Origin of the sequence: Vibrio sp. 947 (genome assembly GCF_033339115.1) — a bacterium.
GTDB lineage: Bacteria > Pseudomonadota > Gammaproteobacteria > Enterobacterales > Vibrionaceae > Vibrio > Vibrio alginolyticus.
Genome location: NZ_JAWOTX010000037.1, coordinates 1 through 44,270 on the forward strand (window position 1 = coordinate 1; position 44,270 = coordinate 44,270).

Genomic DNA, 44,270 nt, shown 5'->3' on the forward strand with positions numbered 1-44,270 from the left:
ACCAGTGACCAGCCTTGTGTGTCACTGTGGTGTTTTTGATTTTACCAATAATATCTCTCGATTTGAAAAAGCCAAAAAAGCCAAGCTTAGGTAAGTATACGCGACGACCTTCAACTTTAAATCGTCCAGTGTATCGAAAACCATTATTGCACCTTGACCGTTTCTTAGTGACGGGCATCCGTTTATTGGGTTGCGTTTTATCAAACGCATCCTTATAGGCTTTATCCAAATCTTTTAGGGTTTGTTGAAGTACGGTGGAATCAACTTCTTTAAGAAAAGTGAAGTGCTTTTTTACTTGGGTAAGATGAAGGCACATGGTTGCATAATTTTCAACGTAGTGACCGCGCTTGAGTCGGTATTGTTGACGTTTTAGGAACAAATTCCAGACAAAACGACACGCGCCTGCCTGCTTCCATAAAGCGGATTGTTGTTCTTCATTAACTTTAAGTCGAAACTTAAATGCACGTAATATCTTCATGTTTTGAATCATAAATGAATAATAAATTCAAATCAATAACACATTGCTACGCAATGTGCGCTATCCATCTCCCCCCTAGAAGGACTGAGTTTTTCGCGCATCTTTGGTAAGGTGACGTTGTGAGTAAAATAATTGTTTTAAAAATTACGGAATCCTCAGATAAGAAACTTATCGGTTCCTTTTGGTTGCTTGATAAAGCTCTAAACCAGGCTAGATGCTTGGCAGCAAACACAGATGAAATTGAAGTTGATTCAATAGTTTCTATTGATGAGCTTGGGAGTTTCGAATATGATGAAATTCCTTTAGAAATTGAACAGATTAATCAAAATACAGGGTTTCATCTGAATGTAAACGTGATGCACAAGGAAACATTGGAAGATGCCATTAATCATCCAGAAAAGTATCCCCAGCTCACAATTCGCGTAAGTGGATATGCTGTAAGGTTTAACTCTTTAACTAGAGATCAGCAACAAGATGTTATCACCCGAACTTTTACAGATAGGATTTAAGAGTTTATGATCCGAACAATAGATCAGGGTTTCACTTAGTTTGGTTTAAAACTAGGTGAAGAAAAATGTTTAAAAAAACGTATATTGTAGTAGATATCAATGGTCATGAGCAGATTGTAAATAATCTTTATGAACTCATTAAATCAATGGGTATCAGAAGGTTTAACTATATGTTTGGTGATCAGTTTGAAAAAATTAGCTGGAATCAAAAGTACAACTTACCTGATGCTGAAAGAGCAAAGTTTGCTTTTGATGATAAAGATGGTTTTTACAGCTCCTGTAATTACAAGATTCTAAATCTCGCAGGAAACGTTATACCAAAAGCTCAAGTGTTGTCTGAGTATATTGAACTCAATCCTAAAGAAATTGATGACCTAATACATCGCTTTTACTTCCGTGTAAGTGGGTTTGCGGCAGAAAAAAGAAGGCGCAAATATGGTAGAGGTAATAGAAAAAAGTCTTTTGCCAGGGTGATGAAAAATCAAGATGACGAATGCTTTGAAGGTGTTCGCATCAAGAAGATTAAGCGTAAGGATAGAGAGCTTCTTCAGGAAATGAAGGACTGGTACACAGACTATGAAAGAAGGCATTCTGAGCGAAACTGGAAAAGGTATCGAAAAACACAATATAAATAATAGATAAGCCTCTTGATAGAGGCTTTTAATGGTAAATAATAATGAAAATAAAAACGTTGAATGAACTCATTCTTGAGAAAAGTTGTTATCCAATAAATACAGCCTACAAAAAATTTTGTATCGAAGAAGATTTTAGTGACAGAGCGATAAATGAAGTCAGAGAATCATATAGAGACCGTCACTGGATGTATCTAGTAGACGGGTTGTTATCCAGTCTTTTTCTGTCTAATCTCAATGTTTTTAAGATGTACCTTGAAGAATTTCAAGGAAGAGAGGTATCAGATAAGGTTAGAACTGAGGTCTATAGAGAAATTCTAGCTGTATCTTTAATGCAGAACAATAAAGAGATAAAACCAGAAGCAATTTCCATATTTAGTGAAACCACTGGAATTTCAGTTAAGGAATTTGTGTTAAAGCATGATCTTACTGTCTATGCAATTAACAATATTGAACGATCTCCACTGCAAGCCTTACTGGATTATTCAAACAATCCATTCTTTGAGGATGTGTGTTTAGCTTATAGACAAAGTGTGGACTTACACGATATTTTTTCTTTTTTAAACTCGCGCCAAGAGACCACCCATATGGCTACTTGGTTATTGAGTGATTTTGATTGTAGGAAATTTATCATTTCGCTTAGTGAAAAAGACTGTGATTTTTACGATAATTGTTCGTACCTCCTACTCTATTTAACTCTATCAAACAAATATCAGTGGAAAACTGATGATATTTCAGATGCAATAAATTATAAGAGTTATGAAAATTTATCACTAATTGATGATTACTTAGTTATTGATGATGAATTAGACTTTTTGAGTATGTTAGCCAATTCATTGATGAATGATATTTATTTGTATTTGTCACCAAGCATGATTGATTATTCTAAGAGTGATGAATACATATTGGAAAAGACTAGCAAGATATTTGAAGAATATTATGATGTTTCTGAAATGCATAAAACATTAAATTTAACGCTTACAATGCTAAATATTAGAAAACGAAAAGCAAGGATTCAATCAATAATTGACTCTTGGCTAAAAGGAAATAACTTCCCGAAAGTGTTCTTAGATCGAATCACTGATTTCGAACAAATAGCAAAGTTTTTAAAAATAATTCATGTAGATTTCGATATCGTAAAATTTCAAGGGCTTGTTAATGAGAACCTAGTGATACCTTCAATCGAGGGTGAAGTAGAATCTCTTTTTTATATCAATGAAAATCAAAGAATTAAGCCTTTAGAAGATGTTGGTTTTTAAGTTTTTAGGTCTGATTAACAGTCAGACCTTGTAAATTGAAATAAATAAAAGGAATAAAAATGTACACTTTAGTAGAGAATTCCCGTGATGTTAGCGAAACTCTGAAGATTTGGTTGGATTCGCTTATACGTATCAAATTGTCAGATAATCAAGAAGCAGAGTTAGATACACAAATAGAAAACCTAACAAAGTCGATTACCTGTAAGCATCATGTTCTGACAGAAAGCAATGAGTTAGGATTTGACGCGAACGTAATCAACCTTATGCTAAAAGAGCGAGAACAAGAAATTCAGAAGAAAAAAGAGAAAAATCTTGAATTATACCAAAAATACAAAGGAATTATGGATGAACTTCCTACGTATATTACTATGCATGAAAATGGTAGCTTAGCTTTTGATGGTCAAGCTCATTCAATACTTGCTCGTCATATAAATGATAAGGATGTTTATTGTAGATATGAGGGGTTTCTTAATAATGAAGAACTATTCGATCTGATCTTAAGTAATTATGAGTTTGTTTCTTGCGATTACTACCCAATAACTGATATGCGTGAATATTCAGGATCTGATGAGTTTGGTTCAAAAGAGTCATGCATACAGAGCTTTAAGGAGAACTCTTATAAATATATTGACTCCTTCTCGTTTTCAACATGCGATCTGCCAGATACTAGAGGGTACGGTCATAGCGTAGAATTTTTATTACGTAGAATATCAGATTCAGTGAGTAAGCCAGGAGAGCAAGGATATTCATCAGAATTGCATCAGTTCAATGATGTAAAATCATCAAAAGCTCTAATTCATAACATGCACACTGGCTACTTTTACTTCAAATATGACGGAGAAGCTAATCCAAAAGAAAATCCAGAGAAGTGGATTACCAATATTGATGCTTTAGATGAAGTTAAAAAATATGACGGAAAAAAAATCTTCCTATTTAATGATTCACACTACGAGTTAATGCTTAAGTTGTTATTGTCTTCTAGCTTAGATGTGACGATTATTGATGAAAAAGATGTGATGGCTTCCAAGCTTATTTCTCAACTTGACTGCTCAGTTCATGTCAATCTTCAGACATCAAACTTTTCTAATATTAACTTTAGCTTAGGCAAATTAATTTTCGGTGAGTTTGTTGAGCAGGTTCCAGACATAAGAAAGTTTATTAAAAAACCACAGATACATGACTATTCACTTCAAGGCATGAGATCGGGAGTTATTTCTAAAAAACTAGTGCATTTATATAACATAAGAGATTACAAAATTCCTGAAATGGTGTCGGTAGTTAAAAGCTACAAAAATTTTCGTGCAGAAGCTATTCATACGAAAGAAGTGACGCTTTGTGATGTTGATGAGAATTTCTCTGTTGTGAAGGATAAGGAAGAGAACTCTCAATCAAGTCACTTTATCTCTTTTAGTAAGAAAGATTAACATTAAAGGCTGCTATGAATAGCAGTCTTTTTTATTACTCTTCAATATTCAGTCATCGTTCGTTAAATAAAACCATCTCAATTAAAATGTCAGCTTGTTTTTGTTTGAAAAACAATCTAATGTCATTTAAAATTGATAAAAAAATTAATAATAAAGAGTTTAGGATGACAAGCTTAGGAATTTTTCTTGCGCTATTTATCGCAACGTGTGGCGCACACATGCAAAATTTAGTTGCAATAAAGAATATTGATGCGCAATTAGGATGGGTTTCATATTGTAAAGTAGCACTAATGTGCTTGCCTATCAGCGTTGTGGTGTCTGTCGGTTTTGCATACTATTACACGAATGGTGTAAAAGCCTTTCCTTATCTTCTTCTTTCATTAGTGGCTTTGGGCAGCTCCATCATTTTTAGCTTCATAATTAATCAATTCATTTTGCATCAAAGAAGTTTTAATCAACTAGAGTTTATTGGTGTGATTTTTATTATATTTGGTGTAGGATTGACTCTTTACTCTAAGTCTTAATTAGGTATAGTATGAACAAGGTTAGATTGGTTACTTCAAACTTAAATAAATTAAAAGAGTTCATAAGGCTATCTGGCGGTCTAGATGTTGATATTCAGCATGGTGCAGACCTTAAAGAAGTGAAGTCAGAGAACTCAATTGAAGTTGCGATTTATAAATCGCTTGAAGCAGGTGAAGGCGCGATAGTCGAAGATACAATCTTAAAAGTTAATGGCGAAGAAATTACGGATATCCGTTACAGACTATCAGAGCTTAGTCAGCTCGCAGATTCAAATGATTGTAAGCTTGAGTGGATTACAACGTTAGCGCTTCATAATGGTTATAGTGTTGCTTTGTATCAAGGAGTTACACACGGAACTTTTAAAGACATTAAGGATGTTCCTAATGACGCATTTGGATTTGATCCTTTCTTTGTTCCAGATGGAGCCAGTAAGACTCTTTATGAACTTGAGAAGGATGGATGCAAAGATGATTTCTCTGCTCGAAAGTATGCCATCCAAAATCTAATCTTAGATAAAAAATTAAAAGAAGTTGAAATTAATAGCATTCCACCTTGGAAAGGTGAGTATCAATCGTGAGGTTTTATGCGCAAAGTATATTTAGTAGGTGGCGCTGTCAGAGATACATTATTAGGTATTGAGCCTAAAGATAGAGATTTCGCAGTAACTGGCGCTAGTGTTGAAGACATGCTCAATGATGGTTTTGTTAATGTGGGCAAAGCCTTTCCAGTTTTTCTCAAAGATGGTTGTGAGTATGCGCTTGCTCGCACTGAGAAGAAATCAGGTACTGGTTATCATGGCTTCATCCCTAGCACTTCTCCAGAAATCTCTATCGAGCAAGATCTCTTTAGACGTGACCTTACTATTAATGCCATTGCGCAAGATTTAGAAACTGGCGAATTAATTGATCCATATGGCGGGAAGAAAGATATCGAGGCTAGATTACTACGCCACGTATCCACGGCATTTACCGAAGATCCGTTAAGGGTACTAAGGGTTGCAAGGTTCCTAGCGAGATATGCGCATCTGGGCTTCACTGTAGCCCCTGAAACGCTATACATGATGAAGAAGGTAGTCAGGTCTGGTGAATTGACAGCAATCTCTCCAGAGCGCATCTGGAGCGAGATTAAGGGGGCATTGGAAACCCAATCTCCGCACAAGTTCTTCCTGGTTCTGAAAAAGGTCGGTGCTTTAAAAGAGATCTTGCCAGAAGTTGATCGATTGTTCGGTGTAAGACAAAGACGCGAGTATCATCCAGAGGTTGATACGGGTATTCACGTTATGATGGCTCTTCAGCAATCTGTAAAGCTAACTACCTGTTCAGTTACTCGATTTGGTGTGCTAGTTCACGATTTAGGTAAGGGGCTAACACCGAAGGATATTCTTCCAAGACATCACATGCACGAGATTAGAGGTGTTCCTTTAGTTGATGAAATTTGTGACAGATTGAGAATTCCAAATAAGTACAGAGCATTTGGTAAAATTGCTTCTGAATTTCATACACACTCTCATGAGGCATTCTTGAGAAGCCCTTCAACATTTATCAAGTTTTTCTATGCTATTGATGCAATCAGAAATCCTAAGAACTTGGAGATGTTGGCTATCTGTGGTGAAGCGGATTCTCGCGGTAGAACTGGATTTGAAGAAGAATCCTACCCGCAAAGAGATTACCTGATGCAGGTGTTAAAGCTGGCGAAAATGGCGGATCTTTCGAAGATTGATAAAAAATCTAAACACGTAGAGCAGCAAGTGTTAGAGGCTAGAGTTAGAGCGATTAAACCTTTTGTGTCAGAACATAAAATCACTCAAAAGAAGAATCAACCTACAGACAGAAAGCCAAAATAGAAAAAACGCTAGAACAATGTTCTAGCGTTTTATTTTAACGAGAAAGCGATGCTGAAGGTTCAGAGGTTCTGTTGTACACTTCTTCAAAGTGATCGACAGTCTTTAGTATTTCTTTGGCTTTATCGTCACTATAATGACCATCACCTTTTGAACCTAAGCCGATTACAAGCTCTCTGATTCCATTAAAGTCACGACACCACTGATTGATGGTTCCGCAGTTTTTATCAAGAAGGTCTAATGGTGCAAAGACATCTTTATGCTGACTAAAGATTTTAACAGCCAAATCTTTACATGTGTCTCTGTTTTTTGAATCAATTGCATCTTGCAAGTAGCGTTCAAATTGAGCGTCAGTTAACCCGTCAACGGTACATAGACCACCTCCATCAGCAGCATTAAGCATAATTGATGGTTTACCTCCTAGCTGCCCTCTAAAGTCAGGGCTTGTTTGGCTCCAAATTAGTTTGATAGCTTTCTGTCTGCTGAGTGATTCTTTAGTAACTTTCATATTTATCTCTCAATGAATTTTTAATTATTATATCACTGCATAGCTTGTTTGGAGTAGCTATTTGAAAATATTTCGCAAACTTTTTTCAGCTACAACCTGTACAGTCAAAACTATCATTATTATACCCAGAGAATAACCATGAGTCATTATAGTGTGTATAATAATAAAAACATTAAACTTATATTTTTATGTGGTAAAATTATTTAAGAATAATATAAAAAAGAATGTCAAAAATGTTAGATCCTAAGTCGATTGAAAATTTAAAAGCCATTTCCTCTGTCAATCCTTCACTATTAGTAAATCATTATTCTGATGACCTAAGGTTATGTGTAACTCTCTATATTGATAAAAAGAATAAATATTCAAACTTTGAAACTATTGGTCAAGTATCTGTTGAACGATCTGATGAAAAGATTGACGGAAAATCAGTATATTTCGTAACTGATACTACAGGAGCTTATCCTGGATTCGGTTCACTGCTATATCAATCACTGATGATTGAGCTTTCTAAGATTGAAGGTGGGGCTTTATTGATTAGCGATAGAGAAAATGTTACTCAAAGCGCGTTAGGTTTATACAAAAAAATGGAATCTTCCAAAGACTTTGATTTCATAGTTATAGATAAATCTTCATCGAATTATTCAGATGAATTTATGTATGAAGATAGTGATAAATCCGCAATTCTAAATAAAGCATATTTCTGGAAAGGTGCTGAATTAGATCTCAAGTACCACGATATATTAATAAGTAATCACAGAAAGAAAAACCTTACATTAGACCAAATGGAATCTATTGTTGAAGATGGAGATCTATTGGGTGAATGGGTAGAGATTAATCTGGATGAACTGATTGAATTAAGAGATAGAGGATTTGATGATCTTAAAAGCTTCAAAATAACCGAACCTGAAATAGAGTACTAAGTTTTGTTAGATTGTAGTGAAATCCTCTCTGTAAAGGGAGGTTTTCGTCAATTAGAAAATTAAATCTTTTCTAAAAATTTGATCATGCTTAACATACCAAATCTGGGTTTAGTGTGATCATTGCTAACAATAATCCAGGTTTCTGTGCTTGGATAAAAATCAATGATATGGTTTTCTTTTCTGATCCGAAAATGGAATTCTGCTAAGCATGTAGGAATGTAACCAGCTTCAGTAACTAATTTTAAGTTTTTGCGTTTCAGGTTTTGTTTGTATAGTGGGTCATATGGACGCACTTCCAATTCTTTATCGCTCATAATTGCAGAGTTTCCTATATCGTATTCTTATACGGTTATATTGGTTTTATTTATTTTATTACTGAGAACAAAAAGATAACTGACTGAATCAATGGAATCTTCCAAATGACTCAATCAATTATCTTTAATTTAACACCAAGAAACTTAAATTGAAAGGGTTGATTCTTTCGACATTTTTGCGTTTCTTTCATTGAATTCGTCTAAGTGGATTTCAATGCAATCACCAGGGAAAGAGATGTATCTTGCGATCATATCTTCAATTCTTAGGTCTTTAGAAAGGATATCTAACACTCCTTCATTTTGCATATCTTCCTCTAATCTATCATCGTAAATACCTGAATTGAATTTACTGTTGTTAGATAGTGTTCTAGCTATGTATTCTGAAGAAATCATCAGCCCAGAGTAGTCACCTACGTAAGCGCCAAGCTTATGCTTAATCTGAAAATCGATATTCTGCAATTGATCTTCAGAGCAATGTTCAGGGTTTTCAACTCTAAATGAGATTTGATATGGGCTAGCATCACTTTCTAAACAAATCCATTTAGAGTATTCTTCATCGCCTAATTTCATAACAGATTTAGCAATGATGTCTTGGATCTCTTCTGATCGTACATCATCCTTTATCTTTAGTTTGATGTCTGACTGGATAACATCAGCTTGATTGACGATATCATCTGGACTTAAACCAAACTCTTCATAGTCAATTTTACCATCGCGAAGATTAAGGATGCTAAGCGGTTCACCGCTAATGTACATCGTATCAGAGACCTTATCCCCTTTGACTAATCTGACCTGATAGTCAGTTGGGTTTACAATGCTTCCAGCCTTTCTGTCTTGCTTAACTTCAATAACTACTCCATCACTAAGCTCAATATTGGCAATATCATAGTTATTCATGAGTGTTATTGGTGTAGGGAGTTCGTCTTTTACTGCTTCATATTTCCCAATCACCTCTTCAAAGGTTTTTCCACTGCAAATAAGTCCATACTCATTTTTGCTTTTGTAATAATGAACTTCATATAAAGGAACACCATTTTCTGAATAGCAATTGCAAAAAACATTTGGATTGTCTGGAGACATCAAAACATTGTAGTAATCGCTTTTATCTTTTGCTTTCAAATCAACAAGAGCGAAATACGTTGCTGTGTCAAAATCATCAGATTCACTGGTCTCTATCCAGTTTCCGAAAAAATCGTTTTTTACGCATAGAAAAGTCATATTGTTTAGGCGTTCGCCCGACTGAATTTGCTTAGCATCAAACAGGTTATTCAGTCTATTCAATACCGCAGAATCTTCTTTAGCCTTGATAAATGCTTCAGCAATAACACTCACCGTAGCCTTATTTACCCCATAAGTCACACCATTTACTGTGAAGGTCGATTCAGCTTCATTTATTTCAAATGGATTATTTATAAGGTTCTTGTTTTGTTCGATAATTTCAAAATTATTCATTTTTTAAGCTCATTTTGTTTTTTATTATTTTATCAAACAATTGGTTTTCAATGAACAAAATTAATCAAATTAATAATTAACATAGTGATTGTTAAAAAATTGGTGTTCTTACCTAATAGTTTAACATTTCCTATAATGATCATTTTTTTTAGATTAGATCTTGTACAACAGACTTTCCTTGATATAATTCGCAGATAAAAATCATTAGTCAATAAAAAAGTCAAGGAATATTAATGAGTAAAAGAATAATAGCGTTAGCGATAGCATCGATAGTATCTTCAGCCACTGTACAGGCTGAAGACCAGAACTTTACTGCCTCGCTTGAGATTATGGCTCCCATTTCGATTCAGGTCGTTAGAAACCTTGAGTTCGAATCTACCTTTGTTGGTCACAATGAACCAATTGTCACATCGCCAAATTCTGCTAAAGCCGCTGTTTTTGCCGCGCAGGGTGCAGCAGGGTGGGAAGCTAGAGGTTATGTTGTTCAAAACAATATCATCATGACAACAGGTAACGGACAAAATCATACGTTAATGATCCCAGTAGATAGATTCTCCTATGGTGGTGATATGGACTACAACGGTAGAACACAATTCGACCATTTAGGTAAAATTGACAATCTAAGGGTTGGTGCTACGGCGCATGTTACAAATCATAACGTGAAAGGTTTCTACCAAGGCACTGCCACTTTTAGGCTTTGCTACCTTTAAAAAACGTCCTTGATACAAGGACGTTAAACATCAATCTTGTCCTTCCATTATTGACCTGCATCAATTTTGACTCGTTTCTTTGGTTATATAATTCATTTTTATTAATAAATTAAATGAACAAAGAAATGAATAACTATCAATACCATATATACCCATCAATGAAGTGTTCGCTTTCATGTCAGCACTGCTTTATTGATAAGAGCTTGATAAATTCAAAGGAAACTATGACCGAGGATCAATTTAAGATCGTCGCTGATAAGTTTTCCAGTCATTTCAAGGATGCAGAAGCTCAGTTTGCTGAGATTACAATTATTGGTGGAGAGCCTACTTTAATCCCCAGTGATTTCTATCATGAGGTAATTCCATACCTAAGACAGCGTTTCGAAGAAACAGGTAAGGGTTTTATGGTCTCGATAGTAACCAACTTACTTCACCTTCCAAATCTAGAAAGGATGAGGGACTTATTCGACTTGGTGGTTACGAGTTATGAACCAGCTAGATTTACATCAGCCAATATGGTCGCAAGCATTGACCGTAAAAAAGAAACGTGGGAAAAGAATCTAAATATCTACCTAGAATCAGGTAAGCCTCTGTCCATCTCTTTGGCTACAACACAAGATGTCATCGACGCAGGAACAGATTTACTAGATAAGTTCCTAGATAAAGGCATTAAGTTTATTCAGCTAAACACGATAGTACCAGAAGGAAAAATCATCGAGAATGAATTCGGTAACGAATTCTATGAAAGCCATGTATCAGTTAGAACTGATGACTTATCGATCCCTCTAAGAAACAGAAGAAAAATCGTAATCGAAAACGCAAAAATCATACCTGACTTTAAGAGTGAATCTGAATATCTGATCGCTGTTACAGAATGGCTCTATGCAAAGCGAATGTCTGGGATTGATGTGAATGTCTATCCAGTAAACAGCTTTATTAGTGGTGTTGTAAACAACCATGAGATTGACGATATCTCTTGTTGTATTAACAAGGGTATGAATGTCCGATTTGATGGAGCTGTAACGGGGTGTGCCTCAGAGATAGGGAGTAAGAATATGCTCAGCTATGGAAATATCTATAAAGACAATGTTCAAGATATCGCTAACTCTGAAGCTAAGGAAATGCATAGTTCTATGGGAAGTCGTCTTGATAAAGAGTGTCGAAAGTGTGAGTTTTTAAATAACTGTTATGGCTCTTGTATGTTGAGAGCTAGATTCTGGAATGCGAAAGGTGATAAAGCCAATTGTCATGGTCTTAAACCATTTATGGAGTACATCAGAACCCATCAAAAACGTCTAATGGTGCTTTTAAATGATGAACACTAATCAAGATATCAAAATTGCACAATACTATTTTTATCCAACTATGAATTGCTCTTTATCATGCAACCATTGCTTTATTGAGGAAGCGATGCGCCATGATAAAACAAGCATGACTGTAGATCAGTTTAAAGTCGTCGTGGATAAATACGCGGAACATTTCATAAAATCGAACATTCAGAATGCTGAAATGACCATTATGGGGGGCGAGCCGACACTGGTTGATGCTGAATTTTACCAAGAGGTTATCCCTTACATTCGCAAAAAATTTGATTTTGAAAAGACAGGAAAGTACGCCTTCATTACGCTGATGACCAATTTTATGCATCTTTCTAAGCTTGAAAAAATCGCTGATTTATTTGACTTTATCGCCACCAGCTATGAGCCAAACAGATTCGATGAAAGAAAGCTTAAGGTTTGGGAACAAAACATAAAAGATTGGGTTGGTCGCGGTAAGCGTGTTGTATTGTCTTTCACAACTACGCCTGACGTTATAGATAAAGGCGTTGAGCTTTTTGATTATTTCTATGAACTTGGAATCAGGAACTTTCAGATTAACAACGCGGTGCCAGGTGGTAGCTATCTTGAGAATTCCATGTCCAAATATGATTATGAAGCTTATCTTTCCGATAAAAACTCTGAACATCTAAAATTTTCGAGAAAAAGGAAGCGGTACAGCATTTCAAAAAACATGCATATGGGGTTTCAGGCTGAGTCTGACTACTATGTTCTGATTACAGAATGGCTTCTAAACAAATCCAAAGAAGATATGTTGTTACGGGTGGATCCTATTCATGGAATGATAGCAGACCTTCTTCATAACCAAGAGCTAGGGGATATAGCCTGCGGTTCTGGTAAGGGGTTCTCAACAAGAACTGATGGATTAGTTACGGGCTGCGCCGCTGAAATTGGTAATTCGACCCCTCTTTCTTTTGGAAATATTTTCGAAGACAGTATTGTTGATATAGAAAATTCACCAGTTAGAACTCAGCAGCTTTTTGCTAATGAGCGCCTACCTAAAACATGTATAGCTTGTGAATTTGTTGATAATTGCAAAGGTGGATGTCAGCAACGTGCAAGGTTATGGGATCCAAAAAGTGGCATAGAATGTCACGGATTAAAGTCGTATCTTAGCTACATAAAAAGAAATAGTGAAAAATTAAAGCGGATTTCCGATGAACGTTAACGATCTAAAATATGAAAAAATCCTAAAAGGCACACAGCGATATGAGTATCTTTCTAAAGCAGTACCTTACGGTGGTCATTTGGAGGCTACTAAATTAAGACCGCCACTTTATGAAGTTAAACCTGATGTGCTAATCGTATCAGACGATTTCGAGTTGCTATTGTGCGCTTTGCTTAAGTATTTAAAAAAGGGTAAGTCAGTATACTTTCATCCAGTGATTCGGGATGGTTTTTTGTCACAAAATAATGAAAGGCTTTGCTCATTGATGAGCCAGTTATTCAGCATAAGCAACGATGTGAGGACTCACTCACTTATGCTTCCTCCAAATGCTTCACTCTTTAAAGTAGAAAACGAGTTGTTAGGTGAGGTTTCAACGCACTACACACAGTTGTTTGATTATGGTGACTCAGAGAAGTCAGCCTTAAAGGATCCTAGAGTAGTGCATTACATGCATTTCATAAGCCTCATGTTTAGACAAGAAAAAATGATTTGGTTCAATGAGCTGCCTGGTTCATGGATTAGTCCGTTATGGTCTAAAAGAATAATCACACCGAAATTAACTCATTGGATCGTAAATGATGAAAAGTAGTACTTATACAATTCAGTTTAGAATGACAAAAAAATGCAATGCTGAGTGTTCGTATTGTATAGCCCCGCACTATTCAAATAGTAGAATGAGCGTGGATGACTTCAAGCGTTCGATTGACTTTTTAGTGAATACTTACTTACCTGCAATAGGTTCAAAATCGGGAGACTACATAGACTTAGAGTATGTTGGAGGTGAGATTTCGCTCCTTCCTAGTCAGATGTTTTTAAGCTGTATTGATTACGCCAGGGCGGTCTTTGAAGGTTCGGGATACAATTTTAAAGACGGTGCGCAAAGTAATTTTGTGGGGAATACAGAGAGGCTAAAGGAACTATGGAATAAGTTTGATGGAAGAATGACTACATCAGTAGACCACTTCACTGATCAGAGAAGATTTAAAGGGACTTCAGAGAATTATAGGAAAAGGTTTAAAGTTAATGTAGTTGATGTTTGTAAAAGCATTCCAGCAGGTTCGGTATACGTACTCGATTTGAATGGTCTGGATAATGCCGTAAAGGAGGCAAAAAAAGCTTTAAGTGAAGGTTACGCTATTGGTCTCTATCCAGCATATGAAGCGAACAATCCAGTTGATATTGCTCCCCTTGATAAAATGGCAAAGGCGCTGATAGAAATAATGGATGAATGGGTTCTTAACTATGACACCCCAATAGAACCTCTTGGTCACATTCTCAGAATGGTTTTAGAGGAAGACGAGAAACTGTGCGGTACAGGAGATTCTTGCCCTTTTGCTTATGGTTGTTCATCAAAATCGATATGCGTTGAACCAAATGGTGATATGTATGTTTGCATGGATATGGCGGAAACAAAACGTCATAAGCTTGGTAATGCAGTTGAGGGAGTCGCTGACTTCAAGCTGGTTCGAAAGCTTGCTAAACGAGGCATTAAGTCAAATTCAAAATGTATTGATTGCAAATACCGAAACTACTGCAAAGGTGGTTGTATGAATCATGCCATGATCAAGGGCGATGAGTATTCAGAAAGTTACTTTTGCGAAGTTTGGTTTGCGCTATTCGAACACTGTGAAAAATTAATTATTGCTCATGGAAAAGACAAGCTAAAAAAATGGTTTATGAGCCAAGATAAGGCAAAGTTCTATTGTTAGTAATTATACATAAATAAAGACAAAAGTAATTGACGGAGTTGCATTCATATGCCAGAATCATTAAAAATTTAATGTGATTTTGGAGTGAATATGGAGCTGTTAGCAAAACCTGAGTTGCTTGAGAGTATGCTGGTGGAGCATGGGGAATCCCTATCTCAAATCGACAGAGAAAACATCAAAGAGCTTATTAAAAAGGCTAAAACTTTAAGTCAATACCAGAAAGATATTGATGCCAAAGACTATTCAAAGTCTTTTGTGTTCATGAAGATTACTCCGAAGAAGGTTGAGCCTATGTATATGTATGGCTCACATGTTCCTAGTGACACAATTAATGAAATCTCAGTATGTTTTGCTAAAGGGAAGGATGGTAAGTGGGTTCCTGATGAGGATAATGTAATCCTTAGAGTCGCAATTTCTGAACGCGGTCTTTCAGATATGACTTTTGACCGTGAGAAGTATAAGGGTGAACCTGCAAACATCATTGAATTAAATGGTGTACCCCTACCTAAATATGAACCAAAGCAAACAGCAAGTGGTGAGTATTTTAAACGACTCAATGATAAGCATAGCAATATCAAAAAAGAAATCGAAGAAGCTCTTGAAGAGGCAGAGCGTATCAACAGTTCTACTTGCCTTTTAAACAAAAAAGATAAAGAGAAACTGCAATGGTTTGCAAGAACAGTATATGGCTATTCCACTGATGATCATGCTTTTGATTTTGAAATTATTGCAGAAAAGTTAGAGACGAATGCGCATCATGTTCGAACAGAAATTGCTAGTTCTATCAGTAGTTCGCTTTCAAGTGTTGTAGAGCATAAAGCTATCGCTTATGCAGATGACAACTCGTCTTCCTTTGATTCTCCATTAGCCTGTTACTACGAGTTAAATGCTCGAACAGAAAAAATTGAGTCCCTGTTAAGACTGGTAGAGAAAAGCAGAGACGTAGATTACATTGCTCAAGCTAGCAGATTGTTCGATAAACACAGTCAGAAAAAGAATCTTCGCGGTGTTAACCAGGCAATGGTAAAAATCAACAATCCATCTGGTAGTCCACACTTTTTCTTCGGGGATTCTCGAATTGTTCAAGACTACTTTACTTTCACTTGTTCGTTCTCTAGCTACTCCACTGATAGTTATGGCGACCTGTACTACGAAGCTGAAACTGATATTTTGACTTTGAGTATGACTCGATACCAAATGATGGAACTGCTTCAATCATCACTTGGTGGCAACTGGGTTAAAGGCACGTTAACACGATTCCTTGGTGAAGGACTGTCGCTAGAATTAAAGAAAGCGCCGAAGATGATCGAGGAACCTCATAAGATTGAGATTCCTGAATCTTCAGAAACCTTGATGAAACTTGCTGCTGAGTTAGATTCATTATTGAGTAATTCTTCCAAGTCTAAGAAGCATAAAGAAGCGATTTTGAAGAAGGTTATGGAGATCAGCGACCTTTTTGAAGTTGAGTCTAAAGACCGCAGAGAGCGCTTTGATGTTACTGCTCAAACCGTATTTAATGACTACGCTCAAATTACATCTGAGAAGATTAATGACGTACTCCTAAGGTTTGGTGAGCGCTTGGAAGATAAGTCAAAAGGTTCATTGTCACAGCTCTTGATGCTTATCAACAAAAAGAACTAACAATTAAAAAAGAAAAGGGGGCTGAAACAGCTCCCTTTTTATTGGATGAGAATAAATCTTTTAGGTATTTAAAGCGCATGTGTGAGCTTTTTGCATCTAAGAAAATCCAGACAGCTCATCAATGATTAAAATTCAGAATTCGCAGCTCGCATATGAGCTAAATCGAAATGATCTGGAATGAACGGGTCATGTGTGCTCTCTTTAACAATAATCTTCGAAAAATCAGACTAGGCTTGAGAATACTCGCTTAATCTCTCCGACCTTTGGTACATTGGCGAGGCGGATCATTGGCAGAACTCCATCACGAACTTGTTCAAGACCTTTACTATGGACAAGTCTATTGTCACTAGCTTGTTCCTTCACATACTCTTTAGTAGCAATCTCGCGATGAAATCTATTATGCCAACCACCATATTTATTAGGCTTACCATCTAGGAAGTGCTTTGGAGTGCATCCTGAGCATATCATCTCATTGTTTACAAATTCCTCTCCAAAGTACTTTTGCAAGTTTTTTCGCGTGTGGTACATGCATGTAGCAGTATTTTCGATTGAATGGCATCGATCACAGATAAAGGTAGGCATTAAAATTCTCGTTTTTTATTATACATTAAAAAGCACTATACCATTATTTTTTATTAGTTAAAATAAATTTGACGACTTAAATATAGAACATATAATGATATCAAATTAATTGACTAATAAATTTAAGAATATGAAAAATAAAATATTGCCCATATTGGCAGGTATGGCACTAACTGCAAGCTGCGCACAAGCTAGTGAGTGGGAATCGTTTATAAATAGCGATGATGTATACATAAAATTTGGCGGTTGGTCAAAACATGTAACTGAATCATTTGATAAGTATGAGTACAATGAAAGTCATAATGGTATTGGTTTAGAGTGGACGTTTTTTAAGTCGGAAAACAAAAAACATAACTTGAGCCTTGGTTACTTCCATATGAAAGATTCTTTTGATATGGATAACAAACAGGGTGGAATTATATACACGTACAAGCCAGATACAGGTTATTATATTCTCGATAACATCAACTACAATTTAGCTTTGATGGTGATGGAGCGAGGATGGATACATCGTTCTAAACCATATTATAATAATTACTACTTTACTACAGAAGTAGACCCTGTAGCTTTACCGTATCTGACCTATAACATCACTGATTACTTGAATGTAGATATCATGTATATCCCTCAGTTTAATGAAGCCATGCCTAAGTCTACGTATTTCATACGTGGTGGATTCAAGCTCAATAAGATAAATGACTGGTTATAAAAATGAATCAAGAAATAGAAAGAAAGTTTAGGCTTACTAAAGAACAAGCAGATGAGTTTCTAAAAAGATACTCCAACAAATTAAGTGCCAGTTTTGAAATTGCTCAATTTTACTTGGTCAACAAAGAGAAACAGAGGTTGACTGTTGGGGTTGATGGTTGGGAAGTTTCTGTTAATGATGTCAAAATAATGATTCCACTTCTCGATGGTGAGATTGCAAAAATAAATGAGTTGAAACTAAGTGAAGAAGGTAATCTTATTGATTTCCCTGGATCTTCTTGCCGATTCAGGTTTAAGTGGGATGTTGAAATAAAAGAAGTTAAAAAAATATTCACTTTTAAAATAGACTCAGAAGGTAAGCTTTTCGAATTTGAGTATGAAATATCAGATGATGAAAAAACGGATATTGAATCTCTCTGCTCAGAAATAAATTCAAAGATTAGTAAGGTAAGACAGGTTTATTCTGTTGGTTCATTAAATTATGAGTTAGATTTATTTCATAACTTGGATATTATTATTGTAGAGATCGAATTCAAATGCCAGGATGATGCAAACAATTTCGTCCCTGACTTTGAGTACGACTATGAGGCAACCAATGTTAGATCTTTATCAAACCTTCAGTTATCACTCATAATTGAAAATGCAATTGAGTCAAAACAATCTTAAAGGGTAATGTGTGGATTACAAATTCAAATACACTAAAGAGAATGGATTTAAACAAGTTGAAATTGCACCTAGTGTTCATAACGAAAATTTCATTCATAGAAAGATAATGTGGTGTGATAGATATGAATACTTCCTGAATGAAGATACTGGTGTGTTCGCTATGATTAGACTGGCTAACCTACCTGCAAAGCTGTTTGTAACCATTGCCTATCCAGTATCGCTGTTACTTCATGGCTTGAGCAACTTCAAATCAGTGAATAAGGAGCTGTATGAGATTTGGAATCAAAAAGAAACAGGCACCTTTTCTGTTGATGAATCTTATAGAAGTCAGCAAGGTTGGAATGATTTAATGGATCTGATTACATAATGAAAAGCCAGTTATCTGGCTTTTATTTCATTAAACAAAAGGAATGAATCTTTTCCAGATGACTTTATCAGTATCCCATCTGAGTCATCATAGTAATATGTAACCCCATCTACACTGCATGAAATGCCTGATTCGATTAAGCGTTCAGTCAATGAATGCCTGTAAGATAGAATAGTTTTAGCCATGAATTGGGGCTTATCTAACTCTTTGACTTTGCTTATGCATAGCTGCTTATATTCTTCTGCGTATACAACGGTTTCAGCATTGTATAGTCGTATGAATGAGTGATCTTCAGCCGAAGCGATACCCGTTGAGAGGGAAAGAAGAAATAGAATTTTATTCATGATAATAAATCCATTTATTTTTAATGGTAAATGAATTTAATCAAAATGAAAAGACCGCCAATATGCTTTGACGGTCTATCGCACTTTATATCGAATTAACTGAATTACAGGAATTTCGCGATCTTAGGCGTACCTGTTAGACGGTTAACGATAGGAACAAAAATCTTGTTTAGCTTTTTAGCTTCATCATCTGAAATAAAATCAGGAAAATCTTTGATAAAGTTAGGTGCATCTTTTACGAAGATCTCGTGGTTATTTTCACCTTTAAAAAGCAAGAACTTGGCATCACCTGCTTCTTTTACGTTCACAGAAAGCTTTCCGTAAACATCACCTGCTTGGAAAGAACGTACAAAATGAGTGTCGTTGCTGTTGCCTTTATCAACTAGAGTGCCTAGAGATTTTGTTTTTTCATTCAGAATTTTAACTAAAGACATTAAGTATCCTTTTTAGATTTATTCATTAATTGATTCATCGTCATTATAACAATAAAGGTTGGAGAGTAAAGTGTTTTTTTATCATGAATAAAAACTTTTAAAGGGGAGAAAAGCAGCAATCGAGAATGAGCCTCATAGAGGCTCTGTTAGTCATGTTTAAGCTGGATGCCTATCGAGGACAATAGCTGATCGGTTTTAGCAAGGTCTTTGCCATGACCATTTATCATTAAGCTGTGTATCGGATACTGATCTCTTGGTATCAATCCGCACATTATAGAAGCTAGCGTTTTATGGTTGTCTGTTAACTTTCTCAACTTAGTTTCAGAGTCAGTTTCTAACGCTGCCTTAATTGGCTTTGTGCAGCTCATATTAAGATGTTCGTTACTTAGTGTATGTGCCAAGGTGTTTGCTTCGGATTCTGTTTTTGCATATCCGTGATTTATTAGAATTTCTGTTAACGTGCTCATATGTGCTTTGAGTAGTTTGGAAACGCGGTGGAGTATAGCATATAGGAATTATAGTTGAAGAAAGATTTTATACAGAATCGCTTGCATATCCTACACCTTAGTGCAATAATTGCATTAAGGTTATATTAGGAATTTTGTTATGAAATCAGAAGTAGTTAGTGAACATAAAGTCTCGGGTGGCTTTCTTAGTGTCTTCAGTCTTTCACTAAAAACACCTAAAATTAATGATGTCGGTCACATCGTTCAAACACGCGAAGTTGTGCGACAATCCAGCTCAGTATTCGTTTTACCATATGATCCAAAATCAGGTGACTTCTTAGCGGTTCTACAGCATCGAGCTGGCGCGATTGATGAAGAAAGCACATTAGTGATTGAACCTGTCGCAGGTCGAATTGATAAAGACTTAACGCCTTCGTCAATTGCAGTTGCTGAATTAGAAGAAGAGGCGGGTCTCAAATGTGAAGTATGTGACCTAGTGTATCTTGGAGATATGCTATTAAGCCCTGGTGCTTCAACTGAGAAGGGAAGCTTTTATTTAATGCCATGTGACCTCTTTGATATCCAATCAGAAACTAAGCATGGGTTAGAGGAAGAAGGAGAAGATATCTTGTTGCTTAAGTTAAACCTGAATAGCGATGAGTATGGTTATTTACCTTCTTTGCCATTGGGGTTTCTAACATCGCAAGCCAAGATTAGAGTATAGGAATCTCAGAAACTCATTTATTAATCGACATCTTTGGTGTCGATTTTTTATTACCATTAACGAAATTTAATTTTGTTTGGCAAAATTTTCTTAGATGTTATAATTTCCGTGAAATTTAATAATAAAAAACGGAATAATAATATGAAAGAATTAAAACTAATTGAAAAATCAGATAAGTGTGTTTCTAAGGTTAGAGATTATATTGCAGATAAGTTCGGGGTAATACTTACTCTGGAGCAAATAACTACAATATACGATCAGCCCGTCAAATTTTGGGAAGAAGTTGATTCTTTAGAAAAGCTTGAAAGAAACAAGCTAAGTATTAAAGCTCAAGGTTACATCCATCACTATTTCTGGACTCGTCTAACAGGTACTCTTGCCCCTCATAGCATGAGAAGTGAGGATTTTGAAAAGATAAAATCCATCACCAGCGGGTATGATTGGGAGACCAAACTTCACAATTATGAAAAGGTTATTAATGAGCGATTTAAATCATCATTTTAAACATTAAAGCCAGAATTATGTTCTGGCTTTATTTACTTTTAATCTGAGAGGTGTATAATAAAAATAAATTCGGAGGGTTAGAAATGAAAGAAAAACTTAATAGCGCGTCTCGATATCTAAATCCAGGTCTAGTTAATCGACTTATGTCGAGCAACATTGAAGCAACTGTCCTTAATGACGGTACAGTACTTGTTTGCGGTAGTGAGTTTAGCCTTTCCGAAAATAGCACTTTCAAACAAGGAGATGTTCTGATTGTCTCTTTAGAAAAAGATATTGTTGCAGAACTCAAGTCAGAGAAAGAAGCCCAAAAAGAACTTAGAGTCCGTGAAGCCGAAGAAGCTAAAGCGAAAATTAAAAAAGAGTCATGCAAGTACATTTCAGAAGAAAAGCTCATTATTGATGGGTTTATTTCGAACTCACCAAGCACTAAAGATATCCTTGAGATTTTAGAGAGCAAGCTTGAAACCTTCCGTGTTAAAACCAAATTATGTAACAACTCCAGAGCATCAGGAATCGATTACGATCTGAAATATGCCTTAATTCTTGCTAGCAAAGAGGTCGTTGAATATTTGCTTGAGCGAGTAATCAAGCTAAATCCTGAAGACTTTGAAAAGTATTACGCATACAGTCCAAATGAGAATGTTGGTTCTGGTGGTAAGTATCACTTAGCCTTGACTAAACCACTAAAAATTGGTCGCTTAAAACGAGAATCTGGACAAATTATTTGTAGTCCAAATAAAGAATTTTGGGGGCTGGATTTGAGAGATGACAAGGAAATTGATCTTGCAGTCTGCAAAAAGTGTCTTGAAACGGCTATTAAATTAAGTGGCTGGAACTAGGTAGTTAGTTTGAAGTTCGAAAGGGATTATGAAGCAATCCCTTTTGTCGTTACAGTCATTGAATAATTAACAATCAAGGTGCTTAAGTAGTTAAATTGAAGGTTGGATCATAATTCTTAAGCATCTTGAACATCATGTTCTTTTCCTTACCTACATAGAACTCCTGATCAATATAGTTCATAGGCTCTGTTTGTCGCGCCTTTGTACTCATAAGTACATTATCTGCCTCAGTAGTCGTTCTAGGAAGCTCTGTGCAAGCCAAAGCTATCTCAGTTTGACCAGATGTGCTCAGAATGTATTCAACCATATCCTGCTTCCGTTTAGAGAGATCAGAATTACTAAGAACAGTAATATGCCGAACAACATTCTCTTCCATCAATATGTCTAGATGCATCAGTGAATTCTCAGTGATAAAAATGGCTTGAGTTGTAACGTCAAACAATCCAAGATTTGTGTTAACGCCATGCCTAAGGTGAGGCATGATTATCTCAGCCAAGATCATTCTTTCTAGTTCTTGCAGAGTCTGAGTTTGCCAGCGAAGAATGAATCTTTCTACGAAGTGCTTTGTTAGCTCTATCCCCATATCAATCGATATTCTTCTCTTAAATGTGCCTTTTGAAAGTGGATAAAATGCTTTTTCGAAATACATCCTACCTTTCTCAGCGTGGACTAATACAGAAAACAAGACATTCCCATAATGCTTAGTTTTATCTGTAATGGTAGTGTAGTGATGATTATAGTCAGAGCCGTTTTTCTTTAACCAGTTAGAAAAATGCGCGGGGCTTTTAGAGGTAATGAGGGTTTTATTTATATAGGTAAGATTGGCAGCAATTTCATTGTGCCAGGTAGCCCATAATTCCTTAGCTATATCTTCCGTAATCTTCATTTTGCACACTCAACAAGAAACTGGACTCTATGTTACACATAAAGACCAGAATTTCATATGCTTAGAGTGTGTGCGGTGCTACATTTTACCGATGGTGTATGCAGGGGTTTTCTCAAATCCCCAATAAAACCTGTTAGAAGCCAATTCGCCATTAACATATCGTGCGGTGCAGAAGGAATCATTCGGTTTTAAAGATACGAGTACATCATCACACCAACAGAACACTGTTCCTTCTTCTAGCATTCCTAGTTTTTGCTCAATAGTTTCAGATTTCTCGAATTCGATTTCAGGATCGTTTTCTAAGATAGCTGATGAAATTGCAGCAGACACAAAGTTAATTTGCTCAGAATAAGGGCTATTAGCACCAATGTGTAAGTTTAAAAAAATATGAAGCAAGGTATTTAATGACTTAGCATCTTCATTAAGCTCATCAAAGTTCAAAGAGTCAACCACTTGAATATGAGTATTTGCAGCCTCAAGATCGATACAAGCGGATTGGATTAGCCCTTTGATTTGTTGCTTAGTAGGAATCATGTTCTTCATCATTATCGACCATCTTATAGGTTAGAGGAAAGTAGCAATTCAGCAGCATTATAAGCGATGTACTGAATTTGTTCATCATCGAATCGGTTTTTGTAAATTCGACAAGCTTCGCGTTGAAACTGATTTACATAATCATCGATAAAACCATTTGAACGATTGTTTGAGTCAACATTGAATTTATCACAAGAAAAAGAACTTTTACTAATTACTGCCAAAGTTTGACCTTTAGATAGATTAGTTCTTGATGCTTTTAGAAACTTATGCAGCTCTTGTTTAGATACTGTGCGAAATTCCTCTGCTAGAACCTTGTTCTCTGCAAGTAAGATTTCTTCTTCAGTAATAGATCTTGGCTTTAAGTGCTTGCCGAGAAGCAAGTCATTAGCAGAATAGCTTGAGCTATTGCTCTCATAAACATGTGTTCTTTGTTCAAAAGGAAGGTCTTGACGTACAGACGCGCTCAAATGAGAAAAAAAGATTGAGCTGAAAATAACTGCACAGGCTGTTAGTAACCATCCAATTGTTCTTTGTTCTTTTTGAATTTCGTTACGCATCTTAATCCTAAACCTTTTCTTTGTTTTTTCATAATTATACATAGATAAATCAGAAAGTAAAGCTTATTTGCTAATCGCGAAATTAATAATTAAACAATCTGGAGATTATTGTTGAAACGTTGCAACGAAAAATTATAAAATTATTAATGATTAAATAATAGGAATAAATAAAATGATTAAAAAATTAACTGTTTTGGCGTTGATATCAATTTCTTCTACTGCATTTGCAGGAAATCTAGATCCTAACTCTGCTGTATTTGGAACTGGTGTCGTTTATCGAGTAGTTGATGGCGATACAATGATAGTAACAGCCGACAGTCGAGGTGTTTACGATCAGCTCAAAGGCGCTGCAACAAAAAATAAAGAGAAAAAGCACTTTAATGATAAATATGGTAGTTTTAAAGTTCGAATAGGAAACATTAACACACCTGAGTCAGTACATAGAAACCAAGCAAAAAATACCGTTGAAGGTAAGTACGCTTCTGATTATGTGAAGAAGAACTGGGAAAAACAAGAAGTAAGTTTTGTATGTTGGGACTTTGGACACTACGGTCGTCCTATCTGCTCTCTGAGCAGTAACGGGATTGATCTGGGCGCTGATCTTATTGAAAAGGGTTACTCAACCTACGAGTACAAATGGGGAAAACACCCATTCTTGCATAGCATGTATATGAAAAAAATGATGGAAAAGTAAAACTATGACCCCTCTACGAGGGGTTTTTATTGCTCTTATTATTTCTACGTGGTTAAATATTATATGTAAATATATTGTAAATATTATCAAATAAATATCAATATAAAATCAATAACATATAATAAATTGGGAAATTATAATGAAGCAAATTAAAACAGGTATAAAAACTGGAGATAAGAAAAAGCATGATGGGGAAGAGCCGCAACTACGCAGGATCGCTATCGATATCCCTAGCTCTTCTGGAAGTAGTGTTAGAGTAAGCTTAGTAGAAATCACTTTAGTATTAACTATTATAGTAGTAATGGTTTTAATGGCTCTTTCTATGGCTTCAGATCTAAAAACTGCCCACAACGAGATTACTTCTAATAGTTATACTGATTTACTGCATAAGGGGCATCCTATAGCGCCTCAAGAAACAGATATTAATTACACAAATCATTATCGAGTTTACACATTTAGAGATCAAACAGAGTGCTTTAATGTAAACAAAGAAAAGTACAGATCTACAGGTAAGACAAGAAGTGTTTTTTACACTCAATTCCATGCTAGTTGCGATACTATAATGAATAGGATTTATGACTTTCATTATAAATACAACAAAGATAAAGCTCGGATTTTTGGGTTAAGTGTTTTTAAGGGAACTGGTGTCGAACGATACTATCCAGTCTATAAAAATGAAAAAGGTGAATTAGTATACCTTGGTGGTATTCCAGCTACGTATGACTTCATCGAAGTTTCAAATGACAAGAATAGTCTTGGTTACAATATAGATATGTTCAATGAATCATACAAAATGGTTGGTGTTCAATGACAAAAAAATTGAACGGTAAAATAACAGTGTCTAAGCCTCAAAAAATAATTCTTGTATCCTTAATAATATTTCTTGGTGTGCTAATAAATTGTTATGAAATCAAAATAGATGAAAGTCATCAAAACAGGAAAGAACCCGATGAAAACTATCTTGTCGTAGCAAAGCCAAACAGTAGAACTGGGTATAAAGGTATAGACAGGTACAGGGTTTACACTTATGCATCGAAGGAAGATTGTGAAGCTGCTAATTCCAAAACATACTCAACTTACCGTCAATTTCGACTATCCTGCGATGAGATTAAGCAGAAAGCTGACTTATTCCATAACAAATTTGGCAATCGTGGTAATAACGTAGTTGGATTCAGTATTTTTAAATCGAATTATCTAGAGAGGTATTTCCCGATTTATGAAAGTGACGAAGGAGATCTGATTTATCTTGGGGGGCTACCAGCCACATATGACTTTATTGAAGTGTCGAAGGGTGTAACAAACGACCTTGGATACGACATCAACACGTTTAACAACGTATATGCAATAAATGGTGTTGAATGAATGTATAAGCCCGTTACGAAAACGGGCTTTTCTCTCTATGGTTGTAATGACACAGACCTATCTTTTATCTCTCTTAGTTTCAGGTCATCAACAATATTGACTCTTGTTGGTTTTTCATAACCAAGAAGTTTGGAGTGTTCATCAGTATAACCAAATGGTCCAGGCATCAAACCATTAATATGGTCATTTGTGTTTTGGTATAAATCTAAATTTTCAAATGCTAACAACATCGCGTCATTTAAGTGATCCCAGTTCTCTGATTTAAAACCACTATATGATAGCTCAGATCTAAAGAAGCCTAGTGATGTAAATGCCTTTTGAACAATCCTGTCTGTTCGTTCAGGTTTACTACGTTCTTTAGCAATCCTTTTCTTTAGCGAGTCCAGTGTTATCTCTCTATCTTCGTCATATGCATAGGGCATGATAAAGTGTGCATGGAAATCACATAGAATAGACTTCTCCGTAAAAGAAGTAGAAATGATTGAGCTATTTTTTTGATTAATTGCTTCTTGAAGTGTAACCATATGAGATGAAGGCAACACAACTGTTAAAGATGAGTAATAAGTTCCTCCAAATGGTCTTGTTCTATACTCATCGTATTTTTCATTTGGCTCATTATCCAAAATCTCTATATCAACACCATTTTCTTTAAGCTCTTCAATTACAGATATTAAATCATTATGTGTCATTTCATGATTTGGGTACATTGAAATAGCCAGATCATAAAAACCTTTACCGCCTTTATCTGCGAACAGCTTAACTGATTTGTTATACTCATCAATTGACTTTTTAACTTCGTCTTCAAAGCTGCTATACGGAATTTTTGTTGCCTTTATCTGTTCGCTTATTGTGTCAATAACTTTTTGGTTAGATACAATGCTATTGCTAATATGATCGGTTAACAATTTAGAAAGTTTAGATTTATTTTCGATTTCATTTTGAAGTGCAGTTTGTTGTTGCTTGAGAACAAATAGAGCTTTTTCGTCATCGGTAGTATTTGTTTTCTCTTTCGTGTTTAAAAGATGACTATATATTGCCCTAATTTTCTTTCTCAATGTTGGAGTTTTCATTATTTTATTCCTATTGTTTTTCTTGATTATATCATAAAAAATAGAACCATTAAGTTTTTAAATGTGGGATTGCGTGTTATAATTTAAGAATTAAATACTGCTAAGAGATAAAAATAATGAAAAAAGTTGTAGGTGGTAAATTCATTCTTAATGATGTTACTGAGAAGGTTATTGAATTTCCTGAAACCAGAGATGGTAACATCAAAATCACTTTCGGAGGTCATGAAGATGGGTTCGTAGAGTCTATCCCTCTTACATCTTTCGAAGAGCAAACTGGTTACTACATTCAGGGATTGGAACCAGAGATGAAGGTATCGCCAGAATCGCTTATTAAGAGCTTCGTAAACGAAGCATTGCGCAATGATTTCTATGAACCTCAGTATGACCCTAAATCGGGTATCGTTGCTGCTGGTGTCTGTAAGTTCGCAAACCATCGAGATGTAAATATGGAAGCTTGGTTTGCTATTCATGACAATTCTTCTCGTCCTTTGTATGACCATGAGGGTGTCTACACTATCCACGTATCTAAAAGTGATGGTAGTAAGACCATTAACGACAAAATCCATGTTAAACATGTTGTAGAACTTGATGACGCGCTTAATCAGGCTATGGAAAAGCTCAAGTCTTATGTTGTGAATAAAGTACAGATCTTGAATCCAGGGATGTTTCAAAAAGACGCTGACCGTGAATATTCAGAAGATGGTTATCCTAAGCTTAAGGCGGGTGAAACGCTGTCAGATTACTTTAAGCAATTAGAAGCACCTGGTGGCATTGTGATCAATTCAAAAGGGAAGTACCAAGCGTTCCATAGTTACGATAGCATGAATAAGAACACGGTTAGTGGTCGTACTCTTAGTTATGAAACGAAAGACTATAAAACCCTGAAAGGTGCTGTTAAATACCTAGCCTCACATCATTTTGATGAAAATGGTTTGGTGACAGACTTTATCGATGCTGAGTTAGAAGAATCCTTTAAAGAAGAAATCATGCGTTTTGGTGGTTTAAGCACTTCAAGTGACTGTTGGGGTGACGGGATGTTAAGAGATTACGATTGCGGAAAAATCTTTATCCATCCAGCGGAAAGTCGTTTTGTAGATAATTTCGGGTATAAAGCAGACATTAAGTTTGTGTTTACAGATGAGAAAACAGGTAAAACTTACACCGAGACGTGTCCAATTAGTGATAGATGGCGTGACAATGGTGGTGGTTTTGCTCGTCATTTTACTCCTCTTTACTTGGGTAGGGAGTCAGCGTTGAGAAGCGGTGAGATTACTTTTGATGACGATAATCGTACAGTTGCAGAAAAGATGGAGTACCACGTAGAGCGCGTTAAATTCCATGAGGAAAGAGCTGATTACTCTCAATCAAGAATCAAGGAGTATGAAGCTAAAGCTGACTCTGACTGTAACTACGCTAGATTCCTTAAAATGGAACTCGAAAAGGTTGAATCAATCAATAAGCTTATTGATGCGCACAAGGCATCATACAAAGAACTCAAAGAGAGCAATGAGAAAGATCTGACAATTTGATAATCTTACCTTCCTTACCTTCTGATTTGGTATGGAAGGTAGGTATAACTAATAGAATGATCTTCCTCTGCTCCCCCTAAAGAACCAGCCAGCGTTTATCGGTAGCTCATCTGGAGAATATGACCATTGATAGTTTATAAAACTTTCATCATTGTCATACTCTAGTTCATGAGTGACAAAGAAATTACCTTGAAGTGCGTCACAGTGTACACAACCATTAGACATATATTCGCCCCCCACTGTTTTGCTGTAACGCATTTTTACTGTGCCGATACCACATTTCCATAAAATGCGCTCGGAAATGTGGTTTGCAATCCACTTAGCTACGAGATCATTGGTAAATGGTAATGTCTCGATGAAATTGTCTTGCGAAGTATATATATCTAATGAAGTGATGATATTGATAGGCTTTCGACATCGCCAACAGTCATGCTCTGTGTAACATATGCGAGTGTTCAAAAAATCATTTTTCTTGGGCAGCCATGCTAAATGACCAGATAGCATACCAATTACAAAGTCTTGAATGGGAGTATCGTATCTTGTAACAACAAATTCATCATCTTTGTGCCTGAAACTAAAGTAAGGTAGAAGATAAGATTCAACAAAGTCACTACGATAGTATTCTCTTTTACCTTTAAGTCTAAATAACCATGCACAACGAACACCTGATTTGGTATATTTCTCAGTTCTTCGTAAGTATTCATCAATTGTCTGATGCGACCACTGAACTTCAAAGGCTAATTTAGAGCTTCCTTTCTGACAATAAACATCAGCAATCCATTTTTCGCCATCGGGAGTATAACCTTCATGCTCAGTTATAACGTCCCATCCACATTGCTTTGCAACTTTAGCAATCAGAAACTTAAGATGTATATGCTCTTTTGTTTCAGGGTTTGAATCACAGTCTCCACGCCTAGCGTGAGCAAAGTATTGTGTCCCGAGTTTACTTGTTTTAGGTACGGCTTTCATTTGACAGCATGGCATTATTAGAGACTGGTTTTTATATGTCTCTTTTAGTGAAGCCCAGCCTTCATAATCATAGTTAAATGATTGGATATCATTGTCATTCAAAGTAGCTCGTAATGGCATAGGTGGCTCCATTTCAAAATGATATGATGTTTAGATTAATCCATAATTGAATAAATATTATTGTAAAAAATAAGTTAGATCACAGTATATTTTAAAAGTCTCTTGAAATTGTGCTAGTTATCTACACTACCATAACATGAAGGAGGGCAATTACACTCTATCTTGTTTAAAACATGAAGTGAAGCCTCCACGAGGGAGGCTTTTAGGTCTTTAACTCTTCCTAGCTGACCAGACCAGAAAGGCATACAGATTAGATCTGTATGTGAACAGTAGGTCGCACATAGAGCTTTAGCTCACTACATCGTGATAGACGATGCAGACCGCATAATCGGTTATGTGCTGAGTGAGCTTCAGTGAGCGCCTATCAAGATTTGAACTTGTTAACCCCTCCAAAATGGGGATAGCCGCTATGATGCTCTATTGCACCGATAATTTTAAACTCAAGGCTTAAGCCTTTCAGATAGAGAAGTATTACTACTGTCTCGCTTGTAACAAGCAAAAGTTTATATCGGCAGCAAAATTTGGAGCGTATAAAGGGGTTCGAACCCTCGACACCTGACTTGGAAGGACAGTGCTCTACCAACTGAGCTATATACGCATTTGGATGCGGAAGGCAGGATTCGAACCTGCGAACTCCATCATGATGGCGTTAAGCCTCTAACTTCAACCGCACTGATTTTAGAACCAGGGCAGGAAATCCTGCCAAGGTCTAAGAAAAACTCTACGGTTACTATTCTACCGAAAAGTCACCTGCAATCTCAGCCCCTAATGTCCAGTCACATCCTGTCAATCTCCAGCGGCTTTGCGACCTTCATTGACTAAACAGGTAGTGACGCAATTAAAAATTGCTGACCTTATCCGCTATGCCTCCAACTCGGATTTTATCCCATACACAAAAGCTTAAGTTGGATTCCAGCTCCGTGATGAAAGAATAGTGTTCTCTCAGCGGGTAGAAGAAATAATATCAACAATAAAAAGTATGTGCAACTATTTTTTATGTGTTTTATTAATTCTTCGTTTTTTACATTTGTAGCTCATGAAGCAGCTTATAAGCAGCATCAACTATGTCATTTTCACCCAGAGTCGGTTCATCAGTACCTACGATTTGCTCTAACAACGCAATTACTGAAAGATATCCCTCAGATTCAATACATTCAGCCATAGGAGCATTGAAGTGCAGCGTAAACCAGGTATCAATGCATTTCATTGAACTTTTCTTTGGGATGGACAAGATATCTTGACCAATTCGGCTCTCATGAGCATATAGCTGGTCTGATTCAATCAGACCAACCAACATTGCCATTGAAAGGTGCGAAGCTCCTGAAACCTCGACCTCATGGCTTTCGCTTCTTAATAGCCACTTCATAGCTATTAACCACGCTCTAGGAGGCGGATCAGCTCAATGATGCCGTTGTTCGCACGGCTAATGTAGTTAGCCATACCTAGTGAGTGGTTTGCAGTCACGCCGAATGGTGAACCATTCAGGACAACAGGCCAGTAGCGAGTTTTCTGTGTATCTTCAAGATCTCGAATGATCTGCTTCATGCTGGCTACAGCGTTTTTATCTTTCAGAACCGTACCGAAATCGTCTTCTACTGCGTATAGAAGTTGAATTAGCGCCCATGAAGCACCGCGAGTTTCCCAATACACATCATCAATTTCCAGCCAAGGGGTTTTAGCTACAACCTTCTGATCACTGTAAGTAGATTGTACAGCAGCTTTGTCATTAGAAAGGTCAGTATTAAAACGTTCCTGTTCTACTGATGCCGATAGTCGTTGGCTGTAACTACCAAGTGAGTTTGATACCAAATCTAACCATGCACGAAGGTTATCAGCACGAGCATAGAACTGAGCATTTTTATCTTTTGGTTCAGAGATGCGAGAAAGGTAATCACCTAGAGCATTAGAAGCTTTCTTGTATTGATCTTCTGATGATGGGAACCACCAGCTAGTCGGAGAATAGCTGATCGAAGAAAACGCTTCTGATAGTTTTTTGTCTTTCAGATCTTGCGATTGAGAACGGCTGAACTCTTTTTCAAGAGTAAGAACAGAGTCCTTTACCATTCCGATCACGCCTTCTTCCCAGTTCGGCATGTTATCGAATACCTTTGCCTTAACAAGAAGATCGTTCGATGTAAAACCGCCAGTTTTATTGAGAAGTGTTTCGATCAACTGAATGTTAGTAGCAGTGAATGCGTCACCAACCACTTGATCTGAGTTCTTAATTTGCTGAATTTTAAGAATTTCTTTTGTTTGTTTTATGTCTGGTGTGTTGCTTATCACATGTACATAACCAGTAACCGCTATGACAGATGCAGCTATAGCAGACAGGATAAGTTTACTTTTATAAGACTTTTTTGGTTGAGTCATTAAATGATCCTTTAATTTAATTAATTGTGTGTACTATTTTGATTTAGTTGTTATGGATCTTATACACTTCAATTTAAAAGTAAAGTAAAAATTCAAAATTAAGAAAAAGAAAAGGGATCGATGTTCATCAGCTATGCTGATGTTTTATTTGGTTAATTGAGATTGATTGTTTGCTCCCTGCCTTTGAGTAAGAAGGGATGAGTTTTGTGAGGAAGAGTTGTGTTGAATTAGGGGCGGTTTTCGAGTACTCATTCAAACCCTTGTCTTACCGCCGTGACGTTAGCCTCTATGAGGATTTTAAGTCAAGTTACGTTGTGGGTAACTTGAACTGTCTTTAATAATACAAATAAAAATTGAAAAGTCAATAGTTATGTGGTTATATTATACAAAATTACAAGAGGTTAATATGAAAAAAATATTCACTAGATTTGGTTTGGCTTACCTTGCCTTCCCTGCATTAGGGATACTTGGATTCGGCTTTTACGCAATCTTTCAGCAAAAGCTATTACTGGATTTCGTCATCTATCTAATTGCTACTGCAATTATTACTTCTATTGCATTAGTAATTTTTGAAAAGAAGAGAATAAGAGCAAACGAAAGCAGGTTAGGTGAAGCAGTTGAAACAGATCTTAATGGGCTTGAACCATCCAGCAATTGGAACCAAGTAGAGCTAGATGCTTGGATAGAAGCCAATCAATTGATTGATACCTATCTTGAGAAAGAGCCATCAATTGAGGGTATTAAGGCAAACACACTCTCAATTGTTACTTTGATAGCTAACCGTTGTTCCAACTCAAGATTCAATGGTGAACTTGCCTTTACCGCGCCAGAATTTCTGATCATGTTAGAAGAGGTATCTAAAAAATACCGAGAGCATCTTCTCGAAAACATACCTTTCGTTGATAACGTGAAAGTTTCGACTCTGAAAACTTGTTATGATCATAAAGATACGGCAAATATTCTATGGAATATTTATCGCGCATATCGAGTAACGACTCCTACAGGTTTGATTTCAGAACTGAGAGGAATGATTACCTCTGAAATCTACGATAAGTTTAATGATGATTTGCGAGTTCATTTACTTAAAGTTCTATATCAGGAAGTCGCGACAGTAGCGATTGATCTCTATGGTAAAAAATACGATTCCAAATTGTATACTTCAGTAAGCGAAACAAGTAAGAAAGATAAAGAGTCAATTAGCAAGTTCAAAATTGAACCTATTAGAGTTTCAGTTGTAGGTGAGATTAGCTCTGGAAAGTCCAGTATTATTAATGGATTATTAGGAAAGGTAATGTCGGAAGTGTCGGTCTTACCTACGACTGATAAGTTTACAGCCTATCAATACAAAAACAATGAAGTAGATTTTACTTTGGTTGATAGTCAAGGTATTGATGGAAGTGAAAATCAATTTGAATTAACGCTTAAAGAAATTTCAAAAAGCGACATTGTAATATTTGCTGTTAAAGCAAATAAGCCTTCTAAAAACAATGATATTGAATTGATCAGTAGAGTGCATAAGTATTACGAAGCGAACCCTAAAAAGAAAAAACCTGTATGCATTATGGCAATCACACATGCCGACATGGTTAAGGGAAATGAAGATGCTGCACTTGAATACAATAAGTCTGTTTTTGAGAGTTTGAGCGTTATTGATGAATATTGCTTAGTACAATCATCAGAAACAGGGTATGAAGAACTGAAGTTACGTTTCATAGAAGGGTGCGACCAGTCATTACATGTTCAATTCAATCGTAGACGATTTGACACATCAACCATTGAATCAATGAAAAGTGAAGCTAAACGGTTGAAAAACGCACTGGTTAAATCATTAAAAATTGTAATAAAGTAGAAGCGAAACATGATTATTTACTACAAACACAGTGAGAGAAAGCCATCTGATGGTGATCTAAAAATCATGGCTAATGGAGACATGTTCATCCGTGGTCAATCTTATGCTAGACGGAATGGTCATATCATTGGGGCAATTGCAAACAGTTTTACTTGGTATCCTTTCCATAAAGAAGAAGAGTCATTTGAACCATACTCTGTCTCTAGAGATAGAGAAGAGTACAAGAAGAAAGGTTTGCAAATTTACAGCACGAACTCAAAGCGCAAAAAAGAAAAGCATAAACACTTGAGACTAAATCTTCATTTAGAAGAAGATCGTAAAAAATACATGGAAATCTTCAATTGCACAGAGATTAGTGAAGGTATTGATTCTGTTGTTCTTTCAATAAAATGCTAGTCAATAAGTTATAGGGAATAGAATAGAAATGAGAAGATTAGATTTATCGGATTTGGAATCAAACTTAACACGTTTTTACCAGGAAAAGCTTAATGAAGCGATACTTGAGAAATTCCCTGAAGCGAAAGAGATTGAATTTCCAGTAGTTCTTTTTTCTGAGTTTAGCAAAAGTTATAAGACAGCAAGATTTTTTGTAAGTGTATTCCCAGTAGATGGTGTTAAATATCAAGTAATGCTTGCAGAGTCATATTCATTTACTGTTGATTGTTTAAGAAGCCTAGAGACCTACGAGGATGTTGAAAAGCATGTGATCTGCTACATCAATATTGATATCGAGTTTATTGAGAGAATCAAAATAGAAGCTCAAAAAATGGGCTTTCAAATTGCTTAAAGTATAGCTTATGAGTTATAAAAAAGGAGTCATCATGACTCCTTTTATTATGTAGGTGCTACATGCTAAGTGTAGAATCTCTATCTCGGTGGATGGTTTTTGCATTGCATAGAACAAAGTCTTTCATAAGATTAGAAACTGATGCTCCAATGATAGGATCGGTTTCATGTGTTTTCATTGGGATGTTGATACTTGGGAACAATAAGTTTTCGTATTGTTGATGTGACCAGCCTTTAATAGCTGTATCAAAATCACCCTTCAGAACGCACTCAAGCCTTGCAATTGCATTAGAGGTGGTTGACTTGACTTTATCCGTGTTAATCCCTGTCTCTGCTTCTAGAGATTTATAATCGATATCTCTTAGATAGCTTAAAAGTCTACCAGCTTCTTTTTGCGCATAGAGCTTTTGAGATGAAACAGATAATTTAGGTTGATACGGGTATGATGATTGTAGAGTGTAAGGAATATTTAACTGATCTACTGACATTGTGGAGTTAAGATCGCTTCCGACAACTTCTAGAATATCCTTACCATTAATGACACTGTAGTACTCATCTTTTCCTAGCATTACAAGGTGATTTGCTAACCTGTTTGTATGAGCGATATCTAAGATATCGTACTCATCATTAAGATGATCCATAAGCTCGCGTACTAGCTTTCTTGCTCGTAAATTAAAACCATGCATCTCTGGATCTGACATTGATTTTTCAATGAGATACCCTTCATGTCCAAGGTTGCTCTTACTTTTATCTTCAATAGAATTAATTACATTCCAGAATTGGGATTCTGAGAAGGAATTAGCTTTCTCATACAAGCTTAAGTCATGCTCAGGAATTTGAATGTTGTATTGGCTTTCCGTTTCTGTAAGGCTCAAAATCTCTTGTCTTTCTGGAATGATAACTTTCTCTGAATCGATATCGAATACAGCAGTAAGATTTTCACCAGTTTGTCTATCAGTGATAGTCATAATGGCTTCTGCAAGTTCATGTGCGAAGAATTCAGATGGTAAACACTCATCTTTATCGAAAAGATGTTGTAAATGAGGAACATTGAAGTCTGTAATCTCATAATATTCCGTTGCAGGTCTATTAAAACCAAACTTTACTTTTTCATTTTCTTTGAAGATTTTAATGGTTAGTTCTTGATCGTATTTACCAAGGAAGTTGCTAAAAACAGTATCTCCGTTTTTCTCAACCGCCAAAATTGAATCTTTTAATCTTGCATAAGATAAAATTGGTGCTCTCATGTGAATTCCCTTGAGTTTATATTTTTCTTATTATATCACAGCGTTTTTATACAACAAATAAAAACCCCGCTTAACAGCGGGGTTGATGCGATGTCCTCAGAACCAACTTCTTATCTCTTCTGCTTCTTCAGGGGTTAACCTAATATGTGACGGTTTTTTGCCGTTATATATTTCACTTACTCGGTTAAGTTCTTTTTCCCACTTTTCTTTCGTCTCTTGATCTTGGATTTTGCTTGTATCAAGGCTCGCTTTTCCTGATGCTATGATCAGTGCCATCATAGAAGGTAATTCAAATCGTCCAGTAAGGTACTTTACTTCTTTTCCTTCTATAGGTAAAAACTTCATCTCAGAGTTCATTAGTTTGTTTAGATAAATATCGGCTGCTTCTTGGTATTTGCCGATAGAAGCAAGGTTATATACTAAGTTCTCATCATAAACTTGTTTCTGAACTTCGATTTTGGCGATATATAAGGTAATAAAATCACCCAACTTGAGATTGTTGGCACTGGTTTTTTCAATAAATTCTTTATTATCCTCAATCAATTGGTAGCGTCTTTGTGCTAATTTACCAATTGCTCTAATGGTTTCATCCTCATGGTTTTTTGAATAATAAATCATTCCATCTATCGCATTAATAAAAAGTAGTCCGTTTTTATCATAGGCTTCAAGCGCGAAAAAGAAGTCACTTTCTTTTAGTGCTGCGCTACCAGGTTTATATGTAAGTTCTTTATTATTAATTGATATTGTCCTCTCGTACTTTGATTTATCGAACATTTCATCTATTACAGAGTTATTGATTGAAAATACAACTAATAAAATCAAAGTGTATGATGTTGCAGATGAGAAAATTGCCTTTTTCCAATCAATCTTTGGCTTTTCGTTAAATATGATTGATAGAAATATAGCTATTGTGAGCAAACCTAACATCATAGTCATATAAAATTTCATTTCTGAAAAATGGCTACTTGTAAATTCATCCTGATTAATTATATTTTCAGAAAAGTCAGGGGTGAATGGAAGCATAAAGATTAGAGACGGGATTATCATTCCAAAGATAACTGAATATGGTATTTTTTTAGTATCTTCATCTTCTTTCTCTACAGGCTTAACAAAAATTAAGTTCAAAAATAAATATGAGAGCAAAAGAGATATTGAGGTGTTAAATAAATCGTCCTTGAAACCATAGTGGCTACCAAATTCGAATAATTTTGAAAACTCGGAAAGAGTTACAAAACTGTAGCTTAAACTAAATGCAAAGAAAATAACTGAGAACATACAAAATAAAAATGAAGCTATATCAATTAAAATCAACACATACTCATTCTTAACTTTTATTCTCACTAAATTCAATGTTTCTACAAACTTTTTCTCGAAATTGAAAATTTTATCTGTATATTTATCATAAGATTTTATGATTTTTGAAATTGAAATAGATATCATTACCGAAGGAAAGAAATATAAATGTGAAAAAATATCGCTTGGACGGGCATTTATTTTATCAAATATTTCATCTTCAAACATATTTAGAGCACTAACCCAATTTAATGCAAAGACTCCCATAATAAGAAGTATATATGCAAAAAACCTAGATGATGAAGGATGCTTAGGTTTATCAATGCGATTTAAAAACGCTATTATTTTAGATTTGTTCATTCTTAGCACTACTATTTATTTAAATGTAAATGGTTCTATTTTATTCAGTTTATTAATTTCTTTAGAGATATCAGTTAACACAATTTGTGATTTGCAATTATTAATAATGTATTGTGAGATTTTTCTTTCAAACTCTACTCCAGCAACTTTAGATACATCATCAATAATCACCAAAGAGCACTGTTCTGATTTGTGTATCGCAACGAAGAAATCAATAAGCATAATCTGACTCTCCGTTAGAGCAAAGTTAGCGCTGAACGTTTTTCCTTCCCTTTTAACCTTAATGGTAGCATTGCCCCATTCTTCTTGTGTAAAGAGGCAAAGATTCAAGCCGAGATCGCGAAAGTACTTATTTAACTGTTCTGTGAGTTGATGTTGATGGATGTATTTCGCATTATTGCTAAGTATGTAAGAGTTATCACTACGAGCAGAATGCGTTTGGTAAGCAGGGCTGCTGAAATATACATTTTCGTTAAAATCACAAAACCTTAGGAAAATTTCAGTGACCTTTGAATTGCGATCTAATACGGAATTAGATTTTACATAACGAACAACGCTGATAGTCTGGTTAGTCTCAAGATTTCTGCGTAATGTCTCAGCTCCAGGCAGGTTAATCTCTGCAATATGACTATCTCTACGATCAATCCTAGTCATGACTTCGCCGTTTATATGAAACTCTTCCCAAACAACACCATTTTTATTTGTTTTACCGTAACCATAGTAGACCTGACACCCATCAATATCATACTCAAATCGAAACTCAGCCAAACCTTGATCTGAGTAAATGTTGATGTATGGAATCTCTCTGCCATTCATTGGTCTATTATTCTCATACATAGACAGATGGTTGATAGGATCTAGCATTGCAAGACAAAGGCTTGTCTTACCAGAACCAGGACATCCATTGATTACAGAAAGTTCAAGGTCATCACTTTTCGTAGTATCGAATTTAAGCAGACCCTGAATCCCCATAAAGTTTCTAACAGAAATACTTTTTAGCATAATAATTATCCTTAAATAGTAGTAGGGATACCGCTTTTGATGCAGGCTTCTCGGTGGTTAGTGGAAAAAGAAAGCTCTTTTGGTAATCGCATGAAATGCGTAAAATAATCTGCATCCCAATCAGAAGAAATTGGACTTGTAACGGCTGGTGGTTCACCAGCTTCTAGTCTGAAAAATAAACAATCACCATAATCCTCATCCCATTCTGATACAGGGAGAAAGACCTTGTCGGTATCCCATATAGCTTGTTCTTTATGAGGGAGTAGTGACTCAAATTGCTCAGTGGTTAACAGTGTCGAGATGTTATGCGGACAAGTCTCAAAATATTCTTTATCAAGAGGCATTAGTGCGCCTTCATTAATATCAATATTGAACCCATGCTCTACACAATATTCAAAGAAAGATTTGTTCTCGCCTGAAGATAAGATTCGGTCAATGTCAGCTAATGAGTGATGTGTTTCGCCAGAGTAATTTGCTTTGTTTACAAGCATGGAATACGCAGTGCTAAGACGACGAATCCTGTTATCATCTTCGGACTCAAGGCTAAACACAATCATCAAGTTAATTAGTTTTTCATTTAATTCTTTAATGTTCATGGTGTTGACTTTAATTATTTCAATTTTCTGATGAATTGATGGCGATGACCGCCTTTTTTCTTAGACATACCAGGGTAGGTATTTCCGTAATCTAAATCTACTTTCTTAGGCTGTAGATTAAAGTTAGGTGGTCTACATAGATCTCTTTTTAGCTTTAATAACTCATGCTCTAGTGGATCGCGGCATTCAATATTTCGCAAAGAGAAGATGGATAGCTCATCTGTGTCTTTATAAAACTCAACATCATGTGCCTTAATGCCTTCATGACTCAACTTAACGACATCTTCTGAATGGGCTAAAACGATAGAGTTAGAAAATCTCTCACTACTTAAAATGGCTTTAACCGTATGAGCACTTACGTGAGAGTCTAAACCAACATAGAATGCAATTCTCGGTTCAGAATCGGAGTCCTTTTCACTCTCAATTGATTTAGCATTAATTCTATCAAGAAGTGATTTTTCTTCTTCTTTTGCACTTGATTCTAAAGACATGAACAGCCCTTTTAATTTATTTTTAATTACATTTATTATACATAATAAAAAGTAATGGTCAATTAAAAAAGGCTTTGTTTGATAGTGGCTTACTACCTTTAATTGAATCGAGATAGGCAGTGTGGATTGATATGTTTAGTTTCTTCACCTAGTGGTTGAAGTAGAGCAGAGTGAACTTTCATTTTATAGAAGTTTTCACAATTATTTGTAACCAACATGCTGATTGTTCCACTTCTCTTGCTGGTAACTTTACCCATGTAAAACTTGCCATCATGCTTAACCTGGAACAAGCTTCCTTTCTTGATTGAGCCTTCTTGAATCAGAGCTGACGGGAAAGTGATAGAGACTTCATTAATATCAAGATCAGACAATATAAGTGCGTATCCAATTTTACCTTGTATGAATTCAGAACCGTCATAACTAAGTATTCCACTAACCGTTTTTCGGTTTGTGTTAAGAACTTTAAATGTTCCGATTCTGTCTTCAATGATCACCTTGTAGAATGAACCTTTAGAGATATTTTCCTGTGAATAGGTTTTAGCTGGAATATTGCTTGTATCCTGAATCTCAAGCGATCTGAATAATGGATCTAGCATAAGCTGATCATAAACTTTCTTATCAAGACCTTTTTGTCTCAGTTCTTCTAGAATTGAGATAAAAACAGCGCCATGAACATTGTTCCGCTTGCGATTTGGGTCATAAGTAAAGTTTCTTATGATGTCTAATAGGTGAGCAAATTCGTGAAGTACCGTATGCGCAAGTGAGGTTTGCACTGTCAGATTGCCATCAAAAAACTTGTGTTTAGAAACGATTTCGCTGGATGAACGCCACTTAGCAAGTTCCAAATAGCTTGTTTGCTTGCTTTCAATTATCTTCTTACCTATTTGATAGGTGATCTTAAGGTAGCCATTATAGCCTTTTAGAGAGCACTTGGTTCTATGACCACTACCAACTCTTGTAGTGATTTTAAAGCCTTTCTTTTCTTCAATTTCACTTTGGTACTCTTTAAAAAGTATTGAAGTGGCTGCATCAATCATTATGGTTGCTATGTATTCAGATAACATTGTTCTTATTCTTATGTGGTTTTGGTCACTATTATATCAAAAATCGATAAATCATAACAATAAGTTGATTAACGATACTTTTTTATGAGTGAATATTAATCCTTATCTTCTTTTAAAATTGAAATGTATTGAGGGGGAACAAAATCGACCAGAATGACTCCGTTGTCAGAAATCTTAAAGTCTACAGGAGCATTTTTATCGATCACAAGAATGACAGGCATTTTCTCTTTAGAGTGGCGTTTCCCTACTCTTGTTGCTTTTTGAATGTTAACTGATAGATGCACATAGTTTCGTTTGCGACCAAACAAGCCATTTGAAAGAATTGAGGCAACTGATTCGCTCTTCGTTCCGTGGTACAAGTCGCTATTCGGTGAATAGCTTTCGTACTGAATATTAACCCAGTCAAGAGAATGACCTTGCTGGCATCGAATAGAGCTATTTTCACTATTAAATGTGTAACGTCCCTCTTCATCAGATTCCACTATAAATTGCAGATCTTCGAAGCTTAGTTTTGTTTTCTTAGCTTCAGAAATGTTCGAGATTAGCTGATCAACAGCAACCCAACCATTGGTATCCATATTGAGGTTTGCAGCTTGAGGTTTATGTCTCAACAGAAAACATAGGAATTGGCTAATTTGACCCAGTTCTTTAACCCTTGATTCTGTGATGTCTTGTTTCATATCGAATCCGTCAAAATGAAAGAGCCGTTGTAAACAACGGCTCATGTATTTAATTAATAACTATAACGTTCGCCAAACATTTCTTCAGCTTCTGTCCTGCTAAGTTTTGAATATCCGTTCTGCTCTCTTACAGCATTCAATCCTTTAAGGCTAAATCCAATCATTAGGCGTAAATCTAGTTGATGGTTCTGGAATCTATGATCCATACTTTCAATCGGGTCTACGCGATACAGTAGACTATTACCAGTATATCGAACAACACCAAACTCTTTTAAATGAAATGGTAGTTCGTCAACAGGTGTATTTGTTAAGAACGAAATATCGTATGCATCTGTGATGATGTATTCAACAAAGAAATTAGCGAAATTGTTGCACTCAACACACAATAAATCGACCATTCCTGATTCTTTTAAGTTGGGCTTAGTTTTGTTCAGATAAATAGGGTATCGAGGTCGGCACGTATCAGACTCCCTGCGAGTGTATTTACCTTTAACATGGTATGAGTTCGTGCCATATCTAGCCGTTTTACTCTCAAACTCTTGAGTTTTCATCCACTCAGGACAGCTTTCTGGTTGTGGGAGCGCTAACTTAGCACAGGCTCGTTGAATAAGTTTATCTGTATCGATGCGTTCAACAATCCATTTTGCCATATCATCAAAATGTTCTTCAAAATAGTTGTCGATTTTTTTACTGAGATTTTTAGCTTGCTGACTTCGAGCCTGGAAGACAGTATCTGCAATAATTTTTTCAGGAGAACCGACAACATCTTCTGGAATGGTGATGATGTTTTTGGATATCGGCTTACCTTTATGCTCTAAGGCTAAATTGCTAGGCAGAATCTGAACCTTGCTCACTTCTTCACTGAAAACACTCTCAAAATATGAGTTGTAATCTGTGCCAGATAACCTGGTAACAGAAGAGGCATAGTCGCTGCTATCACGGCTAGAAGAATAAAAATCTTCACGGCTTGGGGTCTTAGGCAAATTGAATTGTTTCTCACTTCCTTTAAACACCACAGGCATTGTATTGCTTTCAACAGAGAATGAGATTTCATGTCCATAAATTAGCTCTTCTGCATCGATGAAGCTTTTCCAGTCTAGAGCAATGGAGGCGTATAAGACTGAAAGTTCGCATAACTCAGAAAATGGAAGTTCCTTGATCTCACGAATATTAACGATAACACTGCTAGAGTCATCGATACCGTCATAATGAGTTAGAGACGTGGACTTGCTTGTCTCACTGAACATAAGGTGTTTGCCACTTGGTGATGCTGTAAGCTCGAATACGGAATAAGGAAAAAGAGACTTGTTGATCCTTTGTACATTTTCTCTGTCCGTTCTGCGCTCCTGATCTTCGTATGCCTTTCGCTCAGAATCATTAATAATTACTGCGCCATCACAAGTTTTAATGACTAAATTGAAGTGACAGGCTGATGGGTTGTCATTGTCAATGACTGCAATTGTATATAATCCAGGCTTAGCATGATGTGCCAAATCAAGAACATGAGCTTCTGACTCAACAAAGTAAATTCGTCGATCAAACTTAGATGTGAAAACACTATTCTCATTAATATTCCCGATTTTTCTTCGCTTCAAATTGCGAATGAAATCGTAGCCTCTGACAAAAGACTCCCAAACATCGTTCTTGATAGACTCTTGCTCTTCACAGGTTAGGTTTCGATCAGAAAAGTTCGCAATAACTGATGAAATATTTTCTAGCTGGGCAGCTACGGAACCATGTTCCATTAATGATTTAATATCACGATTGAGCTTTTTATGTTTATCGATTCGAGCGTATGCATCACTGTTTTCAAGGAATTCATTAAGTGCAAAGATGGTTACTTCACTATACGATTTGAAGTAACTGTTAATACCCATGATAAATAACCCATCATCAAGCTTGCTAGCAAGAATAAGGTTGTCGTGCTGATGCTTTCCAAGGAAGGATACGGAGTCATCAAAAATCTTAGAGAATGGAATTTTCGATAATTCCTCAAACAACTTTAATGTATGAACCTCCCAGCCCTAAAGGACTGGGTTTCTGAATAATTGATGCCGAAGCCCAAATATTCGTCCTATTAGAAACATCTCCGATATAAAATATCGGGCGAAATGTGCCATAGTTCTATGGTCTTATGACTAACGCCGCTAGGACGTTGGCACCGCGCTTTCTTTGTCTCTCGTTTTTATACTGGTGTCGGTTCTTTCAGCCAGTTTTTTCTTTCTTTTCACGATACTTTTACGAGTTTTGCTTTTGGCAAACGTATTCTCTTGAATGTAATGTATCAGTCGTTTTTTCAGCACTTTTGATGCATTTGCATCAGCGTTATCTTCATTTCCGCATGATAAGCACTTAAAAGTCGCTTGGTCTAGTCGCTCTGTATTTAAGCTTCCACAGCAAGCACACTCTTTTGAGCTATTCATTGGATTTAGCTCGCTAATTGCAATTTTACCTATTTTACGGGCTTTATATTCGATATAAGTCGCCAGTTGTCCAAGCGCAACACTAAGTAAGGCACGATTCAGACCGCTTTTCGCTCTAGCTCGATTTCTCGCATAACCTCTGCCATCTTCATTCTTCTTAGGTGCAGCACGTTTCGTCATACCTGTTAAATTCAGATCTTCTAAACCAATAATTTGATTGGCACTTTCGACTAATGCTTTTGAAATATGGTGATTATGATTGTTTCGGCAATCGGACTCTTTCGCTTGCAGTCTGCTGATCCTGGCTTGTACGATACGCTGCTGATTTGTTTCACAAGCTTTGGT

Annotated in this window: 51 protein-coding genes and 2 tRNA genes; 27 read left to right on the forward strand and 26 right to left on the reverse strand. The window is 36.0% G+C overall.

Annotated elements, in window-relative coordinates:
• Nucleotides 1-478: transposase (locus R7Q39_RS27060; protein ID WP_318077076.1), on the reverse strand; the 478-nt coding region annotated here is incomplete at its 3' end.
• A 128-nt stretch (nucleotides 479-606) separates the two neighbouring features.
• Here R7Q39_RS27060 and grcA point away from each other — a divergent pair.
• From grcA to R7Q39_RS27095, 7 genes are all read left to right on the forward strand, one after another.
• A complete protein-coding gene (grcA, locus tag R7Q39_RS27065) occupies nucleotides 607-987 on the forward strand; it encodes an autonomous glycyl radical cofactor GrcA (RefSeq protein WP_318077108.1) in 381 nt (126 codons plus the stop codon).
• 65 nt (nucleotides 988-1,052) lie between these two features.
• Complete coding sequence (locus R7Q39_RS27070; RefSeq protein ID WP_021485923.1) at nucleotides 1,053-1,622, forward strand: hypothetical protein; 570 nt, start codon at nucleotides 1,053-1,055, stop codon at nucleotides 1,620-1,622.
• Nucleotides 1,623-1,663: 41 nt separating this feature from the next.
• Nucleotides 1,664-2,878, forward strand: coding sequence for a hypothetical protein (locus R7Q39_RS27075; protein ID WP_318077077.1), 1,215 nt, complete (start codon nucleotides 1,664-1,666; stop codon nucleotides 2,876-2,878).
• 59 nt (nucleotides 2,879-2,937) lie between these two features.
• Complete coding sequence (locus R7Q39_RS27080) at nucleotides 2,938-4,302, forward strand: hypothetical protein (RefSeq protein WP_053313933.1); 1,365 nt, start codon at nucleotides 2,938-2,940, stop codon at nucleotides 4,300-4,302.
• Nucleotides 4,303-4,421: 119 nt separating this feature from the next.
• Entirely contained in the window at nucleotides 4,422-4,826 is a 405-nt protein-coding gene (locus R7Q39_RS27085) for a hypothetical protein (protein WP_258667312.1), read from the forward strand.
• An 11-nt stretch (nucleotides 4,827-4,837) separates the two neighbouring features.
• Complete coding sequence (locus R7Q39_RS27090; protein ID WP_053313934.1) at nucleotides 4,838-5,404, forward strand: non-canonical purine NTP pyrophosphatase; 567 nt, start codon at nucleotides 4,838-4,840, stop codon at nucleotides 5,402-5,404.
• Nucleotides 5,405-5,410: 6 nt separating this feature from the next.
• On the forward strand, nucleotides 5,411-6,670 hold the full coding sequence (locus tag R7Q39_RS27095; RefSeq protein WP_258667314.1) for a multifunctional CCA addition/repair protein: 1,260 nt from the start codon (nucleotides 5,411-5,413) through the stop codon (nucleotides 6,668-6,670).
• A gap of 34 nt (nucleotides 6,671-6,704) precedes the next feature.
• Here the strand turns inward: R7Q39_RS27095 and R7Q39_RS27100 are convergent, their stop codons facing one another.
• Nucleotides 6,705-7,175 (reverse strand): hypothetical protein, encoded by a 471-nt coding sequence (locus R7Q39_RS27100; RefSeq protein ID WP_045594252.1) that lies wholly within the window; start codon nucleotides 7,173-7,175, stop codon nucleotides 6,705-6,707.
• 233 nt (nucleotides 7,176-7,408) lie between these two features.
• On the opposite strand from R7Q39_RS27100, the gene R7Q39_RS27105 reads away from it, so the two are divergent.
• Nucleotides 7,409-8,095 carry a hypothetical protein gene (locus R7Q39_RS27105; protein WP_258667316.1) on the forward strand — a complete coding sequence of 229 codons (687 nt, stop codon included), beginning with the start codon at nucleotides 7,409-7,411 and terminating at the stop codon, nucleotides 8,093-8,095.
• A 59-nt stretch (nucleotides 8,096-8,154) separates the two neighbouring features.
• Here the strand turns inward: R7Q39_RS27105 and R7Q39_RS27110 are convergent, their stop codons facing one another.
• Nucleotides 8,155-8,409 carry a hypothetical protein gene (locus R7Q39_RS27110; protein ID WP_044129068.1) on the reverse strand — a complete coding sequence of 85 codons (255 nt, stop codon included), beginning with the start codon at nucleotides 8,407-8,409 and terminating at the stop codon, nucleotides 8,155-8,157.
• Nucleotides 8,410-8,553: 144 nt separating this feature from the next.
• Nucleotides 8,554-9,861, reverse strand: coding sequence for a hypothetical protein (locus R7Q39_RS27115; protein WP_318077078.1), 1,308 nt, complete (start codon nucleotides 9,859-9,861; stop codon nucleotides 8,554-8,556).
• A gap of 233 nt (nucleotides 9,862-10,094) precedes the next feature.
• Between R7Q39_RS27115 and R7Q39_RS27120 the strand changes: the two genes are divergently transcribed.
• From R7Q39_RS27120 to R7Q39_RS27145, 6 genes are all read left to right on the forward strand, one after another.
• Entirely contained in the window at nucleotides 10,095-10,571 is a 477-nt protein-coding gene (locus R7Q39_RS27120; RefSeq protein WP_053314461.1) for a hypothetical protein, read from the forward strand.
• Between the two features lie 224 nt (nucleotides 10,572-10,795).
• Complete coding sequence (locus R7Q39_RS27125) at nucleotides 10,796-11,896, forward strand: SPASM domain-containing protein (RefSeq protein WP_411977360.1); 1,101 nt, start codon at nucleotides 10,796-10,798, stop codon at nucleotides 11,894-11,896.
• The gene (locus tag R7Q39_RS27130; protein ID WP_318077079.1) at nucleotides 11,883-13,076 is read left to right on the forward strand and encodes an SPASM domain-containing protein; all 1,194 of its coding nucleotides are present in this window, start codon (nucleotides 11,883-11,885) and stop codon (nucleotides 13,074-13,076) included. The genes R7Q39_RS27125 and R7Q39_RS27130 overlap by 14 nt, the downstream gene beginning before the upstream one ends.
• On the forward strand, nucleotides 13,066-13,665 hold the full coding sequence (locus R7Q39_RS27135; protein ID WP_318077080.1) for a hypothetical protein: 600 nt from the start codon (nucleotides 13,066-13,068) through the stop codon (nucleotides 13,663-13,665). The genes R7Q39_RS27130 and R7Q39_RS27135 overlap by 11 nt, the downstream gene beginning before the upstream one ends.
• Before the next feature lie 85 nt (nucleotides 13,666-13,750).
• Nucleotides 13,751-14,785, forward strand: coding sequence for an SPASM domain-containing protein (locus tag R7Q39_RS27140; protein ID WP_318077081.1), 1,035 nt, complete (start codon nucleotides 13,751-13,753; stop codon nucleotides 14,783-14,785).
• 90 nt (nucleotides 14,786-14,875) lie between these two features.
• Nucleotides 14,876-16,426 carry a hypothetical protein gene (locus tag R7Q39_RS27145; RefSeq protein ID WP_318077082.1) on the forward strand — a complete coding sequence of 517 codons (1,551 nt, stop codon included), beginning with the start codon at nucleotides 14,876-14,878 and terminating at the stop codon, nucleotides 16,424-16,426.
• A gap of 222 nt (nucleotides 16,427-16,648) precedes the next feature.
• Here the strand turns inward: R7Q39_RS27145 and R7Q39_RS27150 are convergent, their stop codons facing one another.
• Nucleotides 16,649-17,008 (reverse strand): hypothetical protein, encoded by a 360-nt coding sequence (locus tag R7Q39_RS27150; RefSeq protein WP_258667326.1) that lies wholly within the window; start codon nucleotides 17,006-17,008, stop codon nucleotides 16,649-16,651.
• A gap of 130 nt (nucleotides 17,009-17,138) precedes the next feature.
• Here R7Q39_RS27150 and R7Q39_RS27155 point away from each other — a divergent pair, with 130 nt between their 5' ends.
• The 3 genes from R7Q39_RS27155 to R7Q39_RS27165 all read left to right on the forward strand — a co-directional run bounded on the left by R7Q39_RS27155 (nucleotide 17,139) and on the right by R7Q39_RS27165 (nucleotide 18,749).
• Nucleotides 17,139-17,717, forward strand: coding sequence for a hypothetical protein (locus R7Q39_RS27155; protein ID WP_318077083.1), 579 nt, complete (start codon nucleotides 17,139-17,141; stop codon nucleotides 17,715-17,717).
• 2 nt (nucleotides 17,718-17,719) lie between these two features.
• Nucleotides 17,720-18,382 (forward strand): hypothetical protein, encoded by a 663-nt coding sequence (locus R7Q39_RS27160; RefSeq protein WP_318077084.1) that lies wholly within the window; start codon nucleotides 17,720-17,722, stop codon nucleotides 18,380-18,382.
• 106 nt (nucleotides 18,383-18,488) lie between these two features.
• Nucleotides 18,489-18,749 carry a hypothetical protein gene (locus R7Q39_RS27165; protein WP_318077085.1) on the forward strand — a complete coding sequence of 87 codons (261 nt, stop codon included), beginning with the start codon at nucleotides 18,489-18,491 and terminating at the stop codon, nucleotides 18,747-18,749.
• 11 nt (nucleotides 18,750-18,760) lie between these two features.
• On the opposite strand, the gene R7Q39_RS27170 is transcribed toward R7Q39_RS27165, so the two are convergent.
• The 3 genes from R7Q39_RS27170 to R7Q39_RS27180 all read right to left on the reverse strand — a co-directional run bounded on the left by R7Q39_RS27170 (nucleotide 18,761) and on the right by R7Q39_RS27180 (nucleotide 19,994).
• Complete coding sequence (locus R7Q39_RS27170) at nucleotides 18,761-19,093, reverse strand: hypothetical protein (RefSeq protein ID WP_116921439.1); 333 nt, start codon at nucleotides 19,091-19,093, stop codon at nucleotides 18,761-18,763.
• A gap of 104 nt (nucleotides 19,094-19,197) precedes the next feature.
• Nucleotides 19,198-19,527, reverse strand: coding sequence for a hypothetical protein (locus R7Q39_RS27175; RefSeq protein WP_318077086.1), 330 nt, complete (start codon nucleotides 19,525-19,527; stop codon nucleotides 19,198-19,200).
• 146 nt (nucleotides 19,528-19,673) lie between these two features.
• On the reverse strand, nucleotides 19,674-19,994 hold the full coding sequence (locus R7Q39_RS27180) for a hypothetical protein (RefSeq protein WP_318077087.1): 321 nt from the start codon (nucleotides 19,992-19,994) through the stop codon (nucleotides 19,674-19,676).
• A 139-nt stretch (nucleotides 19,995-20,133) separates the two neighbouring features.
• Between R7Q39_RS27180 and R7Q39_RS27185 the strand changes: the two genes are divergently transcribed.
• The 3 genes from R7Q39_RS27185 (at nucleotide 20,134) to R7Q39_RS27195 (ending at nucleotide 22,040) form a co-directional block, all read left to right on the forward strand.
• Nucleotides 20,134-20,697, forward strand: a complete 564-nt coding sequence (locus tag R7Q39_RS27185; RefSeq protein ID WP_318077088.1) for an NUDIX hydrolase — start codon at nucleotides 20,134-20,136, stop codon at nucleotides 20,695-20,697.
• A gap of 141 nt (nucleotides 20,698-20,838) precedes the next feature.
• A complete protein-coding gene (locus tag R7Q39_RS27190; protein ID WP_045594272.1) occupies nucleotides 20,839-21,201 on the forward strand; it encodes a hypothetical protein in 363 nt (120 codons plus the stop codon).
• Nucleotides 21,202-21,284: 83 nt separating this feature from the next.
• Nucleotides 21,285-22,040, forward strand: coding sequence for a hypothetical protein (locus R7Q39_RS27195; protein WP_318077089.1), 756 nt, complete (start codon nucleotides 21,285-21,287; stop codon nucleotides 22,038-22,040).
• 82 nt (nucleotides 22,041-22,122) lie between these two features.
• Here R7Q39_RS27195 and R7Q39_RS27200 read toward each other — a convergent pair whose 3' ends face one another.
• The 3 genes from R7Q39_RS27200 to R7Q39_RS27210 all read right to left on the reverse strand — a co-directional run bounded on the left by R7Q39_RS27200 (nucleotide 22,123) and on the right by R7Q39_RS27210 (nucleotide 24,020).
• Nucleotides 22,123-22,926 carry a hypothetical protein gene (locus R7Q39_RS27200; protein WP_045594274.1) on the reverse strand — a complete coding sequence of 268 codons (804 nt, stop codon included), beginning with the start codon at nucleotides 22,924-22,926 and terminating at the stop codon, nucleotides 22,123-22,125.
• A 78-nt stretch (nucleotides 22,927-23,004) separates the two neighbouring features.
• Nucleotides 23,005-23,472 carry a hypothetical protein gene (locus R7Q39_RS27205; RefSeq protein WP_318077090.1) on the reverse strand — a complete coding sequence of 156 codons (468 nt, stop codon included), beginning with the start codon at nucleotides 23,470-23,472 and terminating at the stop codon, nucleotides 23,005-23,007.
• 11 nt (nucleotides 23,473-23,483) lie between these two features.
• Nucleotides 23,484-24,020 (reverse strand): hypothetical protein, encoded by a 537-nt coding sequence (locus R7Q39_RS27210; RefSeq protein ID WP_318077091.1) that lies wholly within the window; start codon nucleotides 24,018-24,020, stop codon nucleotides 23,484-23,486.
• A gap of 172 nt (nucleotides 24,021-24,192) precedes the next feature.
• Between R7Q39_RS27210 and R7Q39_RS27215 the strand changes: the two genes are divergently transcribed.
• The 3 genes from R7Q39_RS27215 to R7Q39_RS27225 all read left to right on the forward strand — a co-directional run bounded on the left by R7Q39_RS27215 (nucleotide 24,193) and on the right by R7Q39_RS27225 (nucleotide 26,076).
• Entirely contained in the window at nucleotides 24,193-24,714 is a 522-nt protein-coding gene (locus R7Q39_RS27215; RefSeq protein WP_241620612.1) for a thermonuclease family protein, read from the forward strand.
• Nucleotides 24,715-24,853: 139 nt separating this feature from the next.
• Complete coding sequence (locus tag R7Q39_RS27220) at nucleotides 24,854-25,525, forward strand: hypothetical protein (RefSeq protein WP_053317326.1); 672 nt, start codon at nucleotides 24,854-24,856, stop codon at nucleotides 25,523-25,525.
• Nucleotides 25,522-26,076: a hypothetical protein gene (locus R7Q39_RS27225; protein WP_318077092.1), complete on the forward strand. Its 555-nt coding sequence runs from the start codon at nucleotides 25,522-25,524 to the stop codon at nucleotides 26,074-26,076. The genes R7Q39_RS27220 and R7Q39_RS27225 overlap by 4 nt, the downstream gene beginning before the upstream one ends.
• A gap of 35 nt (nucleotides 26,077-26,111) precedes the next feature.
• On the opposite strand, the gene R7Q39_RS27230 is transcribed toward R7Q39_RS27225, so the two are convergent.
• Complete coding sequence (locus R7Q39_RS27230; RefSeq protein WP_318077093.1) at nucleotides 26,112-27,146, reverse strand: hypothetical protein; 1,035 nt, start codon at nucleotides 27,144-27,146, stop codon at nucleotides 26,112-26,114.
• A 116-nt stretch (nucleotides 27,147-27,262) separates the two neighbouring features.
• Here R7Q39_RS27230 and R7Q39_RS27235 point away from each other — a divergent pair, with 116 nt between their 5' ends.
• Complete coding sequence (locus R7Q39_RS27235; protein ID WP_318077094.1) at nucleotides 27,263-28,675, forward strand: hypothetical protein; 1,413 nt, start codon at nucleotides 27,263-27,265, stop codon at nucleotides 28,673-28,675.
• A gap of 48 nt (nucleotides 28,676-28,723) precedes the next feature.
• On the opposite strand, the gene R7Q39_RS27240 is transcribed toward R7Q39_RS27235, so the two are convergent.
• From R7Q39_RS27240 to R7Q39_RS27260, 5 genes are all read right to left on the reverse strand, one after another.
• On the reverse strand, nucleotides 28,724-29,764 hold the full coding sequence (locus tag R7Q39_RS27240; RefSeq protein ID WP_048516153.1) for a competence protein CoiA: 1,041 nt from the start codon (nucleotides 29,762-29,764) through the stop codon (nucleotides 28,724-28,726).
• 522 nt (nucleotides 29,765-30,286) lie between these two features.
• Nucleotides 30,287-30,362 (reverse strand) — tRNA-Gly (locus R7Q39_RS27245).
• A 7-nt stretch (nucleotides 30,363-30,369) separates the two neighbouring features.
• Nucleotides 30,370-30,435 (reverse strand) — tRNA-OTHER (locus tag R7Q39_RS27250).
• 350 nt (nucleotides 30,436-30,785) lie between these two features.
• Nucleotides 30,786-31,130: a hypothetical protein gene (locus R7Q39_RS27255; protein WP_318077095.1), complete on the reverse strand. Its 345-nt coding sequence runs from the start codon at nucleotides 31,128-31,130 to the stop codon at nucleotides 30,786-30,788.
• 5 nt (nucleotides 31,131-31,135) lie between these two features.
• Nucleotides 31,136-32,134 (reverse strand): DUF2333 family protein, encoded by a 999-nt coding sequence (locus tag R7Q39_RS27260; RefSeq protein ID WP_318077096.1) that lies wholly within the window; start codon nucleotides 32,132-32,134, stop codon nucleotides 31,136-31,138.
• Between the two features lie 406 nt (nucleotides 32,135-32,540).
• Here R7Q39_RS27260 and R7Q39_RS27265 point away from each other — a divergent pair, with 406 nt between their 5' ends.
• Genes R7Q39_RS27265 through R7Q39_RS27275 form a run of 3 tightly spaced genes read left to right on the forward strand, consistent with a single transcriptional unit; the run spans nucleotide 32,541 to nucleotide 34,770 of the window.
• Nucleotides 32,541-33,983 carry a GTPase gene (locus R7Q39_RS27265; RefSeq protein ID WP_318077097.1) on the forward strand — a complete coding sequence of 481 codons (1,443 nt, stop codon included), beginning with the start codon at nucleotides 32,541-32,543 and terminating at the stop codon, nucleotides 33,981-33,983.
• A 9-nt stretch (nucleotides 33,984-33,992) separates the two neighbouring features.
• A complete protein-coding gene (locus R7Q39_RS27270; RefSeq protein WP_048516149.1) occupies nucleotides 33,993-34,379 on the forward strand; it encodes a hypothetical protein in 387 nt (128 codons plus the stop codon).
• Between the two features lie 28 nt (nucleotides 34,380-34,407).
• On the forward strand, nucleotides 34,408-34,770 hold the full coding sequence (locus R7Q39_RS27275; RefSeq protein ID WP_318077098.1) for a hypothetical protein: 363 nt from the start codon (nucleotides 34,408-34,410) through the stop codon (nucleotides 34,768-34,770).
• A 58-nt stretch (nucleotides 34,771-34,828) separates the two neighbouring features.
• On the opposite strand, the gene R7Q39_RS27280 is transcribed toward R7Q39_RS27275, so the two are convergent.
• The 9 genes from R7Q39_RS27280 to R7Q39_RS27320 all read right to left on the reverse strand — a co-directional run.
• Nucleotides 34,829-36,016: a hypothetical protein gene (locus R7Q39_RS27280; protein ID WP_318077099.1), complete on the reverse strand. Its 1,188-nt coding sequence runs from the start codon at nucleotides 36,014-36,016 to the stop codon at nucleotides 34,829-34,831.
• A gap of 96 nt (nucleotides 36,017-36,112) precedes the next feature.
• The gene (locus tag R7Q39_RS27285; protein WP_318077100.1) at nucleotides 36,113-37,669 is read right to left on the reverse strand and encodes a hypothetical protein; all 1,557 of its coding nucleotides are present in this window, start codon (nucleotides 37,667-37,669) and stop codon (nucleotides 36,113-36,115) included.
• Between the two features lie 15 nt (nucleotides 37,670-37,684).
• A complete protein-coding gene (locus R7Q39_RS27290; RefSeq protein WP_318077101.1) occupies nucleotides 37,685-38,671 on the reverse strand; it encodes a hypothetical protein in 987 nt (328 codons plus the stop codon).
• 11 nt (nucleotides 38,672-38,682) lie between these two features.
• Nucleotides 38,683-39,267, reverse strand: coding sequence for a hypothetical protein (locus tag R7Q39_RS27295; protein ID WP_318077102.1), 585 nt, complete (start codon nucleotides 39,265-39,267; stop codon nucleotides 38,683-38,685).
• A 14-nt stretch (nucleotides 39,268-39,281) separates the two neighbouring features.
• Nucleotides 39,282-39,758: a hypothetical protein gene (locus R7Q39_RS27300; RefSeq protein WP_318077103.1), complete on the reverse strand. Its 477-nt coding sequence runs from the start codon at nucleotides 39,756-39,758 to the stop codon at nucleotides 39,282-39,284.
• Between the two features lie 98 nt (nucleotides 39,759-39,856).
• Nucleotides 39,857-40,795, reverse strand: coding sequence for a hypothetical protein (locus tag R7Q39_RS27305; RefSeq protein WP_318077104.1), 939 nt, complete (start codon nucleotides 40,793-40,795; stop codon nucleotides 39,857-39,859).
• 122 nt (nucleotides 40,796-40,917) lie between these two features.
• Nucleotides 40,918-41,502: an RNA 2'-phosphotransferase gene (locus tag R7Q39_RS27310; RefSeq protein WP_318077105.1), complete on the reverse strand. Its 585-nt coding sequence runs from the start codon at nucleotides 41,500-41,502 to the stop codon at nucleotides 40,918-40,920.
• A 53-nt stretch (nucleotides 41,503-41,555) separates the two neighbouring features.
• A complete protein-coding gene (locus tag R7Q39_RS27315; protein WP_318077106.1) occupies nucleotides 41,556-43,379 on the reverse strand; it encodes a hypothetical protein in 1,824 nt (607 codons plus the stop codon).
• A 270-nt stretch (nucleotides 43,380-43,649) separates the two neighbouring features.
• Nucleotides 43,650-44,270: transposase (locus R7Q39_RS27320; protein WP_318077107.1), on the reverse strand; the 621-nt coding region annotated here is incomplete at its 5' end.

Bases quoted from the DNA above. Each gene is read 5' to 3' on its own strand.
- R7Q39_RS27070 (WP_021485923.1), top strand. From the start codon at position 1,053: ATGTTTAAAAAAACGTATATTGTAGTAGATATCAATGGTCATGAGCAG.
- R7Q39_RS27075 (WP_318077077.1), top strand. From the start codon at position 1,664: ATGAAAATAAAAACGTTGAATGAACTCATTCTTGAGAAAAGTTGTTAT.
- R7Q39_RS27080 (WP_053313933.1), top strand. From the start codon at position 2,938: ATGTACACTTTAGTAGAGAATTCCCGTGATGTTAGCGAAACTCTGAAG.
- R7Q39_RS27085 (WP_258667312.1), top strand. From the start codon at position 4,422: ATGTCATTTAAAATTGATAAAAAAATTAATAATAAAGAGTTTAGGATG.
- R7Q39_RS27090 (WP_053313934.1), top strand. From the start codon at position 4,838: ATGAACAAGGTTAGATTGGTTACTTCAAACTTAAATAAATTAAAAGAG.
- R7Q39_RS27095 (WP_258667314.1), top strand. From the start codon at position 5,411: ATGCGCAAAGTATATTTAGTAGGTGGCGCTGTCAGAGATACATTATTA.
- R7Q39_RS27100 (WP_045594252.1), bottom strand. From the start codon at position 7,175: ATGAAAGTTACTAAAGAATCACTCAGCAGACAGAAAGCTATCAAACTA.
- R7Q39_RS27105 (WP_258667316.1), top strand. From the start codon at position 7,409: ATGTTAGATCCTAAGTCGATTGAAAATTTAAAAGCCATTTCCTCTGTC.
- R7Q39_RS27110 (WP_044129068.1), bottom strand. From the start codon at position 8,409: ATGAGCGATAAAGAATTGGAAGTGCGTCCATATGACCCACTATACAAA.
- R7Q39_RS27115 (WP_318077078.1), bottom strand. From the start codon at position 9,861: ATGAATAATTTTGAAATTATCGAACAAAACAAGAACCTTATAAATAAT.
- R7Q39_RS27120 (WP_053314461.1), top strand. From the start codon at position 10,095: ATGAGTAAAAGAATAATAGCGTTAGCGATAGCATCGATAGTATCTTCA.
- R7Q39_RS27125 (WP_411977360.1), top strand. From the start codon at position 10,796: ATGACCGAGGATCAATTTAAGATCGTCGCTGATAAGTTTTCCAGTCAT.
- R7Q39_RS27130 (WP_318077079.1), top strand. From the start codon at position 11,883: ATGATGAACACTAATCAAGATATCAAAATTGCACAATACTATTTTTAT.
- R7Q39_RS27135 (WP_318077080.1), top strand. From the start codon at position 13,066: ATGAACGTTAACGATCTAAAATATGAAAAAATCCTAAAAGGCACACAG.
- R7Q39_RS27140 (WP_318077081.1), top strand. From the start codon at position 13,751: ATGAGCGTGGATGACTTCAAGCGTTCGATTGACTTTTTAGTGAATACT.
- R7Q39_RS27145 (WP_318077082.1), top strand. From the start codon at position 14,876: ATGGAGCTGTTAGCAAAACCTGAGTTGCTTGAGAGTATGCTGGTGGAG.
- R7Q39_RS27150 (WP_258667326.1), bottom strand. From the start codon at position 17,008: ATGCCTACCTTTATCTGTGATCGATGCCATTCAATCGAAAATACTGCT.
- R7Q39_RS27155 (WP_318077083.1), top strand. From the start codon at position 17,139: ATGAAAAATAAAATATTGCCCATATTGGCAGGTATGGCACTAACTGCA.
- R7Q39_RS27160 (WP_318077084.1), top strand. From the start codon at position 17,720: ATGAATCAAGAAATAGAAAGAAAGTTTAGGCTTACTAAAGAACAAGCA.
- R7Q39_RS27165 (WP_318077085.1), top strand. From the start codon at position 18,489: ATGTGGTGTGATAGATATGAATACTTCCTGAATGAAGATACTGGTGTG.
- R7Q39_RS27170 (WP_116921439.1), bottom strand. From the start codon at position 19,093: ATGAATAAAATTCTATTTCTTCTTTCCCTCTCAACGGGTATCGCTTCG.
- R7Q39_RS27175 (WP_318077086.1), bottom strand. From the start codon at position 19,527: ATGTCTTTAGTTAAAATTCTGAATGAAAAAACAAAATCTCTAGGCACT.
- R7Q39_RS27180 (WP_318077087.1), bottom strand. From the start codon at position 19,994: ATGAGCACGTTAACAGAAATTCTAATAAATCACGGATATGCAAAAACA.
- R7Q39_RS27185 (WP_318077088.1), top strand. From the start codon at position 20,134: ATGAAATCAGAAGTAGTTAGTGAACATAAAGTCTCGGGTGGCTTTCTT.
- R7Q39_RS27190 (WP_045594272.1), top strand. From the start codon at position 20,839: ATGAAAGAATTAAAACTAATTGAAAAATCAGATAAGTGTGTTTCTAAG.
- R7Q39_RS27195 (WP_318077089.1), top strand. From the start codon at position 21,285: ATGAAAGAAAAACTTAATAGCGCGTCTCGATATCTAAATCCAGGTCTA.
- R7Q39_RS27200 (WP_045594274.1), bottom strand. From the start codon at position 22,926: ATGAAGATTACGGAAGATATAGCTAAGGAATTATGGGCTACCTGGCAC.
- R7Q39_RS27205 (WP_318077090.1), bottom strand. From the start codon at position 23,472: ATGATGAAGAACATGATTCCTACTAAGCAACAAATCAAAGGGCTAATC.
- R7Q39_RS27210 (WP_318077091.1), bottom strand. From the start codon at position 24,020: ATGCGTAACGAAATTCAAAAAGAACAAAGAACAATTGGATGGTTACTA.
- R7Q39_RS27215 (WP_241620612.1), top strand. From the start codon at position 24,193: ATGATTAAAAAATTAACTGTTTTGGCGTTGATATCAATTTCTTCTACT.
- R7Q39_RS27220 (WP_053317326.1), top strand. From the start codon at position 24,854: ATGAAGCAAATTAAAACAGGTATAAAAACTGGAGATAAGAAAAAGCAT.
- R7Q39_RS27225 (WP_318077092.1), top strand. From the start codon at position 25,522: ATGACAAAAAAATTGAACGGTAAAATAACAGTGTCTAAGCCTCAAAAA.
- R7Q39_RS27230 (WP_318077093.1), bottom strand. From the start codon at position 27,146: ATGAAAACTCCAACATTGAGAAAGAAAATTAGGGCAATATATAGTCAT.
- R7Q39_RS27235 (WP_318077094.1), top strand. From the start codon at position 27,263: ATGAAAAAAGTTGTAGGTGGTAAATTCATTCTTAATGATGTTACTGAG.
- R7Q39_RS27240 (WP_048516153.1), bottom strand. From the start codon at position 29,764: ATGCCATTACGAGCTACTTTGAATGACAATGATATCCAATCATTTAAC.
- R7Q39_RS27255 (WP_318077095.1), bottom strand. From the start codon at position 31,130: ATGAAGTGGCTATTAAGAAGCGAAAGCCATGAGGTCGAGGTTTCAGGA.
- R7Q39_RS27260 (WP_318077096.1), bottom strand. From the start codon at position 32,134: ATGACTCAACCAAAAAAGTCTTATAAAAGTAAACTTATCCTGTCTGCT.
- R7Q39_RS27265 (WP_318077097.1), top strand. From the start codon at position 32,541: ATGAAAAAAATATTCACTAGATTTGGTTTGGCTTACCTTGCCTTCCCT.
- R7Q39_RS27270 (WP_048516149.1), top strand. From the start codon at position 33,993: ATGATTATTTACTACAAACACAGTGAGAGAAAGCCATCTGATGGTGAT.
- R7Q39_RS27275 (WP_318077098.1), top strand. From the start codon at position 34,408: ATGAGAAGATTAGATTTATCGGATTTGGAATCAAACTTAACACGTTTT.
- R7Q39_RS27280 (WP_318077099.1), bottom strand. From the start codon at position 36,016: ATGAGAGCACCAATTTTATCTTATGCAAGATTAAAAGATTCAATTTTG.
- R7Q39_RS27285 (WP_318077100.1), bottom strand. From the start codon at position 37,669: ATGAACAAATCTAAAATAATAGCGTTTTTAAATCGCATTGATAAACCT.
- R7Q39_RS27290 (WP_318077101.1), bottom strand. From the start codon at position 38,671: ATGCTAAAAAGTATTTCTGTTAGAAACTTTATGGGGATTCAGGGTCTG.
- R7Q39_RS27295 (WP_318077102.1), bottom strand. From the start codon at position 39,267: ATGAACATTAAAGAATTAAATGAAAAACTAATTAACTTGATGATTGTG.
- R7Q39_RS27300 (WP_318077103.1), bottom strand. From the start codon at position 39,758: ATGTCTTTAGAATCAAGTGCAAAAGAAGAAGAAAAATCACTTCTTGAT.
- R7Q39_RS27305 (WP_318077104.1), bottom strand. From the start codon at position 40,795: ATGATTGATGCAGCCACTTCAATACTTTTTAAAGAGTACCAAAGTGAA.
- R7Q39_RS27310 (WP_318077105.1), bottom strand. From the start codon at position 41,502: ATGAAACAAGACATCACAGAATCAAGGGTTAAAGAACTGGGTCAAATT.
- R7Q39_RS27315 (WP_318077106.1), bottom strand. From the start codon at position 43,379: ATGGGTATTAACAGTTACTTCAAATCGTATAGTGAAGTAACCATCTTT.